Raw genomic sequence first — 56629 nt, 5'->3', positions numbered from 1 at the left:
GATGGCGCGCCTGCGGCCATATTTCCCAAAGAGCCATGGCAAGCCGCGAGTTGACGACCGGCGGGTGTTGAGCGGCATCGTTTTCGTGAATCGCAATGGGCTGCGCTGGCGTGATGCGCCCAGCGACTACGGCCCGCACAAGACGCTCTACAATCGCTGGAAACGGTGGGGTGAGATGGGTGTGTTCCTCCGCATGATGGAGGGCCTGGCTGCCGCTGATGCCGACCCAAAGACCGTCATGATCGACGCGACGTATCTGAAGGCGCACCGCACGGCATCAAGCCTGCGGGTTAAAAAGGGGATCTCGGGCGCCTGATTGGTCGCACCAAAGGTGGCATGAACACGAAGCTCCATGCCGTGACCGACGCAAACGGCCGTCCGCTCAGCTTCTTCATGACCGCCGGACAGGTCAGCGATTACACTGGTGCGGCCGCATTGCTCGACGATCTGCCCAAGGCGCAATGGCTGCTCGGCGACCGCGGGTACGACGCCGACTGGTTTAGGGATGCCTTGCAGGCCAAGGGCATCCAGCCATGCATACCAGGTCGGAGGTCTCGGCTTGAGCCCATCAAATACGACAAACGCCGCTACAGGTGCCGTAGCCGTATCGAGATCATGTTCGGACGGCTGAAGGACTGGCGCCGCGTTGCGACCCGCTACGATAGGTGTCCGACAGTCTTCTTGTCCGCCATCGCCCTCGCTGCCACCGTCATCTTCTGGCTTTGATCAACGAGTCCTGACCCTAGTCAAATACAAGTGTGTCTTTCAACATGAATGCTTATGCGGTAAAGCTGTTTAACGATCGTCACCGCATTGGGTTTAAAGCGCGTTAACCGCAGATTACGGTTTTCATGTAAAAACTTTATTGATGAAATATCGAGTCGGATAACGGCTTTGTTGGTAAAGGTAGAGTAACTTATCGCCGGGCTGGCGTGTGTAGTCTGACCAGACAGGGGCAGACTTGCTATCGACAAGGTCGCCGCTCAGACGCCTGCGCCCGTGCAACCGCGTTTCATGCAGGCCCGCGGTCATGCCGGTCTTGATGGCTTCATCCGTTGTCTCGCCCGCTAGCAGGAGTGCGCCAGTTGTAAACTGCGGCAATGCCGCAAGCCCAACGTACCGGCTCGCAAGGTTACTCGCTTCAGTAGTGAAGGCGCGCATGACCTGGCCCGCGACCTCCCCGTCGACAGCGGAAGAAGATAGAGATGCTGATTGCGCACCTTAAGCACATCCGAAACTGAATCGATTGCGCCTGCGACGCCAAATCGCGCAGTACTATCAACGGACGGGTTGGTCGGATTGAGACGTAGCTCGACTAGGTCGCCAGACGTGCAGAGCATGCACCTCATGCGCCTATGGAGATCGTTTGCCTGAATCGGTCAAACGCGCATACTCTTGAGACGATGACGACACTGCCCCTAAATCCCGACGTGATCGACTTGCTTGACCGTAAAAGCCTGGTGAAGACATATCCTCAAACAGCTGGTCAAATAGGAAAAACGATGGCGGAAGCCTTGATCGCTGAACCCGCTCGTCGAAACCTCAAGATATGATGACCGTCCGCCAAGTTTGGTTAAAGGCAATGACGATCGTCGAGGCGCGTGGAGCCGTTGCGACCGCATCTATGGTCGATACGTTAATGGAAATTGTAAGCGACGAGGCTGATCTAAAGGATTGGGCGCGTGTCGCTTCTGCGGTTGACACAATTAACAACGGTCAGATGCAATAAGGCGAACGGAGTCAAGCTGGCTATAGCCACTATATATAGTCTACAGGCCGTAAGATAGAGTGTCACGTAGGGCATGCCTGTCGGGAACGCCGTAGGCTGCATCACACCATTTTGTTGCATCGTTTGATAGCGCATAACGCATCATATTGGGCATTAACGCAACATCTTCATCGAAGTCGGTTAGCGTTTACTAATATCGATGTTAACCCATCGCGTTTCTGCCTGGGTGCGCCACCAGCAGGCCCCAGGGACTTATTATCGTCATGGTACCACGCTAACGCCCCTGTTGGACAAATCGACCGGACAGCAACATCCGCTAACATCTGAACAAATTGGACGTTTCTTTAAACCGTAGCGGTTGCGATACCGCTTTACGCGGGCTTGACCGTCTTTCAGGTTGGCTCCCCCATATTGGGCTCGAAAGAACAGTGATGCTTGAATATCGCGTATATGTTATTGATAACGATGGTAGGATTATCGAGCGTATCGATCTGGAGTGTCCAAATGATGCAAAGGCCGTTTCGGACGTAAAGACCTACGCCCGAAAAAGCGATGTCGAGATATGGTGTGGTCAGAGGGTCGTTACCGTTCTGCATCCTCTAACCTGATTGAGAATGTCGAACGATTTCCTCTACAAACTCCTGAGGTGAAGAGTCATTCGCAGGCCTAATGGGTGTCGTGTATGAGCCAAGCTTGCCTTCTCGAATGACTCCGTCGGGCGCTTGGTCGTGCCAGCAAACCAATAGAGAACCACTTTTTCTTAGTTCAAGGTCGTAGGGATGATTTCGCATCGCCTCTGGATCGATGCCTAACTCGCGGGCAACACGAGTGTGCTGATCTTCTGTTTCCTCGTTTGGCATAATCTGTCTCAGCGCCCCGCCTCAGTTTCAATACTGACGCGACAAACCTTCCAAAGGTTGGGATTGATCCCGCCGATTTTTTCCAAAAACGGCATTAGCGCTGAGCGGTTGGCCCTACTCGACCAGACGAAGACGACGCGGCCGCGGTCGCCCTTCCAAGATCCACGAGTTTTCCAGATCGTTATCCGTGCTAATCGATCAAGGCGCCGGTAATTTGCCGCTTGGCCTAAGCCGTCACCACGTCAGAACCGTGAAAAGCTAAAGGGCTTTTGGAAAGGGGTGAGCGTTTATCCCGCCACCTTACGGGGCCGATGACTTGTGACTTAGGCCGCGCAAGCCATTACCCGCTAAATTGACGGCTTATACAGCCTGATCCGACGCCGCATCGTGCTCGACTACATCGGCCCCGTGCAGCTCTAACGAACCGCGCCACGCGAAGCATATGCCTCTCAATTTATGTGGAGCAAGTCCAGGCCGTTTCACTCAACATTCGCGCCGAACTGTACAGATGAGCCCAGCCGCCTCTATGCCTGCCTTAGAACGGCTTCTCGCCGAAATAGTTACCAGCGCTATTGTATCGACAGACGAACACGTCTTCGCGAACTCCGGTAGCCTCGGCGCATCCAACCTCGTGCGTGTCGCGCCACATCAACTGCGTGTAGTGGCCCACGTCGCCGATCTCGCCCGTCACGCTATTGTTAGGAAACAACCCAGGCTTGTAATACCGCTTTTCTCTCACCCAAGCCTCTACACGAGCCTCGAGAGGGAAATGACCTTTCGTTCCCGCCCAAAGGTTTTCTCCCTGTGGATCCGACGGCAAGTCCGGCGCGTGCTCGAATGCTCCCGTTGCGGCGAGATGATCGGCCCAGCGCTGCGCCGACCGCGCCAACCCAGCATTCCAGCGCAAAGGCGCGATGCCCAGCGCCGCTCTCTCCCGATTATGCACCGTGAGGATACGGACGTCGAAGATCGAAGCCAAGCTAGTTGCGCCGATCAGAAACGGCGAGGATAGAGATAGTACAGCAATCGCCGCCTTTGATAGTAACAGCTTGCCCGGCATAATGTCGAATGCTCCGTTAAGTAACGGACATTGGCACGGCATTCTATCGGAGGGGTTGCTATGTTCGGTTAGCAATGCGTTAAGTAAGATCGCTTCCTCGAGCTTTACTTAGCTGCGGGGAATTGAGGGTTCGGCCTATAACAGCCTGTCTTGAGGTCGAATTAAACGATTACCACCTGATCTCCTCGGCGCATTTGCCCGTAGAGAAGTTTGGCGAAAGCGAGCGGAACGCCGATGCAACCGTGTGTCGCAGAGCCTTCGCGGACGTTGCTGGCATGGATGGCGACGCCATCTTCGGTGAGCCGCAACATAAAGGGCATTTGAGCGTCATAAAGCGTCGACCGATGAGTTCGTGTCTTGAAGAGAACCGGGAAGATGCCGGTTGGCGTTGGCTTGCCGTCAGTTCCATAAAGGATGACCGTCGTACCGATCTCATGACCGGCTCTAAATACGGATAGAGTCTGATGACCGAGGTCGATGCGTACCCAAGTCAATCCGGCTGGAGTTCCAACTTCGTTCCAAACATAGTCGCCGAACATCATCGGCTTTTTGATATTTAGCACGCTGCGGACGACGCGCTTCTCACCATTCGACAACAACAACTCGGGGTAGCCCGTTGCAGGGAAACGTATACGCGAACTCGGTTCCGTTACGGCGTTAAAGGACCGAATGGGTTCTTGGACCTTAGGCTCGGAGCAACCGCCAACAATCGACAATATGTAAATGAAGCACAGAGCGATGCGACCCAATGGCATGGGCCTCGACAAAAGTGCGAACTTGGAAATTGCCGCCACCGTCACCGAACTTGAGCTGGCGGTCGCCCTTTGCGCCGTGCGGCACGTAAAGCTGAACCGATACTAAAAAACCCAACCAGCATCATGAGCCATTGCGACGGCTCTGGCACGCTGGATACGGGTACACCCCCGGAGCTACCGCTTCCACCGCCAAAGAACGGGCCGAATAGAGGCGTGATCAATAACGGCGGGCCGAAGTTTAAGCCGTTTGCTGGCACTAAAGGGTTGAAAAAAGACTCAGCCGGTAACGCTACAGTCAAGTCGAGGCTTGGAAAGTTGGTTGGCAAGTCAATAAATGGTCTCCATCGAACATTGGAGAGCACACGTTCTTTCGGTATCCGATTAGCCGGGATGCGAGGAACGCCCCTCGCGGCCTTCGTTTGGATTAAAGCGCCGGAACTTCTTTGGCCAGGAGAGCGTAGCGCAAGTAAATCCAAGGGGTCTGCTAGGACAGCCGCGATCGCTTCCCGCGTAGGACCGGGGGTCATGGCGAAAAATCCGGCCGCGGCAGCTAGAGACGCTAATAACAAGGCGCACCATGTGCGCCACGATCTCTTTTTCGCCTGCAGTTGCTTCTTACGAAACTTTTTCATATCCCCCCCCCGGTTGATATATGCATTAACCATAACATGATGCTTTTCGCATTGAAAAACAACGACGTTAGAAGGGCGTCAAGATAATCGGGGCAGATTGGCCGGCGGTCAGCCCTTTGCGAGCCGACCTTCAGGTGAAGTCAAATCATTTGAGGGTCTGTTCCGCTCGGGCTACGCCCGCCCGATTCTGTTAGAGAGGCAGGGTCGGCAGCGGGCAAGCCCGTGTTTTGAAACAACTGGGTGCGCGTGAAGCCTCAGGCGGGTGCCGTCTCAGTCCGTGTTGGGATCAACTTAGCCATTCTGCGGAGGCTCTGGGGAGCAGTTTAGCTACCCTATCGGCTTCATCCACGCGGATATCGCTGAGGTGCAGACCGCCGAGGGCAAGGCTCTCCTGAGGTCGTCAAAGGGCTCTGCCTGTTCGTCGGCATCGACCGCACCAGCAAGTTCGCGGTCACTCAACACGTCGACAAGCCTGATCGACGGACAGCGTGAGAGTTCTTGGAACACCTGCTGAAAGCCGCGCCCTACCGCATTCACACGATCCTGACCGACAATCCTGTCCTGAAAGAAGTCGAAAGGGCATCTAGTTCGCCGAGCAACCACGCAACCGCGACACCGCCTGGTCGCGCCAAATGCGCTTTCACGTGATCTGCTAAGCCAATGACATTGAGCACCGGCTTACCAAGCCGAACCATCCTTGGACCAACGGTCAGGTCACGCGGATGATCCGCACGATTAAGGAACCGACCGTCAAACGCTTTCACTACGAGAGCCACGAGCAGTTGCGGGTGAACCTCGCCGACTTCATGGCGGCCTTTCATTTCGCGCGCCGGCTCAAGACGCTCAGTGGGCTTACGCCTTACGAATACACCGCTAAAGTCTGGACGTCAGACCCAGATAAGTTCATCGTCGATCCGATCCGCCAGATGCTGGGACTAAACGCCTAGTTCAGCGGCGCTTTCACGATCAACATGGAACGGTGATCGCATCGTTGCTCAAGAAGGATTGGCCCGAGTCACAAAGCGAACGGGTAGCGGCCGTCTGCTCGTTTCCATGTGCCCGGTGGCTAGCCCCCTCGTTCCGCACCGCAGTTAACGAGATCGCCGGAGTTGCATCACCGTGCTAGTATTCACGATCACGGGCCGTGTAAAGGCGTCCGTGACCATGCGAGTTGGGGACGGGAAATGCGCCGCACAATATCCTCGACTTCGAGAAGTCTTCAATCGCAGTTGACCCCATTGGAGCTCGCGCTCCGCAAGTCGGCCGACTTGAACCGTTCGGTAGCTGCCGTCGGACTATCGATAATTTGGGTAATCGTGTTTGTCCTGGACGGATCCACCGGACCGCACTTTTCGCTGAATACGGTCTATCTGCTGCCACTGTGCTTTACCGTATGGTGTCTCGGCCGGGTCGCAGGGTTACTGTCGGGTCTGATGGGGGTGGCTGTAACCCTGTATCTCAATGGCTTTGGAGACGGCCTCTCCGCCCAGGCGTCAACCGTTCCGACTGCTACCGCTATCTGGAATGCAGGTGCGAGATCCGTCGCGGTACTCTTCATCATTCTGTTCGTAAGCGCGTTCCGGCGAACCTTCGATCGGGAGCGTGCGACAGCAAGCATCGATCCCCTCACCGGCCTCGGTAATCGACGATCCTTTCGAGTCGAATGCGCTCGCCTTGAGTTAGCCAGTGCGCGTGATGATCGGATCCTTTTGTGTGGCGTAATCGACGTCGACGACTTTAAGTCAGTAAACGACCAACACGGCCATGCGGCCGGTGATGAGGTTTTACGGGTTGTAGCGACAGCGCTTGGCTCCGCAGTTCGCCCCTACGACATCACAGCACGTCTGGGGGGAGACGAATTCGCCTTCTGCCTCGCAGTTCGTGACCAAGCTTCTGCCGAGAGAAAAAGCGGTAAGATCCACCGCGCTATCATGGCGGCGCTTCAATCAACTGACGTGTCGGCAACCTGTAGCTTGGGGGCGGCAACAGGGACCGATTTCACAGCCACATTGCTGACTGCCGATCAAACCATGTACCGTGCCAAGCAAGGGGGAAAGAGTTCGTGGAGGTTTAATAGCGCGCAAACATCAGGTCATCGGTAGCACCTGCGTCGCAAAACACATGATAGGCGACACTTCCGGCCTTGACCTTCGCGAAATTAACGCCGCCTCCAGTCACAACGTTCGACAAACCCTGTCGCTTTGATGGGGTGTTCGAGAACGTGCTTTCGGGGGTTTGTCGTACATGCTGCGTGGATATATGCGGGTCTCGTCGGCCGATGACCGCCAAACGGTCGATCTTCAGCGGGACGCGCTAGTCGCAGCCGGCGTCGATCATCGTCATCTCCATACCGACAAGGCATCCGGCGCACGCGACGATCGGCCGGGACTGAAAGCCTGCCTCGATTATCTGAACCCGGGCGACACGCTGATAGTATGGAAGCTCGACCGGCTTGGACGGTCGCTGCCGCACCTACTGGCGATCGTTACAGATCTGAAGACGCGCGGTATCGCTTTCCGCTCGCTAACCGAGCAGATGGATACGACCACGCCGCACGGCGAATTGCTCTTCTCCTTTTTCGGCGCACTCGCACAATATGAGCGCGCACTGACGCGCGAGCGCGTAATGGCTGGGCTTGCGGCGGCAAAGTGTCGCGGGCGCCAAGGTGGCCGCCCGCCGGTGATTGATACCGAAACCCTCGAACGGATTACAACCGCGCTGGATGGTGGGGCCAGCAAGGCATCTGTCTGCCGAACCTTCAAGGTACCGCGCTCGACGCTAATCGGCACCCTGGTCCGGATCGGCTGGACCGCACCCGCGAAGACCTAACTCGATCGCATCAAGTAGTCTGTCCGAAGAACACACGGCGATCGAGAATAGGCTCTGCAGGGTCGCTCATCCTAAGTGATATGCCGTAATCACGGCACCAAACGACGGGCAACTCGTGCCTCATCATATGCGGTGCGTCCCAAGATGGACCATTGAACGGCAATTTCGTGAGCTTTCGGCAAACGGATCGCTTCCTCGTTAAATATCTGCTTATCTTGAACTTCGGAGCGGTTGAACCTAATTGCATGCCCCCCTCCAAAAATACAGAGATTATAATGAACGATGACATCAACGCGGTCGAGTTGGCCGCTGAACTGACCGCTGCGTGGTTGGCCAATCCTAACACCCGCACGAATGCGGAGGATGTGCCCGCATTTTTGCGGTCAATGCATGCCGCTGTCGCTCAACTGTCAGGCACAGCTACTTCTGCAGCCCCGGAAGAAGCTGCTCAAGCTTATGAGCCTGCTGTCACGGCGCGTAAGTCGCTGGCGTCGCCCGATCACATCATTTCGATGATCGACGGCAAGTCATACAAGACGTTACGCCGCCATCTGTCGAGCAATAGCCTTACACCTGAGGAATACCGAGCGCGATACAACCTGAAGGCCGATTATCCCATGGTCGCACCATCGTACTCGGAAGCACGGCGGACCATGGCAAAGTCGATTGGTTTGGGGCGTAAACCCGGTCAGACAGCCGAAAAGGCTACTGATGATTCTCCTAAGGCTCCCCGCAAACCTCGTGCAACCAAGGTAACCGAGGAGGCATAAACGAAAGCGGGGAGGCGAGCCCTCCCCGTTTCCGTTCGGCTTCGCCAGGTTTCGGACGTCTCGTATGTCGCGACTTTTGCGACACCGGCGCGCTTGCATCATGCCGCTCTCAGACCTGCCCCATTCCGAGAAACGATAGTCATCGGGACCACGATCGACCTTCCGATAATCGTATAGACCTGGAGCAATGGTCTGGATGGATCAGGAACCTAATGCTCCGCATCAGTCGTTACGATCCAGTATCAAATGTCGCGCTACGATGGCGCGATGATAGGGGAACATAATGGCCGATCCACACAACAAGGACGGGGCTCCTCCGCGCTCGATTCATATCGAGAAGAAAAAAGTTAACTGGCTTGCCTGGATTGCGCTTGCCGCAGGTATTTTGGCGCTGCTGTTTGCACTCAGCCGTTGCGGGCATGACGAGACAGTCGCAGTTGCACCGACCCCCAGTTCGTCGCCGACCGAAGTCGTTGCAACGACCCCAGGCGCGTCGTCGGCTACAGCGCTTTCGGGCACCTCAGGCCTTGGTGGTTACCTCAGTGGTATCGAAGCTGCACCGCGGACATTCCAGTTCGAACAACTGACCTTCGATACGGCTAAGAGCACGTTGCGTGCCGGCGATGCACAGGAAGTGGCGACCATTGCCACTGTCCTCAAGCAGTATGCAAACACACGCGTCCGCATCGCAGGCTATGCCGACGCTCGGGGGCCGGCAGTGGCTAACGTTGCTCTTGGCAAGGCGCGCGCCGACGCGGTCAAGGCGGGCTTGGTTGCGCAGGGTATTGATGCCGCTCGCATCGAAACCGTGTCTGGCGGTGAGACCGATCCGGTCGACACCAACGCTACGACCGCCGGTCAGGCTGAGAATCGTCGCACCGAGCTGGTCGTAACCTCGCGCTAATTCACTGACATATCTGGAGATCACTCATGACCCGTACCATCACCGCCTTTTTTGATGAGCGTAATGACGCTGAAGCGGCCCAGGAACGCCTAAAGCAGTCACGCGTGGATGCCGATCACATCCGCATCCATGACAAGACCAGCGACGGCTACAATGAAACCACGCGCTCGACGCACGAGGATCGCGGCATTTGGGCGTCGATCAAGAATGCATTTCTGCCTGACCATGACCGCCACACATACGAAGAGGGCGTGCGTCGTGGCGGCTTCCTTCTGACCGCAGACGTCGATGACGATGCCGTCGGTGAGGCCGTCAGCGTCCTGGAAGAAGCAAACACGGTCGATATCGATGAACGTGCCGAATCCTGGCGTTCGTCGGGTTGGGACTACGAGCCAGCCGAGGCAGCGGCGACCGCTGCCAGCTATGGTCTCGATGCTTCGCCGGATCGGGCATTTGCAACGTCTGGCGACGATGTGCCACCGGCCAACACGTCATCGATTTACGGACGTCGAGATCTGGACCGTGGTTCGTCGCGGGTACGCTCGTACGGCAACGACCATAGCAGTGGTAGCAAGGCGAAGGGCATGGCTGACGAGGCGCTTGGTAACGTCAAGCAGGCAGCCGGCAGTGTGTTTGGAAACGAAAGCCTGAAACACGACGGTATCGAGCAGGAACGTCGTGGTGAGAGTGAGCAGGGCAAGGGCCCAGACCGCTCATAGACCAAAATGATGATGAGCGATGGCAGTGCCATCGCTCATCATCTCCTAGTTTATTAGCGATTAAGAATGCGCGGCTTCCTGCGGCACAGTCTCATTCCCCACCGGAAAGACCCGTCATGATCGCCGCTTCCGGGTTCCCCGACCCATATATCCTCATTCTCACCGGCTTTGGCCTGCTTACCGCGCTGGTTGTCTGGTTACCGCTGGCGCTTCGTAAGCTACCGCTATCGCTGCCGATCGTCTGCATCGCGCTTGGCGCTACGCTGTTCTCGTTGCCGCAGGTCACGCTCAGGCCGCTGCCGCTTCTTTATCCCGAGATCACTGAACGCTTCACCGAGTTTGTCGTGATCATCGCGCTGATGGGGGCTGGTCTGAAGATCGACCGGGTGTTCCGATGGCAGGACTGGGCGGTTACCTGGCGGCTGTTGGCGATCACGATGCCGCTGGGCATTCTGGCTATCACGGCGGTGACGGCATGGGGAATGGGACTGCCATGGGCGATCGCTCTGCTGCTTGCTGCCAGCCTGGCCCCCACGGATCCTGTCCTGGCAGCCGATATTCAGGTCGGGCCACCCAAGAGCGAGGACGAGGACGAGGTACGGTTCGGGCTCACCTCTGAAGCCGGCCTCAATGATGGCTTCGCATTTCCGTTCGTCCATCTTGCCATCATGCTGGCAGCCGCAACCGCAGCCGGGAACAGCAAGCCGTGGCTGGGTGAGTGGCTGACTTACCGCGTCTTATGGGAAATCGGCGCCGGCGTCGGCGCCGGGTGGCTGATCGGTCGGGCCTTTGGCTGGCTGACCTTCCACGTTCCAGCGCAAACCAAGCTTGCGCAGACCGGTGACGGCCTGATCGCGCTGGCTGCGACCTGCATCTCCTACGGCTTTACCGAGATCATCCACTGCTACGGCTTCCTCGCCGTGTTCGTGACTGCTTTGACGTTTCGAGGGACGCACCGGACCCACGACTTTCATCACGACATGCACGACGTCACCGAGCAGATCGAACGGCTGGCAATGATGGTCTTGCTGTTGCTGTTTGGCGGTGCGCTGGTCAGCGGGCTCCTGAATTCGGTATCGTTGACGGATGCGCTGATCGCGCTCGTGATCCTGCTGGTCATTCGGCCGATTACTGGACTGGTCGGCCTGGCCGGCCACCGGGCTGACCGCTCGGAAAAGCTGACGCTGGCCTTCTTCGGCATCCGCGGCGTCGGATCGATCTATTATCTCGCCTATGGTCTGAACCACATCCACGTCGATGCGGCCGAACGTCTGTGGGGCCTCCTCGGGCTGGTTGTGCTGTTTTCGATCGTTCTGCACGGCCTCACCGTGACGCCAATCATGCGTTTGCTCGATCAGCAACATGGGCGAGATCCAGACAAGGATGCGCCTCCCGCCGTGGGCGCTTGAGGCAACTCTGCATCAGGGTAGCGTGAGAACGGCGATTGCATGCCAGATGCAAGAGACGCGTAAAGGGACAAGGCATGACCGAGACGAACAAGGGGAACGCGAGAGGGCACGACGCTGGCAGTCCCTGGGCTATCCCTGCAAAAGGCTGGAAAGACATTACGCTGCGAGCTTGGAAGGAAGCAGGCCAGGATAACATCAGCCTTGCTGCCTCCGGCGTGGTTTTCTGCGGCGTGCTCGCCATGGTGCCTATGCTGGGCGCCGTAGTGCTGGGCTACGCCCGAACTTCCTGACTAATATTGCGCAGACAGCGCATGCCTGCCGATCCAAGGTCCTAGCTCGATCGAAGGTGACCGGACCTATAGGTCCCAGCATCTGTTGGTACCTGTCACAACAAGGAAGCCGACATGAATCTCAATGACCTGCTGCCTGATGGTGGCATCGATGCACTCGCCGCCCAGCTAGGCATACCGCGTGACCAAGCCCAGCGCGGCGCAGAAGCGCTGCTGCCGTCGGTTCTGGGCGGCATGGGAAATAACACGACGCAGTTAGACGCCCATGTGAACACGCTTGGCGGCGCAGATCTTGCTTCGAACGTGTTGGGCAACCAGCCGACGCAAATCGATCTCGGTAATCAGATCCTCGGCGGTATCTTCGGATCGAAGGACGGCAGTCGTGAGGTCGCCGACAACGCGGCGCAAAGCAGCGGCCTGGCACCCGAGCTTCTGAAGCAGATGCTGCCGATCCTGGTCATGCTGGTGGCCGGCCATCTGACAGGGCGCTCGGCCGGGCAGCAAGGTGGCCTTGGTGGGATCCTGGGATCTGTACTCGGTAGCCTGGGCGGCGCCGGAGTCGCAAGCGCTGCGCCTGGGGGCGGTCTTGGCGGCGGACTGGGGGGCATTCTTGGTTCGGTATTTGGCGAGCGGCGATAGAGCCGTCCGGACATAAGACCGTCCTGCTCGATCAAACCGGTGGTCTTGAGAACAAGAAACATCCCGTCGTCACGTGGCTACAGCACGGCGATAACATCGACGGCATAACTCGGGACCGCATGTGATGCGGAGACGAGGAAACAAGTGAGCCGGTCCTGTGGCAATTGCCATCTCCGTGATGATCGTGGCACTCGTAGTCACGATCTGCTGGCTCGCCGCACGTGGCTTTCACAAAGAGCCGAATAGACCACTGCGTGGTAGTCAGACGCTGCCAGCTCAGGCAGCGCAGGGGACGGTAGCAGTAGCGCCTCCGAACGCTAGCCCAGCTCGCTAAATTGAGGACGGTTAAGCCAGCAGTCTAAGGCCGAAGGGGACCGCACAGGGTGCGGTCCCCTTCGGATTGGGCGCGTTAGTTGCGCAGGCTGTCTGGAACGATACCGCCGTTATCGGAAAGCTTCTGCATCACTGCCTTGTGAAGAGCGATGTTCTGCTCGGCTGAGCCGTCGGCGGCTGCATGGACGTTGAGTTCGCTGGCAAGCTCCTTGCGAGCCGTCAGACTGGAATCCAGGTCCAGCAGCTTTAGAAGATCGACGATCGAGCTCTGGTAGTTGCCGCCGCCATCTTTCATCGATGCCATCTCGCTAAGGACAGCACCGACGTCGACGGACTGCTGAGGCGCCGTTCGGGCGGGCTGAGCGGCAACGGTTGGGGCGGCCTGTGGTGAAGCCTGCGGCGCAGTGGCAGGAGCCGGAGTGGGCGTTGCGGCTGGCGCGGACTTGTGGTGGAAAACTTTGTTCATGATCGTGCTGAAGATGCTCATAACCGTGTCCCAATAAGCCGGCAGCTGTGCCGGCAGACATCCAGAACGAACGCGCCTTATGATCGGTCCGTAGCTCGTTGCTGGTGCGGAACGGTCCTTCGAAGGCACGCGTTAAGCGGGCAGCGGCAATATGCAAGCAGATGGAGACGATGATGAACTTCAAGACCCTGGCACTAGTGTCGGTAGCGGCCCTGTCATTGGCCGCGTGCGGCAAGAAGGCCGAAGATACGACTGCCCTCGATAACAGCACTTATGCCAACACGCCCGCCACGGACGTGAACGCAGCTGGTTTCAATGATGCGATGGCAGCACCGGCCTCAGGTGGACAGGCCTTCGCCAACATGGCGGCTGCAAGCGATGCGTTCGAGATCGAGACCTCGAAGCTGGCCGTAACCAACGGCGCATCTGCTGCGGTAAAGAAGTTCGCTGGCCAGATGATCACCGCACATGAGGGGTCGACTGCAAAGCTGAATGCCCTGACCGCGACGCTGTCACCAACTTTGACGCCCAACCCGGCGCTGAATGCCGAGCAACAGCAGAAGCTTGCCGATCTGAAGACCAAGCAGGGCACTGATTTCGACACCGCATACGCGGCTGCCCAGGTCGCCGGGCATCAGCAGACGCTCGATACGCTCAAGGGATATGCTGCGACTGGCGACGTGCCGCAGTTGAAGACGTTCGCAGCGGGCTTGGCACCGACGGTTGCAGCGCATCTCAACATGGCAAAAGCCCTTTAGTCCTTGGTTGGGTCTTAGGCGATGATGTATGAAGCCAAGAGGTGCACGTATTGTACCTCTTGGCTTTGCATGACGAGGGGCTAAACGACCTCAATCTGCAATGGCATTCTCGCGCAGAGGAATGGTCTGGCGGCCGGACATTCAGGAGCGCAAGCTGAGCCACTCCGGGATGGTGAACCTGCGCTACAAGAGCTGTTGGAAGCGCCGGTGGCTTGACCGCTTCCTTGGCTGGCTTGGCGAAGAGCTACCCTATTGCGAGGTGCGCTACCCGTTCTGAACCGTGGCGATCGGATTTATTTGGCTGCCCTAAGCTGCCCCTCATCGACATCGGCCTTTTCTTCCGCATCGACGCCGCGTTCAAGCCTGGCCTCATCTGCGGCGAGTGCCGCCGCATCCTAATTAGTGATGCCAAACCTGGCCGCGACGTCGGGGCGAAGCGCAGCGGGTCTGGTCGAGCCGCAGGAGGCTAGCTGCTCGGTCCAGCGCATCCGTCGTTTCAAAGCGGCAAGTTCATTCATTGCGCTGTGGGGTACGATCTTTATCGCTTGCCGTCATTGCCCGTCTCTGTCGCTGATCTCCTAAGTTTCGGATGTCGCATATGTTGCCGCTTTTGCGACAATCGCGAGAAACTTGGTCGCTCAGCTCCGTAGGGGTTGCACTTCTTTAATGAGATCTATCAGTAGGCGCAGCCCGGTGGGGAGGTGCCGGCGCCCAGAATAATAGGCGTGGAAGCCGCTGCCTGCGCTCGCCCAGTCCTCAAGAATCGGTTGCAATGCTCCGCTGTCCAGATGCGGGCTAAGGGCGGCTTCCGTCGCGTAGACGATGCCCGCGCCACACAGTCCGAATGCTATGGCAGCCTGGCTGCCATCGACCGTTAGCGGGCCGGGTGTCGCAATGGCGCATTCGTTACCGTCACGCTCGAACTCCCACTGATAAACCTGATTGTTCCCCAGGCGAATGCCAACGCATCGATGGTTTTGCAGGTCCTGCGGACTAGACGGTGCGCCAAAACGAGTAAGGTATGTCGGTGAGGCTGCCGCAATCCAGCGCAGGTCCGGAGACAGCCGCTGCGCGATCATGTCCTCGGGCACCGTGCCGCCATAGCGGATGCCGGCATCGAAGCCGCTGCCGACGACATCGATCATGCGATTGCTCACGCTGATGTCGATCGCGACCTCTGGGTAGCGATCCACGAAGACCGGCATGACCGGCTTGAGCAGCAGCTCGACTGCATCCTCAAGAACATTGATCCTGACGCGGCCGGCTGGGGCATCGCAGTAGCGGTCCAGGGTTTCGCCCGCCGCAGCGATGACTTTCATGGAGCCTCGATGGTCGCTCGAAGCTCCTCACCCGCCGCGGTAAGAGTGACGCTGCGCGTCGTCCTGTTCAATAGTCGAACACCGCGACGCCCCTCTAGCGCCGTAATCGCGTGGCTGAGGGCAGAGGTAGTAACGCCCATTGAGGTCGCCGCCCGACGAAAGCTGCCATGCCTGGCAATCGCCAGAAAATAGGCGAAGTCCGCCAGGTCTGCTCGGCTCAGTTGCATGACGACTCCCTACACCATTGTTGAACATCGTTCATCGGCTCGTTGCGGGCGGGGCCGGTAATGCTGGCGCGTGCAGCACCCTAAATCGTGGTTCGAGACGCTCGTCATCGCGACGATCGGCTGATTGGAAGGGCGGCAACCATGATGAGGATCAGCATGTACCTCGCCACGCTGCTGCTGCCCGTAGGCGCGCAGGCGCAGCAAGGAGCGACCGACATGAGTATTGAACGTAAAGCGGATATGAAAACCGTCGACGGCCTTGCGGAGTATTTCACCGGCAAGGCCACCATCACCGGTCAATTCCAGCGCGATGAGCCATCGCGTGTCTCCGGGGCCATCGTTCACTTCGAGCCCGGTGCGCGCACCGCGTGGCACACCCATCCCGCCGGTCAGACGCTGATCGTGACCGAGGGCGTCGGCTGGACCCAGATTACGGGTGGACAGAAGCTGGAATTCCACGCGGGCGATATCCTGTGGTGCCCCGCCGAACATAAGCACTGGCATGGCGCGACGCCGCATGAAGGCATGACCCATGTCGCTATCCAGGAAGTGGTCAACGCTACGCCGGTAACTTGGATGGAAAAGGTGACGGACGAGGAATATTCCGCACCGCTTGGCACGGAGTAAAATCATGCCGCACGTCATCGTAAAGCTCTGGCCCGGCAAGTCTCGCGATCAGAAGCAGCGCCTGACCGAGACGATTACGCGCGGCGTAATGGAGGCGCTTGAATATGGCGAGGACGCGGTGTCGGTTGCCTTTGACGAGGTCGCTCCCGCTGAGTGGACGCTTGGTGTACGAGCCCGACGTCGCTCGAAAGCGGGCCACTTTGACCAAACAGCCCGGCTACGGCGAGCCGTCCCTCTAAGTCGCCGGATCGATCACGACCGCCTGATCGGTCAACACTTCCCCATACAACCGGAAAGGTTTTCCAATGTCGGACAATCATCGTTTCAGCGGTAAGGTCGCCTGCATTACAGGTGCTGCCAGTGGCATCGGCCGTGCCACGGCCGTCGCCTTCGCGGCCGAGGGCGCGCGTGTCGCCATCCTGGACCGCACGGAGGACGCCCTGTCCGAAACCGCCGATGCTGTGAGCAAGGTTGGGGCTGAAGCCTTGATCATCGCTTGCGACGTGTCCCAGCCCGACCAAGTGGAGGCAGCGGTCGGCCGGGTGGTCGAGACCTTTGGCCAACTTGACATCGCCTTCAACAATGCTGGTGTTGAGAACAAGGCTGCGCCTGTCCACGAGATCGAACTGGCCGAGTGGGACCGTATCCTCGACATCAACCTGCGCGGCACCTTCATTTGCATGAAGCACGAACTGGCGCAGATGGTACGTCAGGGCAGCGGTGTGATCGTCAACACCTCCTCAGGCGCCGGCGTCCGCGGGGTAGCGGGTGGCGCGTCCTACACCGCGTCCAAACACGCTATCATCGGCCTGACCAAAGCTGCGGCGCTCGATTATGCCAAGCAGAACATTCGCGTGAATGCGGTGCTACCGGGCAACATCGAAACGCCGATGATGGATCGCTTCACGGACGGCGACATGCAGAAGGCGACCGATCTTGAGCCGGTCGGGCGCTTGGGCAAGCCTGAGGAAATTGCGGATGCTGTGCTTTGGATGAGTGCTGATCTGGGCGCGTTCGTCACCGGCGCCGCAGTGTCCGTCGACGGGGGCTGGTCTCTCTGACCAAAGATGATGGTGCGGGCTCTTAGCCCGCACTTCACTGTTCGAAGTGAACCGGCCACTTTCGTGCTCCAGCATGATAATGTCGGTCGACCTGCACGAGCGTCCGAAACAGGGAAGCTATCCAGCCAGTCGTCAGCATACAGGACGATCCGACGGCTATTTGCCGTTCAAGGCGCGCTTGGCTTCGAACACTGCATCCGCGGCTTGGCCACCAACCCGGTCTACATCTCGGTTGAACTGATCAACGACACGCGGCGCTGTCAGGCCGTCGAGCCCCTTGCGTAGGAGCCGTTGATACTCCTGCCGAGAGTTGGCCTTGGCAAATGTCCGAGCCTTAAATTCTGACAGTGCGGCTTCGAATTTGAGGCGATCCTTGGGGCCAAGGTCGGACTTCGCTGCGCGTAGTGTCTGATCGAAGGTCGCAGCGCTGCTCCCGTCGATAACGGTCGGCGCGCTAGCGCCGACGCCGCAGGCGGAGACGAGCAAGCACGCGGATAGCACGATGAGGGGTCGCATATGATCACTCCTTGATTGCGACGTATAATAGCTCGGCCTATCAGAGCGCTGCGATCTAGTTGTCACGCTGCTCCGGTCCCCTTCTGCACATGACGTAATTAGCGGATGACCACGACCTTGGCACCTGCATCGCCAGCAATATCCTTCCAGGCCTTGTCCGCGGTGTAGGCCGGTGCGCTGACCCGTCTGGCCAACGCCAGGCAAAAGCGATCGCCCAGCGACAATCCGGCGGATGCGGTCACCGATCGCAGGCCGCCAGCCTCCCAGGCCAGCGCATCGTCGGCGGGCACCACTATATAGGGGAGGGCACCGAGCATGGCGCGGATGTCCTCGAGCGGCGCACCGAGATGAACAAAGTGGCTGATCACCTCGGCCTGATTGACCGCGCAGACCGACGCGTCCGCGATCACGCCGGCAACCTTGCTTGCACCGCGCTCGCCTTTGAGGAGTGCGAGGATTGCCGAGGCATCGAGCACGACATGAGTCATTCACCGCTCTCCGCCCGCCGCGTCGCAAGGAAGGCGTCAACCGAGGCATCGGGATGCTGGGCGTACCGTTTGGCAATCGCCTGCGCCTTTGCCACAGCCTGATCTACCGTACGCAGGATGACACCCTCTGGTGTTTCCTCAACTAGTACTGCGCCACCGCCTTCCAGCCCCAGCCGCTTACGGATGCCCACAGGAAGACTCATGCGACCGTTGGGCGTGATGTTAACCTGAAGTGTCATGTGTCATTCTCTGCTTTAGGTGGCGTTACTGCAGCATAGTACCACAGAACTGACCACAGGGGGACGGGATCTATCCGCGTCCAATCACCCCCGAATGCCAAAATAGTTACTAGCGATAATCTGTATTCCCACTAGCTAGGTGGGTCGTTACAACCGGGCAGCCAAAACAACAAACTCGGGTGAAAAATGTGCATGGTGATGCCGAAACACCCCAATGCCGGATCGCGACCGCGATGATCGAAGGCGGCTCTTCGAATGATAGGGTGGACGAGCAGGGTCTGACCCTGATCGAGGATCGTGCCGTGCAGCCGTGGCTGCCCGATCTCACTGTCGACGATCAATCCCGCGTGGACGATTTCATCACACGCGCCTCGGCCAGCGCGACTCTGCGCGCCTATCGCTCCGACTGGAAACTTTTCTGTGCATGGTGCGAAATGCGCGGCTACCAGGCGCTGCCGGCCAGCCCCCAGGTTACCGCCGCCTTTCTCACCGAACTTGCTACTACCGGCAGCAGTCATTCAAATGGGCGATCACTCTCGAAAGCGTCGATCGGGCGACGGCTAGCGGCGATCGTGTTCGCGCACCGTGCAGCCCAGGTTGAACCACCGACGACGCAGGCCGGAGCCGCGGCACTCGAGAAGGTCATGCGCGGTATCCGCAATACCAAACGCGGTGAGCGGCCGGCCAAGAAGCGGCCTGCCGATGGTGACGTGCTGCGCGACATGGTGCGCACGATCACCGGGACGAGCCTGCAGGATTATCGCGACCGGGCGCTGCTCAGTCTGGGCATGATGGGGGCCTTCCGGCGGTCCGAGCTGGTGGCGATCAACGTTGCGCATGTAAGCGAAGATCCGCGCGGGCTGATCATCCATATTCCGGTGTCTAAGGGTGACCAGGAGGGCAGGGGGCAGTCGGTCGCCATTCTCGATGGTCGGCGCATGGAGCCGGTGCGGCATTATCGTGCCTGGCTCGATGTCGCAGCGATCAGTAGCGGGCCGCTCTTTCGACGGCTGACCCCGCATGGTCGTTTGACCGTCCATGGCCTCAGTCCGCAGACCGTGGCGCTGGTCGTGAAAGCGCGCGCGGCCGCGGCGGGCTACGATCCCGCCCTCTTTGCCGGGCATAGTTTGCGGGCCGGCTTCCTGACCGAGGCGGGGCGACAGGGCGCCAACCTGTTCAAGATGAAGGAGCATAGCCGGCACAAGTCGCTCGAGATGCTCAGCGAATATGTCCGCGATCAGGAAGCCTTTCGCGATCATGCTGCCGAGCGGTTCGCTTGATACGACGAAGTGTCTCTTCAGCGCTGATCCGGATGGCTGGTCGCGCCTCCTGAAACAAAACCACGCGATGCGCTTTATGCCGCCAGAGCACTGATGCTCGTGGTTTCAACGACAGTCCAAGACGGCAACTCGCCGACGTTTTTGAGGCATGCCCGTAGCGCACATGGCTGCCAGACGTCTGGATCGGCGCCGAAAGCGGGACCCCATTCTGAACGGGGCAACCACCTGTCGTCATTCGGAAAGTATGGGTTCTGAAGGAGGCCCGATCGGCGTCGATCGGGGCCCCTGCTACGTGAAGCTTCGACGCGAATTGAATAGCTTGGCAAAGTCTATCGAGATCTTACTTTCGGCGCCGATCCGCACCTCAGCGAATGGCCGGTTGACGGCCCATTCGGATATCCGTCCTTTGAAGCTACGTCATCATCACATTCGTCAAGAACAGTAACGAGCCGTCGCGGGCGGGTGTCGCGTATCATCCGCCAGTTCGCAACCGACAGGTTTCTCGAATCGTTTGGTTTGTTGAAGGATAGCAACATGATGACCGCCTCGCAAGACGAAGAACCTGGTTTTGAAACCGACGTCAACGAACTGCCGGACGACAAAGGGCCGGAAGATACCCTTGAGGATAAGCCAATCGCTGATGAACAAAATTCAAACGATCTTAAGGACGCACAGAATGAAGGAGCGGAAGAACGAAAAGAAGGCGGCTTACACTGACATAGTCAAGATAGGCCCGGAGCGTAACCCGCCCCGGGCCAGTTTACTGCTAACATTTCGAACGTACTTTGGTGCTAAAGCGCCACATCTGAATTCGTCAGCAGAGTCGGTGGCCTTCAATGCAGCCGGCGGCCATGCTTTTAAGGCATTATGCAACAAAGGCGTTGCTTTGACATCGGTGGCTCGCTCATCTTTTGCCTGACGATCAGATTTTGGATTGTGATGACAACCATCCGTCATTTACGTAAGATTTGTAGCGCGGTTGAACGTGTTGGAGCACCAGATCCTTAATTGGCTGCGGCCTCCTTCTTGAGCATCGCGTCCTTGAGCGTATTGCCTGCGATCCCCCCGGCAGCGACCGCGACAACCACGTTCCCTACGAGAAATTCGACGATACCAACGACGCTGCCGAACGCGATCAGCGCCGACGTCGTCACCGGCAGCGCGGCCGTTGCCTTACCGATCGCGACCTTCGCCTCCTGGCGGACAAGCCGAAGCCGTTCGAACACAGGCTCGAGCGATCGCCCTTGATCGACTGCCGCGATTAGGTCGCCCAACGTATACCCAGGAAAGCCGGATGAGATGAGCGAACAGGAAAAGCGGAACACGATCCAGGCCGCGCGGGTGTATCTGCGGGTAAGTGCTGAGGAGCAGTATCTCGCTCGCCAGGAAGCGATAGTCGCCGGGGCGCGAACAGCTGGATACTATGTGGCAGCAGTTTACCGGGAAAAGGCATCGGGCGCTCAACCGGACCGGCCATAACTGCTGCGCATGGTTGCCGACCTCCAGCCTGGTGAGGTGGTCGTCGCGGAGAGGATCGACCGGATCAGTCGTCTGCCTTTGCCCGAGGCGGAGTTGTTGGTGGCGACGATCAGAGGGAAGGGAGCTCGGCTCGCGGTGCCGGGGATCGTTGATCTGTCCGACCTCGTTGCCGATAGTTCTGGTGCTGCCCGGATCGTGCTCGAGGCGGTGCAGGATATGCCGTCACGGGTAGCGCTACAGACCGCCCGCGACGATTACGAGACCCGTCGTGAACGCCAGCGCGAAGGGATCGAGATCGCCAAGCGGGAAGGCCGGTATACCGGGCGCAAGCCTGACCTTGCGCACCATCGCCGCATCATCGGGCTTCGTGACGCTGGCATGAGCATTGTAAGAACGGCCGAGCTGGCCGGATGCAGCATTGCACAGGTTAAACGGGTAACGGCCTTGCACCGTGCTAAATCGGGTGGGCTACCGACCAAAAAGGTATCGTCGGAGGACGAATTCTCGTCAAAACTCGTGCTTTCGACGACACCCGAGTAAGCCATCGTTAGGCAGCCTGCGGCAAGCCGGTATCAATGCCTCCACTTGCCGACTTGTCGATGCCGACGGAGTAGAGCTGGGCTGCCGCGAGTAACTGAGTATCTGTCCGGATACGGTAGTCGATCCACCACTTCGCGTCGGTAACATGGGTGCACACTTGGAACTCAGTGCGTTCTGTCGGCGGACTTGCGAGGAGCGCACAAAGGCGGCTGGCTCGCAGCGTTGTCGCCCATGCGATCTGCCGATCGCTGCCGGTAAGCAAGGGCAGGTCCAGGTGGGCAATGGCTGCGCCGTCACGAACGGCCGCTTCTGCCTGCTCGGTCTGCTTGGTCGCGACAAAACATATGCGACAATTGGTCGTCTCCAGCCAGCGAGCTCTCCGCTCCTGCTGGCTGGCGAAGCCGGAAAGATAGTGAATCTGCTCATGTCCACAGGCGTGCGCGATAATCTGTTCCATAATGCAATGATGCTCAGCAACGATTTCCAGGCAACCGGTATGAGTCAGGTTGAATCAGGGATGCGCCAAGTCGTTGGCTTCCGTGCCCGGCGGCTTCAGTCGCTCACGCGGGCGCAACGCCCTCGGCATTAACGAGCCCCGCGCCTACCAACGTGCCGACCAGGCGGACCCGCTTCTCTACCAGATCGACCGGCGTGCGATGCAGTTCCAGTTCGTAGCGACCGCCGAGATCCCGCCGTAGGTAAAAAGCACCGCCGTCGAGGATCAGCGTACCGATCTCATCTATTCGCGTACCGATTCCCGACACAACCCCTTCGCCATTCAATTGTCGCGTTCGGCGCGCTTACGATCCGCCTTCCGGGCACGGCTGACGGCCGCAGCATGTTCCCGTGCACGCTTTTCGGACGGCTTCTCGTAGTGCCGCCGCAGCTTCATTTCCCGGTAAACTCCTTCACGCTGCAGCTTCTTCTTTAGGGCGCGGAGGGCTTGGTCGACATTGTTGTCGCGGACGATGATCTGCATGTTGGTTAGCTCGCAACATATGTGGCTCGGTCGAATCTCAGTCGCTGTATGACCAGAAGCCGACCGTGCCAAGTGATGACATAGCGCCGCATTGGTCGATAAACTGCTCTGTCCGATGGTGAGTTGGCGTAGCGTTGGCATACGGCGTCAGCGCCGCGCGGTCTCGCTGCCTTCAAAGGCTGATATTCCGCCGTGTCATCTCCAAGAACGCCATATCGGCGCTCGGCGTATAAAGCTCGGCTTTGTCGGCCCGATCCAGCAGATCGTTGTCGGCAAAGCCTGTAATACACTTCTCGATCTCGGCAAGGCGTTTGACCGCGCGATCGCCGCGATTGGTGAGCCGTTTCTTTTTTATCTTGGGCACACGTAATCCTACAATGAGGGTCTGGGGGTGGGGAACTCAGCCGTATGGGGTTTTAGATCTTCAGTTGTCGGTTAAAGGCTAGTTGTATGAACCTCTCTCAGACCGAGTCATACCGTCACGCCGCTGCCCAGGAACGATCGGAAGCGGAGCAGTCCACGCTACCCCTTGTTCGAGAGCGTCATCTGCGATCGGCAGATGCTTGGGATGCAATGGCCAGTCAGGGTGAGATGACCGAGCGCTTGGCTCAAGCAAACGCAGAGAACCGAATTAAACAACCTTACCAGCGACGGCCACCAATCGAGAATACGTAGGCCACGACGCCCTGTCGTCGCGATGTGGCACAGGCGAACGGTGCAGATAGGCGTCCGAGAGGGAGCTCATCCGCTAAAAGCGCATACCTTTCGCATTCATAAGAATATGAATTTTCAGGCGGTCCCAATCGGCGCTAATCGAGACCCTTATCATTTTGTTAGATGAGATCACAATCTTTGTAATGCTGGCCGGGGAACCGGTAGTAGGTCTGGCACAACATACTTTACTATTTCATGACGATCGTCACCCGGCGCGATGACGACGGCTTGTTTTGCCGGTAGAAGCTTGTTTTAGCTCAGACTTTCTCTGGATTATGTTTTAAACGACCAAGTCCGAATGACGTCTGCGAGGGCGGCATGCGCGATACGCTCGCTCACGATCACTGAGCAGGCGAGCAGGCCGTTGGGGCAGTAGCGATCGTCGTCCCAGCCGGGATGATCGAGGATCGGATAGAGGCATACGCCCTGGATCGGTACGCCGAGCGATCGGGCGATCTTTACCTCGCGCAGGATCATGCGAAGCCACGCGGGGCGGGCGCTGCCTTCGATGCCGGTCTCGGCGATGAAGATTGGGCGACCATAGCGGGCATAGGCGTCTGCGAGGATCGCGTGGAGTGGGCGGCTGAGGGGGTGGTCGTAAGCTAGCGGTGGTCCACCGTGGATCCACTGGTTGTTATGGTAGAAATTGACACCGACGATATCGAGTAGCGCCGGGTGGCCGCCGATCTGTGGCCAGGCTTTTCCCGCGATCATGTCCCAGGCCTGGTATTGTGCGAGGCGGTGCCCTTCGGCGGCGGGGGCGTCGTGGGGGCGGGCGGGGTTGGTGATAACGTTGATGACCGGGTCGGCGTGCACGAACCTTGCGGCGGGGTCGATCGCGACGATCGCCTCCATCGCGGCGATCGACGCGCGGGCCAGTTGCACCTTCAGTTCGTGGCCGCGGCCATGTGCGAACGGATTAAGATAGGCTGCGTCGCCGCCGCCCCAGGCGAAGAAGGAGATTTCGTTGACGGGGGCGTAGAAGCGAGTCTCGCCCGCATCGGCCGGGCCGATGTGGCGTGCGGCGGCAGCGGCGAAGGCGGCGAAACGGGTGACGAAGGAGGGCGTCCAGATGTCGATGTCGTCGGGCAAGCCGTAATGGAGCAGGTCCCAGATGACTTCTGTGCCGTTCGTCTTGGCGGCTTCGAGCTGTCGGTCGAGGCTGGACCAGTCGTAGCGGCCGGGTTCGCGTTCGATCAAATGCCAGCGCAGGCCGTCGCGGACCGTCAGGAGGCCAAGCTTGGCGAGTTCACTGTAATCGTGCGCGGCAAGGGTGTCGTGATGGCTCGCGGCGATTACGTCGACGCGCTTTCGATCGTGTGCCCGGCGGTGGGTGGAGGATTCGAAGCCGCCTTGGAGGAAGCTGCGGAAAAGCCGGGGTGGAGGTAATACAGCCGGTCGGTCCCCGATCACGTCGGCAAACAATTCCTCCCAGCGGGGGACCACGGCGGCGACGGCGTACTCGGTGTCGACTCTGGCGCGGAGGGCGGTGCCCAGGTGTGTTCGGAGTGCTGCGTTTCCGAGCAGTTTCGTGATTGCAGCGGCGACTGCGGGCGGGCTTTCGTGTGGCACGAACAGGCCGCTCACGCCGTCAACGATCTGTTGTTCGGACCCGTTGTCGCGGGTCGCGATGACGGGGAGGCATGCGGCGCCGGCTTCGGCGATGACGTGCGGCATGCCTTCGCCACGGGAGAGCCAGACGAATATGTCGAGCGCCGCGAGTAGGTCGGGCACGTCGTCGCGATCGCCGAGGAAGGTCAGAGCGGTGTCCAGGCCGAGGGCGTGCGCTCGGTTGCGGAGCGCGACGGCGTATTCGGGGATGAACGCGTCCGGTCCGCCGATCACGACAAAGCGGGCTCCGGGGTAGCGGGCGTGGACGAGCGCGGCGGCCTCGATGAAATCCTCGACGCGCTTCTTCGGGTCGAGCCGGCCTAGCCAGCCAACTAGCGGTACGTCGTCGGCGATGCCGAGTGCCGTACGCACGGGGACGCGTCGGGTGGGATCGAAGGCGCGCGTGTCGACCATCGACGGGATCTCGATCGCGTGGTGCTCGCGCCCGGGCATTCTGCTGGCCGCTGCGTCGCGGATCGACGCGCAGACGCCGACATATCGCGCCGTGAAATGCTTTGGGCCGGCAAGCGCTTCGGAGACGAGGCCGCCATGTTCGATCAACGGTGGGCGGAGGTGCATGCGTTCAAGCGTGGGATAAATGTCCGCGACGTTCTGGCACGAGACGACGATGTCGTACGCTGGCAGCTTGCTCGCGAGGTAGGCGACGGTCTCGTCGAAGCCGAGCGCGTAGGGGGTGCGGTCGACGGGAACGCCGATCGCTTCCAGCTGCTCGTGCGTCTGCTCGGGCATGCCCCCTTTTCGGAAGCAGGCGACGACCTCAATCCTGTAGCGCGTCGGGTCGAGCGCTTGGGCGAGCAGTCGCACTTCCGTCTCCTCGCCGCCGACGACGAGCCATGCGAAGACGAACAGGATGCGGATCGGTCGGGCGTCGGCGGTAAGTGCGGTGCTCAATCGCCGACCTTGAAGACGATCTGGAGGAATTCGGGCCGCTCGCCGACCAGCCGCGCGATGAAGGCGGGCGCGTCGTCATAGGGCACGACATGCGTGATGAGCTGCGCGCGGATTTCGGGGCCGCGGGAGAGCAACAGTTTCACCGTCTCGTTGGCGAGGCGGCGGCGGTCCCATTGGAAGCCGAGCCCGCGGGGGACGCGGTTGATCTGGGCGCAGCGGAGGTTGAGGCCGTTGTGGTGGAACTCCTCGCCGAGCCGCAAACTGTCCGCGCCGCCCTGATAGAAGGCGAGGTCGATCACCGTGCCTTGCGGCCTCAGCGCGCGCATCGCGGCGTGCAGGCTGGCAGCATCGGCGCGGGTCTGGAACACGACGTCCGCGCCGCGGTCGTCGCCGCCGTGGAGCCAGCGGGCCTTAGCGTACGCCCAGGCCTGGTCCTCGGTCATCGCGGTGATGCCGAGGCATTCGGCGCGCAGGCGACGGAAGGGCGAGGGGTCTGCTATCACGACTTCGCTCGCGCCGGCGGCCTGCGCGAACAGGGCGGTCAGCATGCCGGCGATGCCGGCGCCGATCACCAAAGCGGGGCGGCCGCGGATGCCGTCGCCGAGGTTGACGACATTGGGTCCGAGCAATTCTACATCCGCGTGCAGGATGCCGTTGGCGGCGATCGGTCCCATCTGACCGATATAGATGCCGAGGATCGGGTCGAGCTCGGGCGGAAGCTTGGTCAGCAGGTCGTTGAACGGGTCCGCGGTATGGCCGGTCTTGTGCCCGAACACCGTGCCAACGACGTCGCCGTTCGCGAAATCATCGACCCGGCTGTCGCTGACGCGGGCGGATTCCATGTAGCCGAGGAACGGCACCGGATAGTGGGCGCTGGCCTCGCCGGGGACGAACACGCCGCGGCCTGCGTCCCAGCGCGAATGGAGATACGGGTTGCTGTTCTTGACGAAGGTGAGTTCGGTGCCTGCGGAAAACCCGGTGTAGAGCAGATCGAGCCGGACCTGGCCGTCACCCGGAGGCGCTTCGTCATAGCCGAAGAAATAGGCCTGGCCGGGACGTTCGACGCCGAGCGAGCGGACGTGGCGCCACTCAGACATGCGCTACCTCCCGCTCGCGGACGTCGATCGCTCGGCCTTCGGCGGCGGAGCGTTCGATCGCGAGCGCGAGGCGGAGCGTTTCGAGCGCGGCGGGATAGGGGCAGCGGATCCGGTTCTCGCCCCCGCGGACCGCGTCGATGAAGTCGCGATCCTCCAGCACGACGGGATCGCTGCCGGTGCCGCGGACCGGGCGGCCGCGGCCGATGTCGATCATGACGTCGCGGTCGGTCAGTTCGATCGCGAGCCCTTCGCCGAACAGGTGCAGGCCGACGCGGTGGTTCCAGTTGAGCAGGCAGGTGGACGCGAAGTTGGCGATCGCGCCGCTGGCGAAGGTGAGCATCGCGGTGCTCGTGGTGGCGACGTCGAGGCCGGGAAAGGCAGCGCGGTCGACATGGCCCGACTGGCCATAGACGCGGACCACGTCGCCGACGAGATAGCGCGCGAGATCGACGAGATGCGTCGTCTGTTCGAGCATCTGGCCGCCCGATGCGTCCTTCTTCCACCACCAGCGCGGCGGCGGCGTGGAGTCGAGCCAATAGCCGGACAGGAGGCGGGCGGGCGTCGCGGAGAGCAATGCCTTCACCTCGTCCACGGTGTCGAGATAGCGCCAGTGATAGCCGACCGCGGTGACGAGGCCGAGGCGGTCGACGGCTGCCGCGACGTCTTCCGCGGTGCCGAGGTCGAGCGCGACGGGCTTCTCGACGAAGAACGGGAGCTTATGCTCGATCGCGAGGCGTTCGGGTTCGCCGTGCGCGAAGGGGGGCACGCAGATGTAGAGGGCGTCGAGCTCGACGGCGGACAGCATTGCAGCCGCATCGTCGAACGCGCGGGCGCCGAAGCGGGCTGCGGCCTCGGTCGCGCGCGCCATGTCGACGTCGGCGACCGCGACGATCGCGACGTCGTCGAACTGCTCCAGCACGCCGAAATGGCGATTGGCGATGCCGCCTGCGCCGATGAACCCGATCCGTGTCCGCTTCACGCCGTCTCCCTTTGTGTTTTGGTCTTGCACGGCGGCGTAGACCGCGCGCGTGTCGGCGATCATGCGATCGGCCGAGAAAAGGTCTTGCTGGCGTTCGATCGCAGCGCTGGCCATCGATTGCAGGCGCTCGCGGTCGGCCAGCAGCGTGACGACCGCGTCGGCGAAACTGGCCGGGTCGGCGGCGGTTAGGCGACCGGTGACGCCGTCCTCGATCGCTTCGGCATTGCCCGGTGCGACGGTGGCGACGACGGGAAGGCCGGCGGCCAAGGCTTCGAGCGCGACCAGCGGCAGGCCCTCGAATGCCGAGGGTAGGACGAGCAGGTCGGCGAGCGTCATCAGGTCGGCGACGTCGCTGCGGGTGCCGAGCATGCGGACGGTGCCGGCCAGGCCTTTTGCCGCGATCGCGCGTGCGGTCCGGGTGAGCAGCGGGCCTTCGCCGGCGAGCAGCACGATCACGTCCGGGTGCGCTGCGCGGATCGCGGGCAGCGCGTCGAGCAGGAGCGCGTGGCCCTTTTGCTCGGCGAACCGGGCGACCATCAGCAGGACGGGGGCATCGCCGACGCCCCATTCGCCGCGAAGCCCTTCGCGTGACCGCGAGGGTCTGTGCGCACCGACGCCGTTGTGGATCGTCGCGACTAGGGCGGGATCGACGCCGGCCGCGCGGTGGCTGTCGCCGACCGCGTCCGAGACGCAGATCAGGCGTGCGAGCGCGGCCGAGGTCTCGCGGTGCTCGTCGCGCTGCGCGGCGTCGGTGAGGAGATAGGGGAGGTGTTCGGTGCGGATCACCGGCACGCCCGCCGCATTTGCGGCGCGGACCGCGGCATGGCCTTCCCAGCCGATACCGGCATGGACGTGGACAATGTCGGGCGCGGCGCGATCGAGCCAGCGCGCGAGGTCCGCATCGTCGTCGAGCGCCTTGACCGCATAGCCTTTCGCCGCGGCGTGTTCGAGCAGGCCGGTGCCGGCGCGCGCCGCGACGACGATCTCGTCAGCCTCGAGTCCCTCGGCGAGCGTCATCATGTGCGCGCCGACGCCCGACGGGGCGCGGCTGTCGGTCAACAGGCAGATGCGGGTCATTCGGCGGCCAATACGGGGGTTTCGAGAACGGCGGCCTTCGCGACCATGCGGCGATAGGTGGCGAGCGCCTGCCCCACGACCTGGTCCATATTGTAATAGCGATAGGTCGCGAGACGGCCGACGAACGTCACGCCTTCCTCGGCAACGGCGAGCGCCTCGTAGCGTTTGAACAGCGCTTGGTTCTCGGTGCGGGGAATCGGGTAATAGGGATCGCCCTCCGCTCTCGGGAATTCGTAGCTGATGCTGGTCTTGGCGTGCAGTTGCCCGGTCAGATGCTTGTATTCGGTGATGCGCGTCTGCGGCACGGCCTCGTCGGGATAGTTGACGACCGCGACGGGCTGGAACTCCGCGACGTCGTGCGTCTCGTGGCGGAACTGGAGGCTGCGATAGGGCAGCCTGCCGAAGCGGAAGTCGAAATACTCGTCGATCGGGCCGGTGAAAATGATGTGGTCGACGTCGATGCGGTCGATTACGTCGCGATATTCGACGCCGAGGTCGAGCGTGATGCCGGGGTGATCGAGCATCGCCTCGAACATCCGGGTGTAGCCGTTGGCCGGCATCGCCTGGAACGTGTCGGTGAAATAGCGGTCGTCGGTGGACGTGCGGGTCGGGACGCGTGCGGTGACGGCGCGGTCGAGTTCGGACGGGTCGAGGCCCCATTGTTTCCGCGTATAGCCGCGGAAGAACGTCTCGTAGAGATCGCGGCCGACCGCGGCGACGACGACGTCCTCAGACGTGCGGATGTCCTCGACCGATTCCGCGCGGCTGGCGAGGAAGGCGGCGGCTTCCGCGTCGTTTTCGAGCGACAGGCCGTAGAGGGCGTTGAGCGTGGTGCGGTTGATCGGCATCGGCACGAGCTTGTCGTCGACGCTGGCGAGCACGCGGTGTTCGTACGGGCGCCATTCGGTGAAGCGCGAGAGATAGTCGAACACATCGGCGGAATTGGTGTGGAAGATGTGCGGGCCGTAGCGGTGGATCAGCACGCCGGCCGCGTCATATTCGTCATACGCGTTGCCGCCGATGTGCGGGCGGCGGTCGACGACCAGGACGCGCTGGCCGCTGTCGTTCGCGAGCCGTTCGGCGAGGACCGCGCCGGCAAACCCTGCGCCGACGATGAGCGTGTCGTAGCGTTCGCGTTTCGGAGCGGGCGCGTATTTCTTACCGCTCAGGATGCGGTCGATCTCGGTAGCCATGGCGGTTTGCGTGCGGTCCCAGGATTGCGTGGCGAGCAGGCGGTCGGCATCGTCGCGCCATGCACCGTCGCGGGGAAGGGCCAGGGCAGCTTCGCAGGCGGCGACGAACGCGGTCGCGTCGGCGGCGATCGCCACCGCCGCTGCGTCGCCGTAATGGCGGATGACGTCGACGATCGGCGTCGAGACGACGGGCAGGCCACCGGCGAGATATTCGGGGGTCTTGGTCGGGCTGATGAAGCGCGTTGCGGCGTTGATCGCGAACGGCATCAGCGCAACGTCCCAGCCGGACAGATAGGCGGGGAGTTCGCCGTAACCGCGCCCGCCGAGCCAGTGGATGTTGGCGCGGCGCGGCAAATGCGCGGAGTCGATCTTCACGACCGGGCCGATCATCACGAACGACCAGTCGGGCCGCCGGGCGGCGACCGCGTCGAGCAGGGCCAGATCGATGCGTTCGTCGATTACGCCGAAGAATCCTAGCCTCGGCCCGGAGATTTGACGCTGGTCTTCGGGTTCAATGTTGCCGGTACGGGCTTGGGCGAAATGCGCGACGTCGACCGCCGAGGGGAAGGCGTGGACGTCGCCGTGGCGGCCACGCTTGGCTTCGTAGAGGCTGTAGCCGCCGGTGAAGACGAGGTCAGCGCGAGCCAGCAGCCGGGCTTCGCGGTCGAGCAGCGCGGGGTCGGCGAAGCGGAACGCGGACAGTTCGTCCATACAGTCGTAGATCACGGCGGCGGCGTCGAGATGCTCGGCGAACGGGAGCATCATCGGCGTGTAGAACCAGAGCAAGGGCTTCGCGCGAATGCTCGTGGCGACCAGCATGTCGAGCAAGTGCCGCAAGCCCGCTTCGACCTGCTCGGCGTTCCACCAATGCGGCAGACGCGGCCGCAGCGCGACGACGTTGTCGGCGGGGAAGGGGTGGTGTTCGAGGAACGGCAGCGGATGGTCGCAGGGGATGTGCTCTTCCCAGACGAACACACTCTGGTTCTGCGCGAACCGCGTCATCAGATGCTGAGGGCGCTGGGTCACGAAATCCCAGCGGAGATGCGAGAAGCAGATCAGCGGCGGCGGGGCGGCATCGTCGATTGTGGATAGGCTGGAGGTAGGTCCGATACCGTGCACGCTGTTCCAATCCGATAATCCGCGGTTATCCGCGTGAGTGTTCGAACCTAAAACCATGAGCCGGCCGAGTCATCATGGCCGGTCATGTATTTCTTATTGCTTTGCATCATGTATTCGCTCGATAATCTCGCCAAGGCGGGTCACGCTATGCGTCCAGGCCCAACGTTTCAGAACGGCCTCGCGGGGCCGGAATTCGGCCCAGGTTTCTCGCATTGTAAGGATCGCATCGGCAAACCCGTTCGTCGAAGCGTTCATGCCGGTCTCGGGCAGGATAAATTGCAATCCGCACCGCAGGCCGGCGTTAGCGAGCACCGGCAGGCCGGCGAGCATGTATTCGGTCAGGATCGCGGGGGCGCCGTCGTCGATGCCGCAGACGACGCCGAACTTCGCGCGGTTCATCAGCCGATTGATTTCATCGATCGGCACGCCGGGCGGCCCAACAAATTCGATGGACAGATTCTGGTCTCGGGCACGTTGGCGGAGCGCGTCAGCGTCCTCGCCGTAGCCGAACACGCAGAGCGCGCGAACATCGCGTGGCAGTTGCGCGAGCGCGTCGAGCAGGATGTCGTGGCGCTTATACGGTTGCGCGGCGGCGACGTAGATCAGGTCGACATCCTTGGCCGTACCAAGCGGACGGAACTGGTCGATCGCTGCGAACTCGGGGCCGATCGGCAGGATCGCGGTGCGCATGCCGGGGTGACGCGCTTCGACCTCGTCCGACTGCCATTGCGCTCCGGTAATGACGAGGTCGAAATGCGCGCTGACTTCGGACGGAACGCGCAGCGATGGCGCGTCGATCGAATTGTAGAGGATGATACTGTCGGCGCACGCGTCGAGCAACGCGGGTTCGACGCCGAGGCCTAGCACGATCAAAATATGCGGCGCGCCAAACGCCTCGACAAATGCGATCATCTCTGATGATGCGAAGGGTGCGGTCTCATCGTCGATGCGGAACGCCCGTCGGGCCAGCACGGCGTTGTCGCGGCGAAACGGCGGCTCGTCCTCGCCGCGCCAATGATGCCAGATCTCCGCTTGTTCGACGATTCCGGCTGCGACGAGCGCGAGCGGCATTCGCTCGAGATAGCCACCGGTCACATCGACGCTGGCACTGCCATCGCCGGACCACGGCCGGGACGCCGGATCCGTCGCATGCGTGGGGAGTGCGGCCCGACGATTGTCGGACGCGTGGCCTCGATGCGGACCCTCGATCCAATCGCTGATGACGACCACCGATCTCTGGTCCGTCAGTCGCACCGCCATCGTCGTTCCTCATTATGTGCCAAACCCGCGTGCGGGAGCCGAGGCCTCTGAGCGCACCGAACATGAATGACATGTCAATTCATTCGTCGGGCCGCGTGTTAGTTCCTCAGCTAGCGACAGCGACAGGCAGGCGCTGGATCGCCTTCTTATCGAGATCGGTCTTGACCTCGCCATCCGCGATCCTTGCCGCATGCCATGGCAGCCGGTGCAGCGTCTCACCTAACCCACCTACACCGCCCACGCGAATGATCAGATAGTTAATTTGCCCCCCTGAGGAGGCGGCAAGAGCATCCACCGCATACGCGACGACCTCGCCGTCCTTAGCCTTGATCGGCAAGCCGTCCAGCGTCGCGATTGAGAAAAGAGCCTCTCCATTCTCTAGCGTACTGCGTGCGACCTCGGCCTGAGCGGTGTCACTGATGCGCGCGCGCCGTCCAAGCCATCGCCAAATACCAAAGACGTCAACTAGGCCTAGAAAAATGTTCGAGTAGAGCAATTGCGTCTGATCGGTAGCGATAGCCACTACAACCCAGGCCGCCGCGCCCACCGTAAAAATGACAAAACCCCAACCCGTTACGCGCACGCCAAGGTTCGAAGCTGTCATCACTGCTGCGACGCAGGTTGCCACCAGTGCCATCCAACCCGCAAAATCCGCCATAAACGCTCGTCCTCGTCATTGCCTCGGCAAAACGCCCAATTGGGGAAGGTCTTCAGCGCCGCGACACCGTTAGCCGCACTACATTGACACGCTTGGTCACCAAACGGAGCGTTGCTGTTGATGCACAGAAAGTTATCCTTCTGACCGGCGGTTACAAAAACCCGCGCATCTGGTCCGGCTGAAGGTCAACAACACGAAGCCCAAGCTGGCGACCTGCGCCGCCATTAGCTCAAGAGGCAGGCGCGTTAAAGGGACGAAGTGCGGCTTCGCCGATCCGGAAATTGAACCAACTAGGCCGCTACCTGATGAACGAGGCCGATCGCATGTCAGACCGAAAGATGTGCCTTCCGGTATACCGTCCGGTCAAAAAAAGCTCAGGGAGTGAGCGCGGTGCACGGACCGAACCGCAAGTCCTGCTCGACTTCCTTCGCAAAGGCGACACTTTGGTGGTGACCCGTATTGACGAGCTCGCCCGGTCGATGAGAGATTTGCAGGATATTGTGCACGAGCTGAAGGGTAGGGGAACCGCTCTCAAGGCGACCGAGCAACCGATCGATACAAGCACGGCAGCGGGGAAAGCATTTCTTGATATGCTCGGCGTATTTGCAGAGTCCGAGACGAGCCTCCGACGCGAACGGCAACTTGAAGGTATCGAGGCAGCGAAGGCGCAAGGCATCTACAAAGGCGGCAAGCCGCGTATTGATCCCGACGCGGTGCGTAAGCTGATCGCCGACGGCATAAAGCCCGCACATATCGCTCGCCAACTCGGCATCTCCCGAGCACCGTCTACAAGTTCGTCCCCAAGCTAGATACGGTAGCAGCGTCCGAGACGTAGGACTGCGTATCGGCGTTTCAGGGTAGAAGCCGGAACGGCCACTTTTGAGCAGCGACCTAAAGTGAGCGGACGTTCGTTGGCGCAGCTCAGGCGGTGGCTATGCCCCCCACGGAACAACGTCAGCAAATCCTGCAATTACCGTTGTACCGGAAAATGCCTTCGGCCACTCCATGCCGAAGGCGAGATGAGTCATCGCGTCGCCAAGCTGTGCGGGTCAAATAAACCAAGCGCCGGTCAAAACAGGCTTAGCAGCTCCAAACGCGGTATCACAGCTTAGGCATCCCAGTTCGATCAACTTATCGCGTCGGCGAAGGCGCGGGGCACCCGGATCACCGTGCCGTGGCGCGCGCTGTCCGGAAAGCGGATGCGCGCCGTTTCGTCCTGCCAATTCACAAAGTCTGTAGTCGACGCCGCGCCGAAATGACCCTTTTCGTAGATGTCGTAATAGACGAGGTACCGGTCATTCAGCCGAATGGCGGTAGGGCCCTCGGTCATAGTGCCCGTAAACGGAGCGCTGACCGAACCGAACGGGCCGGTCGGAGAGGCGGCGGTACGGCTTACCAGCCAGCGCCGCTGTTCGACGTCGTGGGTCTCGTCCTTGTAGATCAGCCGATAGCCGCCACCGTCCAGCGGGAGCAGGGTGAAATCGATCGAGTCCGTACCGGGGTCGAACAGGAGCCTGGTCGGCGTGAATCGCCGGAAGTCCCGCGTCCGGGTACAATATGGCCGCAGCTTCAGCCCGTCGAAGCGCCCGCCGGGCGTTGCGCCGAACCTGCCATCGATGCTGCTCGACCACATGATAACGAACTCGCGCGCCGTTGCGTCATAGGTCATTTCGGGCGCCCAGCTGTTCCGGACACCGTGAAACGCGGTCATCACCGGGATAGTCTGCTGCTTCGACCAGCGGACGAGATCGCGCGACGTGGCATGGCCGATGACCGGGCCGAACCAGTCGCTGGTCCAGACGAGATGCCATAACCCGTCCGGGCCCTGCGACAGGTGCGGATCGCGCATCAGCCTGTCCTGCCCGACGTCGGGTTTGAGGAAGCCGCGCCCGCCGCCCAGCGCTGTGAACACATAGCCATCGTCGCTGCGCGCGAGCTTCAGCCCGTCGCGGCCCTCGTCCTTGTCGGTAAAGTAGCTGAGCAGAAAAACGCTATCGTCGGGCTGCCGTGCAAAGACGGGCAGCGTCGTTCCGACCATGCCAATACCCATGCCCGCCAGAACCGTGCGTCGCGTCAGCTCGTACGTCATGTGCTCTCCTTCTTCGTACACCGGGGCGATCTTGCGCCGTAGGCATCACTTCGGTGCAGTCGGATACCCTACCGTCGCGTCGGTACAAGCGCCTTGCGGATCGGCTCTACCCAACGATCCTTGTCGATGTCGTACAGGATGAAGTCGCTGTCGAACTGCCAATAGGCCCAGGGGAAGCCATGCGCCTCGGCTTCGCGGCGGACGGTCGCGGTGTAACGGGCGCGGGCCTCGATCGGCGTGCCGTTTTTCTCATAGGCGCCGAACTCGCCCATGAGGACGGGACGATCGTTCGCGCGCGACCATGCACCGACTTTGTCATAGTCGGCCTTGATCCGCGCCTCGTCGGCGGACGTGAAGGGCACATCCTTCAGTCCGGCGGCTTCCGAAGCCCAGGGCGCCCCCTGATGGGTAAATTGGAACGGTTCGTACGAGTGGAAGGTGACGAGAATGTTCCGGTCGGATTTGGGAAGTCCGAGCCCAGGCAGTTCGTCCAGATTGTTCCAGCGGGTTGGCCCTATCACCAGCGTCCGGCCTGGATTGGTCGCGCGGACGACGGGAATGACCTTGCGCAGCATGTCGTTCCACCGCGGACCATCCAACGGCGCGTGCGGCTCGTTCAGCAATTCGAACAATACGGTGTCGGGCGCGTCGCGATACCGTATGCCGATCTGCTCCCAGAACGCGATCAGCCTTGGTTCGCACGCGTCCGGCGCTTCCGAGCATAGGTTGAAGTCGTGCTCGTCGAGAATGACGCTCAGGCTGGCGGCGGTCGCGTCCTTGACGACACCATCAAGCGTTGCGAGCCACTTCGCGTCGAGGCGGTATCCGGCATCCATGTGCTTGAACGACTGGAGCACGACACGGACGAAATCGAACCCGCCCTGCTTGATAATCCGGAAGTGACGCGGCTTGAACCGTGCCTTTTGCGGATCATCCCACAGCGGATCGTATCCGACGATGTTGACGCCGCGGTGTAGGCGCGAGGCGGTGCGCCACGCTGGGTCGGTTGCTATCGCCGGGCGCTCGGACGTCTGCGTCGATAGTTTTCCGACACCATTATGTGGATAGGCGACGGAAGGGGTGGCGAGGGCCACAGCCGTACCCAGCAAGCATTTTAAGAGCACGGTACTGTCCCTTTCGCTAACGAGCCAAAAATTGCAGCTTCTTGATTTTTGGATACAGGAAGCTGCAAATTCTCGGCTTTATTACGCGTGGCCTTTAGATCAGAATTTCATCCGTGTAGTCAGCGAGAATCGACGATCGTTCTTGAAGTAACTACGCGGTGCGCGCAGCCCCTCGGCGTTGATGACGGATTCTGTCTTCGTCGTACTGTCGAGGAGATTGACCCCCTGGAAGCCGATCTTGAAGTTGTCGTTGACCGAGTACAGAATCGTTCCGTCAAGCTGCCCGAACGAACTCGAGTAGATTGGCAGGAATGGTGCGATCTCGTCACGGATTGTCAGCAGGTACCGCGATCGCCAATTATAGGCGGCCCGCAACGACACGGGGCCCTTCTCGTAGAAGAGTGCGCCGTTGATCGTGTGGCGCGAGAGCCCTTCAAGCGGCAGGCGCGATACGTCGATCGTGGTGGTCGGCGACGTGGCCTGCGCACCGCGGCCCTGCGGGATGTTGGACGGGTCGACGAAGGTATAGTTGGCCTGCACGCCGAAGCCCGACAGCAGCCCCGGCAGGAAATCGTACGTCTGCTGATAGGCGACTTCGAAGCCCTTGATGTTGCTGTGGCTGTCCGCGTTCTGCGGCGCCACGAACAGCACGTTCTGGGTAATGCCGTTGTTCGTGATCGATCGGGTCTGCGCGACGTTGGCAACGATGACGTTCGACAAATCCTTGTAGAACGCTGCAGCGGTCAACGAGCCGACTTTCGCAAAGTACCATTCCGCGGTGAGATCGAACTGGTTCGCCTCGACGGGCTTCAAAAACGGGTTGGAGTTCCGGCTGCCCCCTTCGAGCTGGAATACCGACAGTCCGCTGGTCGGCGCGATCAACGTCGTGCTCTGCAACTGTTCAAAGCCTGGCCGCGAGATCGCCTTCGAATAGGCAAAGCGCGAGATCAGGTTCGGCGTAATGCCGACCTTCAGGTTGAAGCTCGGCAGGAAGTGATCGAAGCGGTTGCGCGTCGTCTGGTTGATGGCAGTCCCGTTGGAAAACGTCAGGACATCTTGCTGCTGGGTCGACGTCAGGCCGCAGAAGGGGCTCGTCTGTGCGGGCTGGGCACAGAAGGTGGCGACACTGGCGGCGCTGCCGATGATCTGGTTGGGCGTTGGAAACGTAAAGAAGCCGTTCGCCTTGTCCGTCGTCTGGATGTACCGCAGGCCGACGTTACCAGAGACCTTCAGGCCTCCGAACAGGTCATTGCCCTGCGTGCCGAAGTCAAGCCGGGCATAGGCGGCCTTGGTCTCTTCGGAATTAGTGTAAACCTCGCTCGGCAGGAAGCTTGTGCCTGCGACCACACCAGCGCGCTGGCCAGCGGGCGTCCATCCGCCGGAATTCGCGCCCTTTTGATTGCGCCAGATTGCATTGACCGCCTGCGCCTGTGCGGTGACCGCGTCATAGCTCGATGCCGCGTTTCCGTTGATGTAGTTCGCACCGAGTCGGGACGGACCGTCACCGCGGAACACGTTGTCGAAGCTGAACAAGCCGTAGCTGTTCGGACTGGTATCGGCAAAGGTTACCGGGCCAGACCCATCCCAGACTTCGCTCAGCACGCCCCAGTTATACAGCGAGTAGCGCACAGTCTGGTCGCGGTCGGCATAGCGTGCGCCGACTTTAGCCGTCTTCAGAAAGCTTTCGTCGCCGAAATCATACGTCGCGTCCGCTTTGAAAGCCCATTCGTGGCCCTTGTTGTCCTCGAAATGGTCCATCGCAGCACGGTAATAGCTATTGGCCGGATCCGCGAGATACGCCTGGCTGTTCGCGCCGTTAGGAGCAAGGAAGCTGATGTCGGGCGTGTTCCCGGTAAGGTCGAGCGCGACGTCAGAGAAAGTCGATCCATAAACCGACAGATCCGTCTGCTTCGTGGTCGATTTCACATACTGGCCATCGAAGTTGAACGCGAGCTCCTCGGTTGCCTGCCATTTTACGTTGCCGCCGAAATCATTGGTCACCGCACGCGTCTTCACGCCGCGATTGGCAAGCTGCGTGACCATACCGCGCTGCTGACCGCCAGCCGGCACAAAGCCGCGATCCAAAGAAATCGTACCGGTATCAAAAAGACCGTCGTCGCCGAAGGCGTAGTTCGTGCCAGGCCGCGGCGCCGTCGCGCGGTCGATGCCGTCGGACACGGTTTCCACCGTGCGCTCACCCCAGGTCTGGCGCGCGTCGCTGCGCACGAACTGCAGCGTGGCGAGCAGCGACTTGTCGTTCGATTCGAACTGCAGCGCGCCGGCCGCACCGATGCGCTCGCGGTTGAAGTCCTGCGTGCGGACGCCGGCGCCCACGGGCGCGTAGGCCACCTGGCCCGGGGCAAGCCCTGCCAGACTGTCGGTTTCGTTCACCCCGTCGCCGTTGATGTCCTGCGATCCGTTGAAGCGGGCCTGGTAGTTGGTGACCTGCAAACCGTCTGCGCGGCTGAAGAGTTGCGAATACGACCCGCCGACGAGGACGCCGAAACGACCGATGTTCGTGTCGAAGTTCCGCGAGGCGAGGCCGGAGATCGCGGGCGAGCCCTTCTTCGAGAAGTCGCCATAGTTCATGTCCGCAGACACGTAGACGACCGGCTCCTTGCTATCGAAGGGCCTGCGCGTGTTGAGGACGACCGTTCCGGCGATCCCGCCTTCGATCTGATCGGCGGTCATGTTCTTATAAACTTCGACCGAGCCGAGCAATTCGGGTGAGACGTCCTGGAAGTTAAGCGCGCGGCCGCCATTGACCGAGAAGCTGTCGCGACCGTTGAATTCGGAGCGGACGTAATTGAGGCCGCGAATGACAATCCCGGATCCCTCGACCGAAAAGTGATCGGAGTCGTTGCCCGCCGCAAATCGGCTGATCGACACGCCGGGCACGCGCTGAAGCGCCTCCGTTACCGAGCGATCGGGCAGCGCACCGATGTCTTCGGCGGTGATCGCGTCGACGACGGTGTCGGCATCGCGCTTGATCCCCTGCGAGTTCGCCAAGCTGGCGCGGATGCCGGTGATGACGATCTCGTCTCCAGTCGCCGCATCGGTCTGGGCCGCCACTGGATCTTGTCCGGTAGAAGGCGTTCCCGTCTGCGCATCGGGGGCTGCTGCACCGGACACAACAGGATCAGTCGAGCGCGATATGCCGCCGTCTTGGCTGTTGGTCGTGGGGGCTGTCGGCTGCATCACCGTCTGCGCGAAGGCTTGACCACTGGCGGTGAGTGCTACTGCGGAGACACCGATACCTAGCGAACGGACCAAAGATAGCTGTGCACTACGCGAAGCGATGACGGGCATTTGATTTCTCCCCCGAGGCCAAGCTGCGAATGTGCGCTGACTCTCTTTCTCGCAAGGACGCGAGTGATGTCGCCCGGTAGCTCGCGATCCGACGCTAGGACAATGGCTAACACAGAGACTTGATGTATAAGTGTTTTGATTTTCATTCATCTGTTGCCTACAGGTCACACTCGCTGAGATCGGCATTACCGTACCGGCGCAACTGGAGAGGAAGCCGCTATCAAATCACCTTCGCGAGCTTCTCTTAAAGTCGTCATCGTGGGGGGCGGCACTGCAGGTTGGATGACCGCAGCGGCGCTTGCGGCCGTTGCGGGGCGATCGGTCGCTGAGGTTCAACTCGTGGAGTCCGAAGAGATCGGCATCGTCGGCGTTGGCGAAGCAACGCTGCCACATATCCGTTCGTTCAACACGCGTCTGGGTATCGACGAAGCCGAGTTCATGCGAGCGACCGCGGCGACGTTTAAGCTCGGCATCGAGTTTTCCGACTGGGCGCGGATCGGTGACAGCTATATCCATCCGTTCGGCGCCTTCGGCCATGACGTCGACGGGGTGGGATTCCATCATTATCTCAGCCGCGCCGGCCATATCGCGACGCTTCCGGACTATTCGCTGCCGGTCGTCGCCGCGCGTCACGCAAAGTTCGCGCCGCCGCTGGACGATCCGCGATCACTGCTGTCGACCTATGGCTACGCGTATCAGTTCGACGCGACGCGCTACGCGCCGTTTCTCCGCGCGCGGGCTGAGCGGCACGGGGTGACGCGCACCGAGGGGCGCGTGGTCGACGTCGAACGTAGCAGTACGGGCGATGTCGTCGCGGTCGTGCTCGACGATGGCCGGCGGATGACGGGCGACCTGTTCGTCGACTGCTCGGGGTTCCGATCGCTGCTGCTGGGGCAGGCGATGGGCGAGCCGTTCGAAGACTGGTCGCACTGGCTGCCCTGCGACCGTGCGGTCGCGGTCCCTTGCGCGGACGCGGGGACGCTGAAGCCCTATACGACGGCAACCGCGATGCCTGCCGGCTGGCGGTGGCGTATTCCGCTCCAGCACCGGGTCGGCAACGGTTATGTCTATGCGTCGGCGCATATCGACGACGGCGCGGCGCAGGACGCCTTGCTGCGATCGATCGAAAGCACGCCGCTGGCGGACCCGCGCATGGTGCGCTTCAAGGCTGGCCGGAGAGCGCGCAGCTGGGTCGGAAACGTCGTCGGCGTGGGGCTGGCCGGCGGGTTCCTGGAGCCCTTGGAATCGACCAGCATTTATCTCATCCAGCTGGCGATCACGCAGTTGCTGGAGTTGTTTCCCGCCACGCCGATCTCGCCCGTCGACCGCGATACGTTCAACCGGGTTGTTGATCTGGAATATGACCGCATCCGCGACTTCCTGATTCTGCATTACCACGCGACGACGCGCGACGACTCGCCGTTCTGGGATCATGTGCGGACAATGGAGGTACCCGACACGCTCGCGGAGAAACTGGCGCTGTTCCGAAAGCGAGGTCGCGTGATGACCTATCGTGAGGGCGTATTCCTCGAGCCGAGTTGGATCGCGGTGTATCTGGGGCAGGGCGTGGTGCCGCAGGGATATGACCAGCGTGCGGATCGGCCGTCCGATGCCGCGCTTGCCCAGGCGCTGGCACGGCTCCGCGCCGAGACGCGCGACGCGGTCATGACCATGCCCGATCACGCCGCCTATATCGCGCAATCGGGGGCGGCTGCGGCATGAGCGACATGCGGATCGGAACGATCGCGGTGGTCGGTGACTGGGTTGCGGGTTGGAGCGCGGCGGCTGCGCTCAAGTCGCGGGTGCCCGATGTCTCGGTCGCGGTGATACCCGTCGCGGACCTGCGTCCAGGCTTCGTCGATCTGTTTGGCGGTGCATCGCCGTCGATCGGCGAGTTCCATGCGGATATCGGGTTGGACGAGCGCGATGTCCTGGCGCGGACCGGCGCGGGCATCCGGCTCGGCACCCGGTTCTTGGGGTGGAGCGGGACCGATTATACGCACGCCTATGGCCCCGCCGGGATGCCTATCGACGGGGTCCCCTTCGCCACGCTGTGGGCAGGGATGGGGGGAGCCAAGCCGTTCGACAGCTTCGCACCGGCCGCCACGCTGGCGGCAGCGGGACGGTTCATTCCAGCGCGCGGCGACATACTCGGTGGCTATGCCAACGGGCTACAGCTCGATCCGCGCGTCTATCGCCGGTTCATCGAAGCCTATGCCCGACATTTGGGCGTCGTGGTGACGGCCAGCGGGATGCGACATGCGGAAACGGACGGCCACCGCGTGACGGCGCTTCACCTCGACGATGGCGGGCGTCTGGAGGCGGACCTCTACATCGACGCGACCAACGCCGACGCGCGGCTCATCGGCCAGTTCGGCGACGATTGGCAGGATTGGTCGGCGTGGTTGCCGTGCGACAGCGTCGTTCAGACGCTCGGGATACCGGATGCCGCGCCTGCCGATTCGGTCCTGCCACCCCTGGAGCAGGTCGAAGCGATCGATGGCGGTTGGCGCCTTACGTCGTGCCTGCCCGGCCGAACCGATACGGCGATCGTCTACGTAGACGGCGCGCGCCAAGAACCGGGCGACGTTCGGCGGTTCCAAAACGGCAGGCGATCGCGCGCCTGGATCGGCAATGTCGTGGCGATCGGTGAGGCGCATTGCGTCGTGGAACCGCTGGAGGCCGCACCGCTGCACGTGTTGCACACGCAGATTGATCGGCTCGTTGCGTCGCTGCCCGATCGCGATTTCGATGCGGTCGAGCTCGCTTATTATAACCGCGAGACGGGGCAGGAGGCGGATCGCCTGCGCGATTTCCTGATCCTGCACTATGCGACGTCCGATCGACCCGAGCCGTTTTGGCAGGTAGCGCGCAACGTCGCGTTGCCGCCGCTGCTGGCCGAGACGCTGACGCTGTTTCGCGAGCGGGGACGGTTGCCGATCCGCGATGGCGAGAGCTTCGATCGGGACAGCTGGCACGCGGTGCTGCTCGGGCAGGGCATCGTGCCCCGGCGCGGCGACGTGTTGACTGCGGCGGTCGATCCGAAACGCGCGCGCGCGGCGATGGCTGATTTTCGGGCGCGGTTGTCGAAGGCGGTCGCCGCCGCGCCGACCCACCGCGCCTACCTGGCAAGCTTGAGGACCAACGCATGAACGAACACAGCATCCGCGAGGTCGTCATCGTCGGCGGCGGCACTGCCGGCTGGATGGCGGCGGCAGCGCTGTCCAAGTTCCTAGGCGGTAGGCAGGGCGGGGGGCAGCCGCGTATCCGTCTGATCGAGAGCGAAGAGATCGGCACCGTCGGGGTCGGCGAGGCGACGATTCCGACGATCGCGACGTTCAATCAGATGCTGGGCATCGACGAGGATGATTTCGTCGCGAAGACGCAAGGCACGTTCAAACTCGGCATCGAGTTCGTCGACTGGCGGCGGATCGGCGAGCGCTATTTTCACCCGTTCGGCCAGTTCGGACACGATATCGAAGGGCTGAACTTCCATCAGTTCTTCCTTAAGCTCGCCAAACAGGGCCAGTGCGCCGACATATGGCATTATGCGCCGTGCGCGGTGGCGGCGGCGGCAGGGCGGTTCGCGCGGCAATCGCCCGATCCCCGGTCGCCCTTCGGCACATTGCCCTATGCGTTTCATTTCGACGCCGGGCTCTACGCTCGATACTTGCGCTCCTATGCCGAAGCGCGCGGGGTCGAGCGTATCGAGGGGCGGATCGTCGATGTCGGATTGCGTGGCGAAGACGGGTTCGTCGATAGCCTGACGTTCGACGACGGACGTCGCATCGAAGGCGAGCTGTTCGTCGATTGCTCCGGCTTTCGCGGCCTGCTGATCGAAGGCGCGCTGAAGACCGGTTATGAGGATTGGCGCCATTGGCTGCCGTGCGATCGCGCTGTCGCTGTGCCGACGGCGAACATTGGCGCCCCCGTGCCGTTCACGCGCTCTACGGCCCGAAGCGCCGGCTGGCAGTGGCGCATCCCGCTGCAACACCGCACCGGCAACGGCTATGTCTATTCGAGCGCCCATATCTCCGACGAGGACGCGGAGGCGACGTTGCTCGGCACCGTGGAAGGACCGCCGATCGCCGATCCGCGACGTCTGGCGTTCGTCACGGGGCGGCGAAAGCGGTTCTGGAACCGCAACGTGGTCGCGCTTGGCCTGTCCGGCGGCTTTCTGGAGCCGCTCGAATCGACTTCGATCCACCTGATCCAGACCGGGATCGCCAAGCTTCTCGCGCTGTTTCCCGATCGACGGTTCCTCCAGGTCGAGGCCGGCGAATATGACCGCCTGATGGGCAGCGCGTATGACGGCGTGCGCGACTTCATCATCCTGCATTATCACGCCACGACGCGGGACGATTCACCGTTCTGGAACCATGTGCGGACGATGACCGTGCCGGACAGCCTGCGTCGAAAGACCGAGCTGTTCCGCGCGAAAGGCCGCTTCTTCCGCTATGACGACGAACTGTTCTCGCTGGCGAGCTGGGTCGCAGTGATGTTGGGGCAGGGCGTCACGCCCGAGGGCTATGACCCGATTGTCGACGGGATCGACGAACCAAAGCTCGTGGAGGCGGTGGAGCGCATGAGGCTGGGTATCCGCCAGACGATCGCGCAGATGCCGTCGCAATCGGACTATATCCGCGCAAACTGCGCCGCCATCTGACACGCCGATCCGGGGCCCGGTTTCCCGGTGACGTCACCGGGATGGAAGCGGCGACCCGATAACGGGTCGCCGCCATCTTTGCATCGGCAGGACGAGAAGACTCGTAGCGATCAGTCCCTCAGTTGGTCGGGCACGCCGCGACCGGTCCATCGGCATGCGCTAGACGAACGTCGGAGATCGAGAGCGTCAGTTTTCCGGCGGTCGAGATGATGAGCGGCTCGGTGACCTTGTGCGGATCGATCCCGACGGCGACGAAGCATTTGAGCGGGATCGCCAGGGACTTCCACTCGCCGATCGGTGCGGCCCGTAAAATGCCCGTGATCGGGATCGCAGCGGTTTTGTCGGGGCCGACCATCGAGAGAGTGACGGCCGACGCGGGTTTTGCGTCCGTTCGGAACTGGACGATCATGCTCAGCTCGCCATTCGCCTCACGCGTTATATCGAGCGGCGCGTTGGCTTCGATCTTGACGGCCGCCTCGTGCGTGCCTGTCCAGGTGAAGCGTCGGGCATCCTCCTGCGCATTGCGATCGATACCCGCGATCGTCAGCGCGCCGCCCGGGCTCCGGCCGCTGTTGCCGACTATGCGCGTCGATCCCCTGTCGCCTTCGCCGAGCGACAGGCTCCACGCTTCGGGGACGCGCCCCTTCGTAAAGAAGACGCCGCCCGCGTCGACCGCCATGCCGGCGGGACGCGTCTCGTCCAATGTGCCTACCACGGCGCGATCCGCATAGGTGAGGCCATAACCGAATTTGAACAGCGGGTCGTAATTGGTATCGCGGGCATTCAGGACATACTGGTCGGGACGCTTCGGCCATGAGAAGGACAGCTTGCCCCGGAAGTCATGAACGGGTTTGCCGTCCTTGCCAGCGAACAGCACGTCGGCGACGCCCGCGCCTTCGCTCCCCGGCAGGAACGCCGCGACGAAGGCATCCGAAGCGTTGAGTTCGGCATTCACCCACATCGGGCGGCCCGACAGGAAAACCGCGACGACAGGGATGCCCGCCGCTTTCAGTTTGCGGAGCAGCGCGACATCGGCCTTGTCGCCCGGTGAATATTCCAGGGTCGGTCGGTCGCCCATGAATTCGGCATAGGGGGTCTCGCCGAACACGACGATGGCGGCGTCGGGTTTCGCGGCATAGGTGCCCGTCGGCGAGTAGGTGGCGGTACCGCCGCCGGCGCGCACGGCCGTGTCGATGCCGCTCCAGATCGAGGTCGCATTGGGGAAACCGCGCTTCGGCACGTCCGTACCCTGCCAACTGATCGACCAGCCGCCAGCCTGCTGCGCCACATCGTCGGCGGCGCTACCGGCGACGAGAATATTCGCCTTGGGCTTGAGCGGCAGAATACCCCCGTTGTTCTTGAGCAGGACGAGCGATTCCTGGACGGCCTGGCGTCCGATGGCATGGCCTTCCGGCGATCCGATCAGGCCGAACTGTCCGGCATAGCGTCGCGTCGAGGGCTTGCCCGCGGTGAAGGTTCCGGCAAGCATCTTCACGCGCAGGATACGACGAACGGCGTCGTCGAGACGCGCCGGCACGATTTCGCCCGACTTGGCCTGCGCCAGCGTGTTGCGGTACAGCGCCTTCCAATCGCCCGACATCATGAACATGTCGAGGCCGGCATTGATGGCCGCAGCGCAGCTTTCGTTGCTGCACCCCGCGATCTGGCCGTGCGCGTTCCAGTCGCCGACCACGAAACCGTTAAAGCCCATCCGGCCCTTCAGCACGTCGGTCAGCAACGTTTTGTTGCCGTGCATCTTCTCGCCGTTCCAGCTCGAAAAGCTCGCCATCACGGTCAGGGTGCCGGCTTCGATCGCGGGGGGGTATCCTGCCGCATGCACGTCGCGCAGTACGACCTCCGAGACCTTAGTATCGCCCTGATCGCGTCCGCCCGTGCCGCCGTCGCCGACGAAATGCTTGGTGGTCGCAATGACGTGGCCCGGCGTCATGAAATCTGGCGAACCCACCTTGCCCTGGATGCCGGTGACGACCGGGCCGGCATAGCTGGCCACAATGGCAGGCTCTTCGGAATAGCTTTCGTAGGTGCGCCCCCACCGATCGTCCTGCACGACCGCGAGTGTCGGTGCGAAGCTCCAGTCGAGTCCGGCCGCGGCCGTCTCGAGTGCGGTGATGCGGCCGATCTTCTCCATCAGCGCGGGATCGCGGGCCGCACCTAGCCCGATATTGTGGGGAAACAAGGTGGCGCCGACGATGTTGTTGTTGCCGTGGACCGCATCGGTCCCCCAAATCGTCGGGATCTTCGGCCGACCATCGGTGCGCGCCATCGAGGCATCGTAGAACGCGTCGGCCAGTTTCAGCCATTCCGCTGGCGGTGCCAGCTCGTCGTTGTTGGGCGCCGAATTTCCGCCGTTCAGCACCGAGCCGAGCTTGTAGGTCGTAAGGTCTTCCGGCTTTACGGTCGCGATATCGGCCTGGATGATCTGTCCAACCTTGTCTTCGATCGACATGGCAGCAAGAATGTCGCCGATCCTGGTTTCGAGCATGGGATCGAGCGCGGGCTTTGCCGCCACCTTCGGCCATGTCTGGGCATGTGCGACGGGGGAGAGCGAGATTGGCCCCGTCTGCGCTATTGCCGCAGTGCCAATGAGCAACGCCAGGACGCTGGCGACCGAAAGCTTTGTCTTCATCATTCTCTCCCCGGTCCCCGTCTTGCGGGATTGGTCGCGTTTCAAACCACTTGGGAGGCGTCGTCAATCAATATTAATTTTGATTTTCACGAAATGCGATCAGGCGCGTCCGACGTTCATCAAAATTGCATCCGAGGGCAGCATGAGATCGCTGAACGGTAACAAAGCCGCGCCCACCGCCGGTGCGTCGGCAGCCATGGCAGCACGCCTGATCGGCGCAATCGAAGGCATATCGGCGGCGTGCTTCGCGAGCGCGTTCGTCAAGGCTACGACCAAGGAATCGATCAGCGGTTCGGGCAACCGACCTCCGACCAACACCGCCTGTGGATTGATAAGGCAATTGATCGCGATCATCGGGTCGACCAGCATTTCGGCAGCTTCGGCAATCCAGGCGTCGATGACTCTCATGGTGCGCGCGTCCTCCAAGCCGAGCGTGGCAAGTGACCCGCTGATGCATCCGGCGTCCGACAGGCGATCGTATAGAGCGGAAAGCGAAACGCGGCTTTCGATGGACTTCCCGCTCGAATTGGGAACCCGGCTCAGAATATAGCCGACTTCCCCGCTTCTTGCAGAGGCGCCTCTGTAATAGCTTCCATCTATCACCAGGCCGCCACCAAGACCTGCGCCAATCAGCAGGTAGAAGAAATTGTGGCAATTGCGGCCCGAGCCGAACTCCAGTTCGCCTAACGCTGCGGTTGCAGCATCGTTGTCCACATGCAGCGGCCAAGGCATCAGGTCAGACAGCAAGCCTGCGACGTCGAGGTCGTTCCACACCGAGTAGTCAGCGGGCTGATCGTGGAAGCCGGCTTTGCTGAACGGTTCGGGAACCGCGATGCCGGCGCCGACGATCCTGTCGACGATCACGCGAGGGTCGTCGCAGCAGGTCGTTACCGCCCCGGCGACAAATGTTCGTACCTGTTCTGGGAGGGCATAGGCGATGTCCTGGGAAACACGCGCGCGGACATTTCCAGCCAGATCGAGAATGACGAAGGTCAAATGGTCGCGGTCGATGTTGATGCCGATGCCGAACGCACCGTCGGGATCTATGCCCAATTGCACGGCAGGCTGCCCGCGCCCCTGTTGCAGTCGTCCGACGATCTGGACCAGGCCCGCGGCGATCAGGCGGCGGGTGATCGTTGCGATCGTCGGCGGCGTCAGACCGGTCACCGCGACCAGTTCTTGCCGGGTCGTCACGGCGCGCAGGCGGATCGCCTGCAATACCACGCGCTGGTTGTAATCCGCCGCGCGTTCGAGGTTCGTACCGGACAGGCTGATCGTCAGCCGGGCATGTCGCCGCTCGTTCATGCTCGTCGTCCCAGTCCCCGCTGGAGGAACTCGCGCATGAGCGCCGTTCTCTCGGGGCTGCTGGGCCCAAGGATACCGCGTGCATGGGCCGGCAGGTGGTCCGCGTCGGCCGCGTCGGCGTCGAACACATAATGATCGAAAAACGCCCGCCAGTTCTGGCGCTCCGCTGCCGGCCGGTTGCGGATGGCCAGCATCGCGTAGATCAACGCTTCGAAAGCGGACGCATCGTTCGGTGGGCTCCACCAGTAATTGACGAGCAGATTAAAGCGCTCGGTCGAGCGGACGTGATGCCACCACATCGTTGGCACATAGATCGCGTCGCCGGGCGCCAGCACCGCTGACCGCGCGGTTTCGACCGCCAGGGCATAGCGTGGAAATCGGTCCAGGTCGGGCGCCAATGGGTCGACCATGCTGACGGGTTGACCGGAGATCGTATTTTCCAGAGGCCCGACATACAGGTTCGCAACCTGTTCGGGGGGAAACAGCGTAAAGCTGCGATGGCCCGCAGCCACGCAGGCGATGTTGTCCGCGGTGTCGTAGTGGGTCGATACCGTCACCGCATTGCCGATCCACAACCTGGGGGATGTCGTCGGCGGGAGCAGCGGCATGGGATTGTTGGCGGCGAATGTCGGGAAGTGTTCCACCGCGGATGCGGCGCCACTGTAGATCGATGGACCGGTTCCCGACGTCAGATCGCCGAGCAACATATCGGCCACGGCACGGAAGGGTGCCGTCCCACGGTCGAAGTTGAAGCCGTTCATGTCCTCGCGGTAGAAGAATTTGCCAGCGATGGATGGGGCACCGACATAGGTCGATAGTGGTGCGCCTGAATCATGTAGGGCCAAATAAGCGACCAGTTCACGGCCCGAACGGCTGCCAGCGATGGCTGCTGGCCAATCCGCCACCAGACCTCGTAGTACCGCTGGTTCACCCATCGGTACGATCTCAGTCTGAAAAGTCTGTCGCGTGACGTCGTGCCATTCGCGAACCGGTTTGCCGATCATCTCCATGCGGCTGCCTTGCCCCGGTTGTCGCGGAAACGAAAGGCTGGAGCGCGCAGGCGCACCGAAACGTTTAAATCCGATGTTTTCCGCAAATATGAAGATCGTCGTCATACGCGGGACGTGCGCGACACGCTTCGATCCCGTCTAAGTGCGGTAATCTGACCGGGTAGGCTGACGAGCGCAGCGTAAGAAGGACGAATGGCCAAAGCTGTTATCAAAACGACTTTGCGAACAGCCGTTTATGGTCCCAGTGCCGATCGCAAGAATCAGTAGATGCGGAATGCTGATGAGTTGACGGCTTTCCTACCCCCAGATATCCGATAGCGCTACCAAAGTAGGCCGCAGTCGAACCTGATGTCGAATGCCCCGGGGAGAGAGATTGTGACCGTTCGTGTAAAACCCGTTCGCTTGGCAATTGTCTGTCTGATGACGACCGCTGCGACCGGCACACTCGTCGCGCAGACTCGCGTCGACCGTGCGGCATCGGCCCAGCGCATGCCGTACAAAGATGCCTCGCAGCCAGTCGCCGCGCGCGTCGAAGACCTGCTGCGACGCATGACGCTGGAGGAAAAGGTCGCCCAGATGATCGGCATCTGGGAAAAGAAGAGCGATATTCAGGACACGAAGGGCGATTTTTCGACCCAAAAGGCTTTGCGCGCCTTCCCGAACGGCCTGGGCCAGATCACCCGTCCGTCGGACAAGCGCGGGGTGACCGTCAGCAACAACGCCGCCGGCGTTGCCGCCGATGCGGTCAACCGCACCGCCCGGGAGACCGCCGATTATATCAACGCGGCGCAACGCTGGGCGGTCGAGGAGACCCGGCTTGGCATTCCGATGATCATGCATGAGGAAGCATTGCACGGCTATGTCGCGCGCGGCGCGACAAGCTTCCCACAAGCGATCGCGTTGGCATCGTCTTGGGATCCTTCACTGGTCGAGCGCGTGTTCGGCGTTGCCGCCCGCGAAATGCGCGCCCGCGGCGCCAATCTCGCGCTCGCGCCCGTCGTCGACATCGCCCGCGATCCGCGCTGGGGCCGGATCGAGGAAACCTATGGCGAGGACCCGGTGCTGGTCAGCGAAATGGGTCTGGCCGCCATTCGAGGGTTTCAGGGAACAACCCTGCCGCTGAAGCCGGACAAGGTCATGGTCACGCTGAAGCACATGACCGGCCATGGTCAGCCTGAAAACGGTACCAATGTCGGCCCGGCCAATATCTCCGAACGGACGCTGCGCGAAAATTTCTTCCCGCCGTTCGAACGCGCCGTGAAGGAACTGCCGGTACAGGCGGTGATGGCATCCTATAACGAGATCGATGGCATCCCCAGCCATGCCAACAAATGGCTGCTCGAGGACGTGCTGCGTCGCGAGTGGGGTTATAAGGGTTCGGTGGTCAGCGACTATTTCGCGATCAAGGAACTGAATACCCGCCACAAGTTGTATGGCACCGACATGGCCGCCGCCGGCCGCCGCGCGTTAGATGCCGGGGTCGATATGGAACTACCCGACGCCGAGGGCTGGGCGACTTTGGCGCAGATGGTCAGGTCGGGAAAGGTGCCGCAGGAACAGGTCGACAACGCTGTCCGCCGTATCCTAACCATGAAGTTCCAGATGGGACTGTTTGAAAACCCCTACGCCGACGCCCGCGCGGCCGAAGCCAAGACGGCGACGCCCGACGCGATAGCATTGGCTCGCGAAGCCGCCGTCCGTTCAATGGTGCTGCTCAAAAACCAGAATAACGTCTTGCCGCTCGACCCGGGCAAGGTCGGCAAGATGCTGGTCATCGGTGCCCACGCCCGCGACACCCCGATCGGCGGCTATTCGGACGTGCCCAAGCATGTCGTTAGCGTGCTAGAGGGCATGCAGCAGGCCGCACAGGGGCGCTTCTCGGTCGATTATGCCGAGGGCGTTCGCCTGACCCGCAGTCGTCAGTGGGCCGCCGACAAGGTCGAACTGGTCTCGCCGGCGGAGAACGCCCCGCTGATCGAGGAAGCCGTGCGCAAGGCAGAGCAGGCAGATACGATCCTGCTGGTGCTGGGTCAGAACGAACAGCTAAGCCGCGAGGCCTGGGCCGACCAGCATCTCGGCGACCGGCAGAAGCTTGATCTCATCGGCGAGCAAAACGAGCTGGCCAGCCGTCTCTTCGCGACCGGCAAGCCAGTGGTGGTCGTGTTGCTGAACGGCGGTCCGCTCGCCGCGACGTATCTCGAGGCGAACGCGCCTGCGATCGTCGAGGGTTGGTATCTAGGTCAGGAAACCGGCAACGCCGTCGCCGATGTCGTGCTCGGCCGCGCAAATCCCGGCGGCAAGCTGCCCGTGTCTATCCCGCGCAGTGAGGGCCAGCTGCCGATCTTCTACAACCACAAGCCAACCTCGCGGCGCGGCTATCTGTTTGAAAGTACTGCCCCGCTCTACCCGTTCGGCTACGGCCTGTCCTACACCAGCTTCGACGTCGGTGCGCCGCGGCTCACCAAGTCGACGATCGGCCGCGATGAAACGGTGCGTGTATCGGTTGACGTCGCCAATACCGGCCGCCGCGCCGGGGACGAAGTTGTCCAGCTCTATGTCCGCGACGACGAAGCGACGGTCACCCGGCCGGTCCTTGAACTTAAGCACTTTCAGCGCGTGACGTTGCAGCCGGGCGAGAAGCGAACGATGACGTTCGACCTGAAGCCCGCCGATCTGGCCTTCTGGAACGTCGAGATGCATCGCGTCGTCGAACCGGGCACGTTCACGATCAGTGCGGGGAACAGCTCAGCCACGTTGAAAGCAACTTCGCTGACAGTTCGCTGATCTCAGCATATCGCGACCTTAGCATCATGCAAATCAAGCTCGCTGCACCAGTAACTGCTCGTGGCTCTCATAATGGAAGCGATTGACGGTCGCCTCCTTGATCGTGCGGTTCATCCGCTCGACCTGACCATTGGTCCAAGGGTGGTTCGGCGTGGTAAGCCGGTGCTCGATGTCGTTCGCCTCAAGGATCATGTCGAAGCGCATCTGCCGCGACCAGGCGGTGTTGCGATTGCGCGACTGGTCGGCGAACTGGATGCCATTGTCGGCCAGGATCGTGTGGATCCGGTACGGCGCCGCTTTCAGCAGGTGCTCAAGGAGCTCCCACGCCGTTCGCCTGTCAGCCTTGTCGACGAGCTGGGTGATGGCGAACTTGCTGGTGCGTTCGATGCCGATGAACAGGTAGAGCTTACCTTCGGCAGTCTGAACCTCGGCGATATCCATGTGAAAGAAGCCGATCGGGTAGCGCTTGAAGCGCTGTCGCTTCGACTTGTCGCCCTCGATGTCCGGCAGACGGGATATGCCGTGCCGCTGCAGGCAGTGGTGCAGCGCTGACCGTGTCAGATGCGGGATTGAGGGCTGCAACGCATACAGGCAATCGTCGAGCGGCAGTAATGTGTGACGCCGGAATGCGACGACCGCTGTCTCCTCGGCTTGGGTCAAGGTCGTGGAGCCTGCCGATACTAGCGGCACGGCGTCAGCTCAATCGAGGTTTCGAGGCCCTGGCGGTGTCGCCGGACGAAAGCTGCCTCATCCTCGCGTTCCAAAGCCCATTGGCACCTCCCAACGAGGCGGCGCACAGGCATGGGCGCCACGTGCGGCTGTGGCGGGTGTGGTTACCGACAGGTCATGTGGTTGCTCAATACGCCTTGCCGCTCGAGCCAGAAAGCGCCTTCCACCGCGATACAGCCAAAGGGAAATTCGAGCGCAGCGACATCAAGGTCAGCGAGCTTGTGTGGCTACCAGGTGGCGACCTATTGGTGTTGGAGCGCGGATCCGAGACGACGAAAGTCTACCGTTGCACCGTCGAGGCAACACAAGCGCTCGGAGCGGAACACCTCGACATCGCGCACCGACCGACGCTCGAAGAGCTGAGCGCGTCTTCCGCGCCGTTTCCGCTGCCGACGCTGAGGAAGTCGCTGGTACTAGATACCGACGATCATCCGGAAATCTCAGCAGACTTGGAAGGCATGGTTCTGCTGGCGGCGAACCAAATACTGCTGGTGAACGACAACGATTTCGGCGTGAAGGGTGCGGAAACGGCGTTTTGGCGCATCACTTTCGATCGTCCGTTGTAAGGTAGACGGTTCGTTCGCAATTCGCTTTGGGAGCATGCGCAAAGCAGTCGAACAGTGCAATTCTGGTTAGGCCGTAACGTAGTAACGACCTAGGGTCGCTCGACACGATAGTTTACGGACTGGCCGGCTGAACTACGGCTCCGGCAGCCTCGCGTGGCCGGTCGAGGCCAAGCGAGGTCACCACCGCCAGCGCATTTTCAAACCCGGCCCCGCAGAATGTTGGTACGCCACATGCCTCGATTTCGGCAAGCAAAGCGCCGCTCGTACCTTCGCGAGAGGAACCGTCGACATCTCGGATAAAGACCGCTGCTGCGCGACGACCGAACTCCCTGACAACCTGTGTATAGATAGCTACGTCGCGCTGCCCATTATCGCCGATGAGTAGGAAACGAAGCTGGGGGTAGAAGGCCAGTATCGATCGGATGGCTTGGAGCTTGTGCACATCGTGTCCGCTATCGATCAATTTATCGGCATCGATACCGTAATCCTTCAGGAACATCGGACCATGTGGAATGGAATTGTTTTCCAGGAACTCGGCAATGAATCCGTAGAGATTCCACGGCGAGGACGAGACGTAGAAGAACGGTCTCGCGGGCGCGATATGGTCTCGCGCAATCATCTGGTAGAGAGAGGCAGCGCCCGGAACCGCCAACCTGTCCTGCGGTCGTTCGATAAGCACGCGCCGCCAGTTCCTTAAGAAATTGGTGGCGCCCGTTTCAATCACGGTGTCGTCGATATCCGATATGATTCCCCAATTCTGATCGTTCCCCGGCGCGATCACGGGTACCTGAGTGTCGGGAACGTCGCCGTCGGGGACTGACAGCGTTACCGTCTCCCACCGCGTTGTCTTGGGTAACGGCTGATCGATCATCAATTCGACGTCGAAATATCCCTCCTCGTCGGTGACTATGTCGTGCGATTGCCCATAGCCCTCCACGTGGACGGTCACGCCGGGGAGCTCTTGGCTGTTGTAAATCGCCAGCATCGCACGAAACCGCACGAGCATGTCGTCACCTGCGTCGAGCGGCTTCCCGTAACGGACGATCCTGCCCTTCAGGCGCACGGCCGTCGCGTTGCGATACCCGGCATAGGCGAGCAGCCGCACCTTCCGGCCGTGTTCTTCGCCCATGTCGAAGACGGTCTGGATCGTGTCGATATCTCGTTCGAGCCCAGCGATTGCTGAGCGCAGAAGCTTATACAGTGTGGAGGCAGCCATTGTGATTTAACAGGGGAACGGTTTTACGGGTTCCCGTATTTGTAGCCTATACACGCCGCCAATAACCGAGACTTGCGCCGTTGGGTCTCGACTTCGGTTATAGCACCGTCTGAATGAAGGCGGTTTTGGCGACCAATCATCCTAGCAGCCGTTCGTAGCATCGATTGACCTGATAAGAGGTCGGGGTCCTCCTGAGGTGAGGCGGACGATGGCGCTGCCGTTGCAGCGCGATCCCGGCGCGGCGTAGCGATACGTTACCCGGTAGGCGCCACTCCGCAGGGGGCTGATGCTGGTCAGCCGCAAGGGTTCCCGCAACTGGCCGTAGAAGCGCGAGATCGCGTCGGCGGAGTAGGCGCGGCTCGACCTCTTCTGCGGTATGACCTGCGCAGAAGCCACGTCGCCGCTCCCGGTACCGAGGGCGTTGTAGAAGGTCCGCACCGTCGCTTCACCCGATGATCCGGCGATCGTGTCGGGCCGAGAGACGCTCGCGGGTGCTTCTGATGTCTTCGCAACCAAGGAATGAGGGGCCCGTGCCGCATCCTCCTCCCCAAGGTCGTCTGTGCTTGAACCATCGATCTGGGAGGCCGAAGTTCGATCAGCGATCTCGGTCGGTAGCGTATCCGGGCCTGGCGGCTCCGTCTTCGAGACCTCAGTATCGACCGCGGGCCGCGGACGGTATGTCGCGTCCGACAGGCTGAATGCGGCGAGTTTGCCCACAATCGGCGCTGCGCCCGTGAGGGCATAGACCAAACCGCTGGCATCGGCCGCGCCCTGAGCCGTGTAGGCGATGTCCGCCGCCAGGCGGCGCTCGCCTCCGAGCGCCTGTTCGGAGTCCGGCGGAACGTCGAGGATAATGCGTCCTTTGCAGCGCGTCACGTCGAGCGCCGGATCCCAGCCTTCCACGATCGGCTTTTCCATCCTGATGAAGGAGAATGCCTCGAGCGTGTCGAGGTTGGTACGGTGGTTGCTCTGCTCGCGCGCTTGATCGAAAATGACGCGCTTCATGCGATCATAGGCTGTACTCGACGCACAGGCCGCCTTGTGTCTTTTGGCCTCGGCCCGCGTCTGTGCCGTCTCGGCCGGCTTGTTCTCCTTGATCTTGCCACATGCGCCGAGCGAAAGTGCCAGAACAAGAAGGCATGCCGGCGCTTTCGCCGATAACGCTGACGGGCTCATAGCCACTCCTAAAAAAATCAAACTTCTCCGTCCAACCTCTGCAAGAGGGCAAGGTTCACGGCCGGTTCGAATGCATGCCAGGTCTTAGAACGCGATCGGGCCCGACGAATGCACGCAACCCCGGTCGTTTGAGAGCGGACTGGCGCCCTGCCTGCGCCTCGCCGCTACCGGCGCGCGGGCGCCGCAAAGTCCGTCCACAACGCTTTAGTGGCCGCTAGGCACAGTCGGCGGCTTGCTTGTTTGCGCAGCAACAGCGCGGCTTCCAGCGCGACCAATCTGACTGTCGATACGCTGATACCCACAGTCGCCGCCTTGCGACACTTGTTGGGTCCGCAGCCCATCGCCGAAGTTGGGCCACCGGTTACCAGCATGAACGAATGACCGAAGTTTGGAACCGCTTTGCAGCCGCTGAACGACCGGTTGTGGGTCTTTTTAATTTTAAACCGAAAGATCGGTGCTATGTTGTAAAAGCTCCTGCTG

The 56629-nt window shown here is 61.4% G+C and carries 55 protein-coding genes and 2 pseudogenes (1 of these 57 cut by a window edge); 27 read left to right on the top strand and 30 right to left on the bottom strand.

Features of this window, described 5'->3' with window-relative positions; all coding sequences use genetic code 11:
• Nucleotides 1-726 (top strand): IS5 family transposase gene (locus tag IFT87_RS18780; protein WP_192191591.1). Its coding sequence is split into 2 segments (ribosomal slippage): nucleotides 1-302 and nucleotides 302-726, totalling 759 coding nucleotides (it extends 32 nt beyond the left edge of the window); the frame shifts between segments, so codons are not numbered across the junction.
• Between the two features lie 123 nt (nucleotides 727-849).
• Here the strand turns inward: IFT87_RS18780 and IFT87_RS18775 are convergent.
• Complete coding sequence (locus IFT87_RS18775) at nucleotides 850-1161, bottom strand: hypothetical protein (RefSeq protein ID WP_192191590.1); 312 nt, start codon at nucleotides 1159-1161, stop codon at nucleotides 850-852.
• Nucleotides 1162-1403: 242 nt separating this feature from the next.
• Here IFT87_RS18775 and IFT87_RS18770 point away from each other — a divergent pair, with 242 nt between their 5' ends.
• Together IFT87_RS18770 and IFT87_RS18765 are read left to right on the top strand one after the other, a co-directional pair.
• Entirely contained in the window at nucleotides 1404-1553 is a 150-nt protein-coding gene (locus IFT87_RS18770; RefSeq protein ID WP_192191589.1) for a hypothetical protein, read from the top strand.
• On the top strand, nucleotides 1550-1729 hold the full coding sequence (locus IFT87_RS18765) for a hypothetical protein (protein WP_192191588.1): 180 nt from the start codon (nucleotides 1550-1552) through the stop codon (nucleotides 1727-1729). The genes IFT87_RS18770 and IFT87_RS18765 overlap by 4 nt, the downstream gene beginning before the upstream one ends.
• A gap of 1395 nt (nucleotides 1730-3124) precedes the next feature.
• Here the strand turns inward: IFT87_RS18765 and IFT87_RS18760 are convergent.
• Both IFT87_RS18760 and IFT87_RS18755 read right to left on the bottom strand, forming a co-directional pair.
• Nucleotides 3125-3649, bottom strand: coding sequence for a CAP domain-containing protein (locus tag IFT87_RS18760; RefSeq protein WP_192191587.1), 525 nt, complete (start codon nucleotides 3647-3649; stop codon nucleotides 3125-3127).
• A 161-nt stretch (nucleotides 3650-3810) separates the two neighbouring features.
• The gene (locus tag IFT87_RS18755) at nucleotides 3811-4449 is read right to left on the bottom strand and encodes a L,D-transpeptidase family protein (RefSeq protein WP_342211207.1); all 639 of its coding nucleotides are present in this window, start codon (nucleotides 4447-4449) and stop codon (nucleotides 3811-3813) included.
• Nucleotides 4450-5364: 915 nt separating this feature from the next.
• Here IFT87_RS18755 and IFT87_RS18750 point away from each other — a divergent pair.
• From IFT87_RS18750 to IFT87_RS18710, 9 genes and pseudogenes are all read left to right on the top strand, one after another.
• Nucleotides 5365-5983, top strand: a pseudogene (locus IFT87_RS18750) (integrase core domain-containing protein); the annotation flags it as partial.
• 369 nt (nucleotides 5984-6352) lie between these two features.
• A complete protein-coding gene (locus tag IFT87_RS18745; protein WP_192191586.1) occupies nucleotides 6353-7138 on the top strand; it encodes a diguanylate cyclase domain-containing protein in 786 nt (261 codons plus the stop codon).
• A gap of 142 nt (nucleotides 7139-7280) precedes the next feature.
• Entirely contained in the window at nucleotides 7281-7865 is a 585-nt protein-coding gene (locus IFT87_RS18740) for a recombinase family protein (RefSeq protein WP_192191585.1), read from the top strand.
• 275 nt (nucleotides 7866-8140) lie between these two features.
• Nucleotides 8141-8635, top strand: a complete 495-nt coding sequence (locus IFT87_RS18735) for a MucR family transcriptional regulator (protein ID WP_192191584.1) — start codon at nucleotides 8141-8143, stop codon at nucleotides 8633-8635.
• A 283-nt stretch (nucleotides 8636-8918) separates the two neighbouring features.
• Nucleotides 8919-9539: an OmpA family protein gene (locus IFT87_RS18730; RefSeq protein ID WP_192191583.1), complete on the top strand. Its 621-nt coding sequence runs from the start codon at nucleotides 8919-8921 to the stop codon at nucleotides 9537-9539.
• A gap of 26 nt (nucleotides 9540-9565) precedes the next feature.
• A complete protein-coding gene (locus IFT87_RS18725; RefSeq protein WP_192191582.1) occupies nucleotides 9566-10258 on the top strand; it encodes a CsbD family protein in 693 nt (230 codons plus the stop codon).
• Between the two features lie 116 nt (nucleotides 10259-10374).
• On the top strand, nucleotides 10375-11667 hold the full coding sequence (locus IFT87_RS18720) for a cation:proton antiporter (RefSeq protein ID WP_192191581.1): 1293 nt from the start codon (nucleotides 10375-10377) through the stop codon (nucleotides 11665-11667).
• A gap of 74 nt (nucleotides 11668-11741) precedes the next feature.
• Entirely contained in the window at nucleotides 11742-11957 is a 216-nt protein-coding gene (locus IFT87_RS18715; protein WP_192191580.1) for a hypothetical protein, read from the top strand.
• A 114-nt stretch (nucleotides 11958-12071) separates the two neighbouring features.
• Nucleotides 12072-12596 (top strand): DUF937 domain-containing protein, encoded by a 525-nt coding sequence (locus tag IFT87_RS18710; RefSeq protein ID WP_192191579.1) that lies wholly within the window; start codon nucleotides 12072-12074, stop codon nucleotides 12594-12596.
• A 409-nt stretch (nucleotides 12597-13005) separates the two neighbouring features.
• Here the strand turns inward: IFT87_RS18710 and IFT87_RS18705 are convergent, their stop codons facing one another.
• Nucleotides 13006-13416 (bottom strand): DUF3597 domain-containing protein, encoded by a 411-nt coding sequence (locus IFT87_RS18705; protein ID WP_192191578.1) that lies wholly within the window; start codon nucleotides 13414-13416, stop codon nucleotides 13006-13008.
• A 140-nt stretch (nucleotides 13417-13556) separates the two neighbouring features.
• On the opposite strand from IFT87_RS18705, the gene IFT87_RS18700 reads away from it, so the two are divergent.
• Nucleotides 13557-14153: a DUF4142 domain-containing protein gene (locus IFT87_RS18700; RefSeq protein WP_192191577.1), complete on the top strand. Its 597-nt coding sequence runs from the start codon at nucleotides 13557-13559 to the stop codon at nucleotides 14151-14153.
• A gap of 100 nt (nucleotides 14154-14253) precedes the next feature.
• Entirely contained in the window at nucleotides 14254-14430 is a 177-nt protein-coding gene (locus IFT87_RS18695; RefSeq protein ID WP_192191576.1) for a hypothetical protein, read from the top strand.
• Nucleotides 14431-14791: 361 nt separating this feature from the next.
• On the opposite strand, the gene IFT87_RS18690 is transcribed toward IFT87_RS18695, so the two are convergent.
• Together IFT87_RS18690 and IFT87_RS20595 are read right to left on the bottom strand one after the other, a co-directional pair.
• On the bottom strand, nucleotides 14792-15472 hold the full coding sequence (locus IFT87_RS18690; RefSeq protein WP_249403457.1) for a LysR substrate-binding domain-containing protein: 681 nt from the start codon (nucleotides 15470-15472) through the stop codon (nucleotides 14792-14794).
• The gene (locus IFT87_RS20595; protein ID WP_249403456.1) at nucleotides 15469-15699 is read right to left on the bottom strand and encodes a helix-turn-helix domain-containing protein; all 231 of its coding nucleotides are present in this window, start codon (nucleotides 15697-15699) and stop codon (nucleotides 15469-15471) included. The genes IFT87_RS18690 and IFT87_RS20595 overlap by 4 nt, the downstream gene beginning before the upstream one ends.
• 156 nt (nucleotides 15700-15855) lie before the next feature.
• On the opposite strand from IFT87_RS20595, the gene IFT87_RS18685 reads away from it, so the two are divergent.
• Genes IFT87_RS18685 through IFT87_RS18675 form a run of 3 tightly spaced genes read left to right on the top strand, consistent with a single transcriptional unit; the run spans nucleotide 15856 to nucleotide 17387 of the window.
• Entirely contained in the window at nucleotides 15856-16326 is a 471-nt protein-coding gene (locus tag IFT87_RS18685) for a (R)-mandelonitrile lyase (RefSeq protein WP_249403455.1), read from the top strand.
• 4 nt (nucleotides 16327-16330) lie between these two features.
• Complete coding sequence (locus IFT87_RS18680; protein WP_197975363.1) at nucleotides 16331-16660, top strand: tautomerase family protein; 330 nt, start codon at nucleotides 16331-16333, stop codon at nucleotides 16658-16660.
• Complete coding sequence (locus IFT87_RS18675) at nucleotides 16632-17387, top strand: SDR family NAD(P)-dependent oxidoreductase (protein WP_192191575.1); 756 nt, start codon at nucleotides 16632-16634, stop codon at nucleotides 17385-17387. Before IFT87_RS18680 ends, IFT87_RS18675 begins: the two co-directional genes overlap by 29 nt.
• A gap of 156 nt (nucleotides 17388-17543) precedes the next feature.
• Here the strand turns inward: IFT87_RS18675 and IFT87_RS18670 are convergent, their stop codons facing one another.
• The 3 genes from IFT87_RS18670 to IFT87_RS18660 form a co-directional block, all read right to left on the bottom strand.
• Nucleotides 17544-17903, bottom strand: a complete 360-nt coding sequence (locus tag IFT87_RS18670; RefSeq protein ID WP_192191574.1) for a hypothetical protein — start codon at nucleotides 17901-17903, stop codon at nucleotides 17544-17546.
• 98 nt (nucleotides 17904-18001) lie between these two features.
• A complete protein-coding gene (locus IFT87_RS18665) occupies nucleotides 18002-18391 on the bottom strand; it encodes a type II toxin-antitoxin system VapC family toxin (protein WP_192191573.1) in 390 nt (129 codons plus the stop codon).
• Entirely contained in the window at nucleotides 18388-18630 is a 243-nt protein-coding gene (locus tag IFT87_RS18660) for an AbrB/MazE/SpoVT family DNA-binding domain-containing protein (protein WP_192191572.1), read from the bottom strand. The genes IFT87_RS18665 and IFT87_RS18660 overlap by 4 nt, the downstream gene beginning before the upstream one ends.
• A 233-nt stretch (nucleotides 18631-18863) precedes the next feature.
• Between IFT87_RS18660 and IFT87_RS18655 the strand changes: the two genes are divergently transcribed.
• The gene (locus tag IFT87_RS18655; protein WP_192191571.1) at nucleotides 18864-19910 is read left to right on the top strand and encodes a site-specific integrase; all 1047 of its coding nucleotides are present in this window, start codon (nucleotides 18864-18866) and stop codon (nucleotides 19908-19910) included.
• Between the two features lie 462 nt (nucleotides 19911-20372).
• The gene (locus tag IFT87_RS18650) at nucleotides 20373-20627 is read left to right on the top strand and encodes a hypothetical protein (RefSeq protein WP_192191570.1); all 255 of its coding nucleotides are present in this window, start codon (nucleotides 20373-20375) and stop codon (nucleotides 20625-20627) included.
• 287 nt (nucleotides 20628-20914) lie between these two features.
• Here the strand turns inward: IFT87_RS18650 and IFT87_RS18645 are convergent, their stop codons facing one another.
• Nucleotides 20915-21136 carry a hypothetical protein gene (locus tag IFT87_RS18645; RefSeq protein ID WP_192191569.1) on the bottom strand — a complete coding sequence of 74 codons (222 nt, stop codon included), beginning with the start codon at nucleotides 21134-21136 and terminating at the stop codon, nucleotides 20915-20917.
• A gap of 73 nt (nucleotides 21137-21209) precedes the next feature.
• Here IFT87_RS18645 and IFT87_RS21090 point away from each other — a divergent pair, with 73 nt between their 5' ends.
• On the top strand, nucleotides 21210-21389 hold the full coding sequence (locus IFT87_RS21090) for a recombinase family protein (protein WP_446740639.1): 180 nt from the start codon (nucleotides 21210-21212) through the stop codon (nucleotides 21387-21389).
• Nucleotides 21390-21398: 9 nt separating this feature from the next.
• Nucleotides 21399-21929, top strand: a complete 531-nt coding sequence (locus IFT87_RS18640) for a helix-turn-helix domain-containing protein (RefSeq protein WP_446740638.1) — start codon at nucleotides 21399-21401, stop codon at nucleotides 21927-21929.
• Between the two features lie 7 nt (nucleotides 21930-21936).
• Here IFT87_RS18640 and IFT87_RS18635 read toward each other — a convergent pair whose 3' ends face one another.
• The 10 genes from IFT87_RS18635 to IFT87_RS18595 form a co-directional block, all read right to left on the bottom strand.
• Nucleotides 21937-22386 carry a hypothetical protein gene (locus tag IFT87_RS18635; protein ID WP_192191568.1) on the bottom strand — a complete coding sequence of 150 codons (450 nt, stop codon included), beginning with the start codon at nucleotides 22384-22386 and terminating at the stop codon, nucleotides 21937-21939.
• 103 nt (nucleotides 22387-22489) lie between these two features.
• A complete protein-coding gene (locus IFT87_RS18630) occupies nucleotides 22490-22693 on the bottom strand; it encodes a DUF5818 domain-containing protein (RefSeq protein ID WP_192191567.1) in 204 nt (67 codons plus the stop codon).
• 14 nt (nucleotides 22694-22707) lie between these two features.
• The gene (gene rpsU / locus IFT87_RS18625; protein WP_031393196.1) at nucleotides 22708-22908 is read right to left on the bottom strand and encodes a 30S ribosomal protein S21; all 201 of its coding nucleotides are present in this window, start codon (nucleotides 22906-22908) and stop codon (nucleotides 22708-22710) included.
• A gap of 172 nt (nucleotides 22909-23080) precedes the next feature.
• Nucleotides 23081-23272, bottom strand: a complete 192-nt coding sequence (locus IFT87_RS18620; RefSeq protein WP_192191566.1) for a hypothetical protein — start codon at nucleotides 23270-23272, stop codon at nucleotides 23081-23083.
• Between the two features lie 623 nt (nucleotides 23273-23895).
• Entirely contained in the window at nucleotides 23896-26145 is a 2250-nt protein-coding gene (locus IFT87_RS18615) for a glycosyltransferase family 4 protein (protein WP_192191565.1), read from the bottom strand.
• Nucleotides 26142-27242, bottom strand: a complete 1101-nt coding sequence (locus tag IFT87_RS20180; protein ID WP_197975361.1) for a zinc-dependent alcohol dehydrogenase — start codon at nucleotides 27240-27242, stop codon at nucleotides 26142-26144. The genes IFT87_RS18615 and IFT87_RS20180 overlap by 4 nt, the downstream gene beginning before the upstream one ends.
• On the bottom strand, nucleotides 27235-29298 hold the full coding sequence (locus IFT87_RS20175; RefSeq protein ID WP_197975360.1) for a glycosyltransferase: 2064 nt from the start codon (nucleotides 29296-29298) through the stop codon (nucleotides 27235-27237). Before IFT87_RS20175 ends, IFT87_RS20180 begins: the two co-directional genes overlap by 8 nt.
• Complete coding sequence (gene glf, locus IFT87_RS18605) at nucleotides 29295-31493, bottom strand: UDP-galactopyranose mutase (RefSeq protein ID WP_192191604.1); 2199 nt, start codon at nucleotides 31491-31493, stop codon at nucleotides 29295-29297. The genes IFT87_RS20175 and glf overlap by 4 nt, the downstream gene beginning before the upstream one ends.
• Nucleotides 31494-31703: 210 nt before the next feature.
• Nucleotides 31704-32705 (bottom strand): glycosyltransferase family 4 protein, encoded by a 1002-nt coding sequence (locus tag IFT87_RS18600; RefSeq protein ID WP_342211205.1) that lies wholly within the window; start codon nucleotides 32703-32705, stop codon nucleotides 31704-31706.
• Nucleotides 32706-32976: 271 nt separating this feature from the next.
• On the bottom strand, nucleotides 32977-33528 hold the full coding sequence (locus IFT87_RS18595; protein ID WP_192191564.1) for a PRC-barrel domain-containing protein: 552 nt from the start codon (nucleotides 33526-33528) through the stop codon (nucleotides 32977-32979).
• Nucleotides 33529-33833: 305 nt separating this feature from the next.
• Here IFT87_RS18595 and IFT87_RS18590 point away from each other — a divergent pair, with 305 nt between their 5' ends.
• Nucleotides 33834-34337, top strand: a complete 504-nt coding sequence (locus IFT87_RS18590) for a recombinase family protein (RefSeq protein ID WP_192191563.1) — start codon at nucleotides 33834-33836, stop codon at nucleotides 34335-34337.
• 317 nt (nucleotides 34338-34654) lie between these two features.
• On the opposite strand, the gene IFT87_RS18585 is transcribed toward IFT87_RS18590, so the two are convergent.
• The 3 genes from IFT87_RS18585 to IFT87_RS18575 form a co-directional block, all read right to left on the bottom strand.
• Nucleotides 34655-35617 (bottom strand): glycoside hydrolase family 43 protein, encoded by a 963-nt coding sequence (locus IFT87_RS18585; RefSeq protein ID WP_192191562.1) that lies wholly within the window; start codon nucleotides 35615-35617, stop codon nucleotides 34655-34657.
• Between the two features lie 68 nt (nucleotides 35618-35685).
• Complete coding sequence (locus IFT87_RS18580; RefSeq protein ID WP_342211204.1) at nucleotides 35686-36711, bottom strand: glycoside hydrolase family 5 protein; 1026 nt, start codon at nucleotides 36709-36711, stop codon at nucleotides 35686-35688.
• Between the two features lie 129 nt (nucleotides 36712-36840).
• Nucleotides 36841-40236, bottom strand: a complete 3396-nt coding sequence (locus IFT87_RS18575) for a TonB-dependent receptor (protein WP_192191561.1) — start codon at nucleotides 40234-40236, stop codon at nucleotides 36841-36843.
• Nucleotides 40237-40269: 33 nt separating this feature from the next.
• Here IFT87_RS18575 and IFT87_RS18570 point away from each other — a divergent pair, with 33 nt between their 5' ends.
• Genes IFT87_RS18570 through IFT87_RS18560 form a run of 3 tightly spaced genes read left to right on the top strand, consistent with a single transcriptional unit; the run spans nucleotide 40270 to nucleotide 44716 of the window.
• Entirely contained in the window at nucleotides 40270-41772 is a 1503-nt protein-coding gene (locus IFT87_RS18570) for a tryptophan halogenase family protein (RefSeq protein ID WP_426291594.1), read from the top strand.
• Entirely contained in the window at nucleotides 41769-43202 is a 1434-nt protein-coding gene (locus tag IFT87_RS18565) for a tryptophan 7-halogenase (protein WP_192191559.1), read from the top strand. Before IFT87_RS18570 ends, IFT87_RS18565 begins: the two co-directional genes overlap by 4 nt.
• Nucleotides 43199-44716 (top strand): tryptophan halogenase family protein, encoded by a 1518-nt coding sequence (locus IFT87_RS18560; RefSeq protein ID WP_192191558.1) that lies wholly within the window; start codon nucleotides 43199-43201, stop codon nucleotides 44714-44716. Before IFT87_RS18565 ends, IFT87_RS18560 begins: the two co-directional genes overlap by 4 nt.
• A gap of 118 nt (nucleotides 44717-44834) precedes the next feature.
• On the opposite strand, the gene IFT87_RS18555 is transcribed toward IFT87_RS18560, so the two are convergent.
• From IFT87_RS18555 to IFT87_RS18545, 3 genes are all read right to left on the bottom strand, one after another.
• Complete coding sequence (locus tag IFT87_RS18555; protein ID WP_192191557.1) at nucleotides 44835-47363, bottom strand: glycoside hydrolase family 3 protein; 2529 nt, start codon at nucleotides 47361-47363, stop codon at nucleotides 44835-44837.
• Between the two features lie 99 nt (nucleotides 47364-47462).
• The gene (locus tag IFT87_RS18550; protein ID WP_192191556.1) at nucleotides 47463-48668 is read right to left on the bottom strand and encodes an ROK family transcriptional regulator; all 1206 of its coding nucleotides are present in this window, start codon (nucleotides 48666-48668) and stop codon (nucleotides 47463-47465) included.
• Nucleotides 48665-49783, bottom strand: a complete 1119-nt coding sequence (locus tag IFT87_RS18545; RefSeq protein WP_249403453.1) for a cupin-like domain-containing protein — start codon at nucleotides 49781-49783, stop codon at nucleotides 48665-48667. The genes IFT87_RS18550 and IFT87_RS18545 overlap by 4 nt, the downstream gene beginning before the upstream one ends.
• 270 nt (nucleotides 49784-50053) lie before the next feature.
• Here IFT87_RS18545 and IFT87_RS18540 point away from each other — a divergent pair, with 270 nt between their 5' ends.
• Nucleotides 50054-52462, top strand: coding sequence for a glycoside hydrolase family 3 N-terminal domain-containing protein (locus IFT87_RS18540; protein WP_342211202.1), 2409 nt, complete (start codon nucleotides 50054-50056; stop codon nucleotides 52460-52462).
• Between the two features lie 51 nt (nucleotides 52463-52513).
• On the opposite strand, the pseudogene IFT87_RS18535 reads toward IFT87_RS18540, so the two are convergent.
• Nucleotides 52514-53131 (bottom strand): annotated as a pseudogene (locus IFT87_RS18535) (DDE-type integrase/transposase/recombinase); the annotation flags it as partial.
• Between IFT87_RS18535 and IFT87_RS18530 the strand changes: the two are divergent.
• Nucleotides 53074-53757, top strand: a complete 684-nt coding sequence (locus IFT87_RS18530; protein ID WP_342211201.1) for an esterase-like activity of phytase family protein — start codon at nucleotides 53074-53076, stop codon at nucleotides 53755-53757. The pseudogene IFT87_RS18535 and the gene IFT87_RS18530 overlap by 58 nt on opposite strands.
• A 112-nt stretch (nucleotides 53758-53869) precedes the next feature.
• Here IFT87_RS18530 and IFT87_RS18525 read toward each other — a convergent pair whose 3' ends face one another.
• The 3 genes from IFT87_RS18525 to IFT87_RS20210 form a co-directional block, all read right to left on the bottom strand.
• On the bottom strand, nucleotides 53870-54973 hold the full coding sequence (locus IFT87_RS18525; protein ID WP_192191553.1) for an App1 family protein: 1104 nt from the start codon (nucleotides 54971-54973) through the stop codon (nucleotides 53870-53872).
• Nucleotides 54974-55114: 141 nt separating this feature from the next.
• The gene (locus tag IFT87_RS18520; RefSeq protein ID WP_192191552.1) at nucleotides 55115-56149 is read right to left on the bottom strand and encodes a hypothetical protein; all 1035 of its coding nucleotides are present in this window, start codon (nucleotides 56147-56149) and stop codon (nucleotides 55115-55117) included.
• A 164-nt stretch (nucleotides 56150-56313) separates the two neighbouring features.
• A partial coding sequence (locus tag IFT87_RS20210; protein ID WP_206757237.1) for a hypothetical protein occupies nucleotides 56314-56629 on the bottom strand: 316 nt, incomplete at its 5' end.

Origin of the sequence: Sphingomonas sp. CFBP 8765 (assembly GCF_014841445.1) — a bacterium.
GTDB lineage: Bacteria > Pseudomonadota > Alphaproteobacteria > Sphingomonadales > Sphingomonadaceae > Sphingomonas > Sphingomonas aerolata.
The sequence above is the reverse complement of the archived record's forward strand: the minus strand, read 5'-3'. Positions and strand labels throughout refer to the sequence as shown.

Bases quoted from the DNA above. Each gene is read 5' to 3' on its own strand.
- IFT87_RS18775 (WP_192191590.1), bottom strand. From the start codon at position 1,161: ATGCGCGCCTTCACTACTGAAGCGAGTAACCTTGCGAGCCGGTACGTT.
- IFT87_RS18770 (WP_192191589.1), top strand. From the start codon at position 1,404: ATGACGACACTGCCCCTAAATCCCGACGTGATCGACTTGCTTGACCGT.
- IFT87_RS18765 (WP_192191588.1), top strand. From the start codon at position 1,550: ATGATGACCGTCCGCCAAGTTTGGTTAAAGGCAATGACGATCGTCGAG.
- IFT87_RS18760 (WP_192191587.1), bottom strand. From the start codon at position 3,649: ATGCCGGGCAAGCTGTTACTATCAAAGGCGGCGATTGCTGTACTATCT.
- IFT87_RS18740 (WP_192191585.1), top strand. From the start codon at position 7,281: ATGCTGCGTGGATATATGCGGGTCTCGTCGGCCGATGACCGCCAAACG.
- IFT87_RS18735 (WP_192191584.1), top strand. From the start codon at position 8,141: ATGAACGATGACATCAACGCGGTCGAGTTGGCCGCTGAACTGACCGCT.
- IFT87_RS18730 (WP_192191583.1), top strand. From the start codon at position 8,919: ATGGCCGATCCACACAACAAGGACGGGGCTCCTCCGCGCTCGATTCAT.
- IFT87_RS18725 (WP_192191582.1), top strand. From the start codon at position 9,566: ATGACCCGTACCATCACCGCCTTTTTTGATGAGCGTAATGACGCTGAA.
- IFT87_RS18720 (WP_192191581.1), top strand. From the start codon at position 10,375: ATGATCGCCGCTTCCGGGTTCCCCGACCCATATATCCTCATTCTCACC.
- IFT87_RS18715 (WP_192191580.1), top strand. From the start codon at position 11,742: ATGACCGAGACGAACAAGGGGAACGCGAGAGGGCACGACGCTGGCAGT.
- IFT87_RS18710 (WP_192191579.1), top strand. From the start codon at position 12,072: ATGAATCTCAATGACCTGCTGCCTGATGGTGGCATCGATGCACTCGCC.
- IFT87_RS18705 (WP_192191578.1), bottom strand. From the start codon at position 13,416: ATGAGCATCTTCAGCACGATCATGAACAAAGTTTTCCACCACAAGTCC.
- IFT87_RS18700 (WP_192191577.1), top strand. From the start codon at position 13,557: ATGGAGACGATGATGAACTTCAAGACCCTGGCACTAGTGTCGGTAGCG.
- IFT87_RS18695 (WP_192191576.1), top strand. From the start codon at position 14,254: ATGGCATTCTCGCGCAGAGGAATGGTCTGGCGGCCGGACATTCAGGAG.
- IFT87_RS18690 (WP_249403457.1), bottom strand. From the start codon at position 15,472: ATGAAAGTCATCGCTGCGGCGGGCGAAACCCTGGACCGCTACTGCGAT.
- IFT87_RS20595 (WP_249403456.1), bottom strand. From the start codon at position 15,699: ATGCAACTGAGCCGAGCAGACCTGGCGGACTTCGCCTATTTTCTGGCG.
- IFT87_RS18685 (WP_249403455.1), top strand. From the start codon at position 15,856: ATGTACCTCGCCACGCTGCTGCTGCCCGTAGGCGCGCAGGCGCAGCAA.
- IFT87_RS18680 (WP_197975363.1), top strand. From the start codon at position 16,331: ATGCCGCACGTCATCGTAAAGCTCTGGCCCGGCAAGTCTCGCGATCAG.
- IFT87_RS18675 (WP_192191575.1), top strand. From the start codon at position 16,632: ATGTCGGACAATCATCGTTTCAGCGGTAAGGTCGCCTGCATTACAGGT.
- IFT87_RS18670 (WP_192191574.1), bottom strand. From the start codon at position 17,903: ATGCGACCCCTCATCGTGCTATCCGCGTGCTTGCTCGTCTCCGCCTGC.
- IFT87_RS18665 (WP_192191573.1), bottom strand. From the start codon at position 18,391: ATGACTCATGTCGTGCTCGATGCCTCGGCAATCCTCGCACTCCTCAAA.
- IFT87_RS18660 (WP_192191572.1), bottom strand. From the start codon at position 18,630: ATGACACTTCAGGTTAACATCACGCCCAACGGTCGCATGAGTCTTCCT.
- IFT87_RS18655 (WP_192191571.1), top strand. From the start codon at position 18,864: ATGATCGAAGGCGGCTCTTCGAATGATAGGGTGGACGAGCAGGGTCTG.
- IFT87_RS21090 (WP_446740639.1), top strand. From the start codon at position 21,210: ATGAGCGAACAGGAAAAGCGGAACACGATCCAGGCCGCGCGGGTGTAT.
- IFT87_RS18640 (WP_446740638.1), top strand. From the start codon at position 21,399: ATGGTTGCCGACCTCCAGCCTGGTGAGGTGGTCGTCGCGGAGAGGATC.
- IFT87_RS18635 (WP_192191568.1), bottom strand. From the start codon at position 22,386: ATGGAACAGATTATCGCGCACGCCTGTGGACATGAGCAGATTCACTAT.
- rpsU (WP_031393196.1), bottom strand. From the start codon at position 22,908: ATGCAGATCATCGTCCGCGACAACAATGTCGACCAAGCCCTCCGCGCC.
- IFT87_RS20180 (WP_197975361.1), bottom strand. From the start codon at position 27,242: ATGTCTGAGTGGCGCCACGTCCGCTCGCTCGGCGTCGAACGTCCCGGC.
- IFT87_RS20175 (WP_197975360.1), bottom strand. From the start codon at position 29,298: ATGACCCGCATCTGCCTGTTGACCGACAGCCGCGCCCCGTCGGGCGTC.
- glf (WP_192191604.1), bottom strand. From the start codon at position 31,493: ATGACGCGGTTCGCGCAGAACCAGAGTGTGTTCGTCTGGGAAGAGCAC.
- IFT87_RS18595 (WP_192191564.1), bottom strand. From the start codon at position 33,528: ATGGCGGATTTTGCGGGTTGGATGGCACTGGTGGCAACCTGCGTCGCA.
- IFT87_RS18590 (WP_192191563.1), top strand. From the start codon at position 33,834: ATGAACGAGGCCGATCGCATGTCAGACCGAAAGATGTGCCTTCCGGTA.
- IFT87_RS18585 (WP_192191562.1), bottom strand. From the start codon at position 35,617: ATGACGTACGAGCTGACGCGACGCACGGTTCTGGCGGGCATGGGTATT.
- IFT87_RS18575 (WP_192191561.1), bottom strand. From the start codon at position 40,236: ATGCCGATCTCAGCGAGTGTGACCTGTAGGCAACAGATGAATGAAAAT.
- IFT87_RS18565 (WP_192191559.1), top strand. From the start codon at position 41,769: ATGAGCGACATGCGGATCGGAACGATCGCGGTGGTCGGTGACTGGGTT.
- IFT87_RS18560 (WP_192191558.1), top strand. From the start codon at position 43,199: ATGAACGAACACAGCATCCGCGAGGTCGTCATCGTCGGCGGCGGCACT.
- IFT87_RS18555 (WP_192191557.1), bottom strand. From the start codon at position 47,363: ATGAAGACAAAGCTTTCGGTCGCCAGCGTCCTGGCGTTGCTCATTGGC.
- IFT87_RS18550 (WP_192191556.1), bottom strand. From the start codon at position 48,668: ATGAACGAGCGGCGACATGCCCGGCTGACGATCAGCCTGTCCGGTACG.
- IFT87_RS18545 (WP_249403453.1), bottom strand. From the start codon at position 49,783: ATGACGACGATCTTCATATTTGCGGAAAACATCGGATTTAAACGTTTC.
- IFT87_RS18530 (WP_342211201.1), top strand. From the start codon at position 53,074: ATGTGTGACGCCGGAATGCGACGACCGCTGTCTCCTCGGCTTGGGTCA.
- IFT87_RS18525 (WP_192191553.1), bottom strand. From the start codon at position 54,973: ATGGCTGCCTCCACACTGTATAAGCTTCTGCGCTCAGCAATCGCTGGG.
- IFT87_RS18520 (WP_192191552.1), bottom strand. From the start codon at position 56,149: ATGAGCCCGTCAGCGTTATCGGCGAAAGCGCCGGCATGCCTTCTTGTT.